The organism is Variovorax sp. GW531-E2 (assembly GCF_059423125.1).
The window spans coordinates 1-45159 of the sequence record NZ_JBWKXQ010000056.1 but is presented as its reverse complement, the minus strand read 5'-3'; the positions used below and the strand labels follow the sequence as shown (position 1 = coordinate 45159).

43 protein-coding genes are annotated in these 45159 nt (G+C 68.4%); 18 read left to right on the top strand and 25 right to left on the bottom strand.

The annotated features are described in order from the left end of the window. From AC07XP_RS25280 to AC07XP_RS25255, 6 genes are all read left to right on the top strand, one after another. Positions 1-664: TetR family transcriptional regulator (locus AC07XP_RS25280; protein WP_495266223.1), on the top strand; the 664-nt coding region annotated here is incomplete at its 5' end. 80 nt (positions 665-744) lie between these two features. Next, positions 745-1557, top strand: coding sequence for an ABC transporter permease (locus AC07XP_RS25275; RefSeq protein ID WP_447742336.1), 813 nt, complete (start codon positions 745-747; stop codon positions 1555-1557). After that, on the top strand, positions 1554-2603 hold the full coding sequence (locus AC07XP_RS25270) for an NAD-dependent epimerase/dehydratase family protein (RefSeq protein WP_495266222.1): 1050 nt from the start codon (positions 1554-1556) through the stop codon (positions 2601-2603). Before AC07XP_RS25275 ends, AC07XP_RS25270 begins: the two co-directional genes overlap by 4 nt. Before the next feature lie 10 nt (positions 2604-2613). Continuing rightward, complete coding sequence (locus AC07XP_RS25265) at positions 2614-3444, top strand: GNAT family N-acetyltransferase (RefSeq protein WP_495266221.1); 831 nt, start codon at positions 2614-2616, stop codon at positions 3442-3444. A 12-nt stretch (positions 3445-3456) separates the two neighbouring features. Beyond that, positions 3457-4524 (top strand): dihydrodipicolinate synthase family protein, encoded by a 1068-nt coding sequence (locus AC07XP_RS25260; RefSeq protein ID WP_495266220.1) that lies wholly within the window; start codon positions 3457-3459, stop codon positions 4522-4524. Beyond that, positions 4521-5312: an ABC transporter ATP-binding protein gene (locus AC07XP_RS25255; protein ID WP_341888693.1), complete on the top strand. Its 792-nt coding sequence runs from the start codon at positions 4521-4523 to the stop codon at positions 5310-5312. Before AC07XP_RS25260 ends, AC07XP_RS25255 begins: the two co-directional genes overlap by 4 nt. Positions 5313-5337: 25 nt before the next feature. On the opposite strand, the gene AC07XP_RS25250 is transcribed toward AC07XP_RS25255, so the two are convergent. The 7 genes from AC07XP_RS25250 to AC07XP_RS25220 all read right to left on the bottom strand — a co-directional run bounded on the left by AC07XP_RS25250 (position 5338) and on the right by AC07XP_RS25220 (position 12993). Further along, entirely contained in the window at positions 5338-6360 is a 1023-nt protein-coding gene (locus AC07XP_RS25250) for an XdhC family protein (RefSeq protein ID WP_062468715.1), read from the bottom strand. A 16-nt stretch (positions 6361-6376) separates the two neighbouring features. After that, positions 6377-7030: an SRPBCC family protein gene (locus tag AC07XP_RS25245; RefSeq protein WP_495266219.1), complete on the bottom strand. Its 654-nt coding sequence runs from the start codon at positions 7028-7030 to the stop codon at positions 6377-6379. Positions 7031-7064: 34 nt separating this feature from the next. Beyond that, complete coding sequence (locus tag AC07XP_RS25240) at positions 7065-8279, bottom strand: vWA domain-containing protein (protein WP_492684893.1); 1215 nt, start codon at positions 8277-8279, stop codon at positions 7065-7067. Between the two features lie 19 nt (positions 8280-8298). After that, the gene (locus AC07XP_RS25235; protein ID WP_495266218.1) at positions 8299-9201 is read right to left on the bottom strand and encodes an AAA family ATPase; all 903 of its coding nucleotides are present in this window, start codon (positions 9199-9201) and stop codon (positions 8299-8301) included. A gap of 64 nt (positions 9202-9265) precedes the next feature. Continuing rightward, positions 9266-10057: an FAD binding domain-containing protein gene (locus AC07XP_RS25230; RefSeq protein WP_095744326.1), complete on the bottom strand. Its 792-nt coding sequence runs from the start codon at positions 10055-10057 to the stop codon at positions 9266-9268. Positions 10058-10091: 34 nt separating this feature from the next. Further along, complete coding sequence (locus AC07XP_RS25225; protein ID WP_307584892.1) at positions 10092-12476, bottom strand: xanthine dehydrogenase family protein molybdopterin-binding subunit; 2385 nt, start codon at positions 12474-12476, stop codon at positions 10092-10094. Positions 12477-12486: 10 nt separating this feature from the next. After that, positions 12487-12993: a (2Fe-2S)-binding protein gene (locus AC07XP_RS25220; RefSeq protein ID WP_062468730.1), complete on the bottom strand. Its 507-nt coding sequence runs from the start codon at positions 12991-12993 to the stop codon at positions 12487-12489. A 187-nt stretch (positions 12994-13180) separates the two neighbouring features. On the opposite strand from AC07XP_RS25220, the gene AC07XP_RS25215 reads away from it, so the two are divergent. Continuing rightward, positions 13181-14320, top strand: coding sequence for a helix-turn-helix domain-containing protein (locus AC07XP_RS25215; RefSeq protein WP_495266225.1), 1140 nt, complete (start codon positions 13181-13183; stop codon positions 14318-14320). Between the two features lie 8 nt (positions 14321-14328). Here the strand turns inward: AC07XP_RS25215 and AC07XP_RS25210 are convergent, their stop codons facing one another. From AC07XP_RS25210 to AC07XP_RS25170, 9 genes are all read right to left on the bottom strand, one after another. Then, positions 14329-14706: a nuclear transport factor 2 family protein gene (locus AC07XP_RS25210; RefSeq protein WP_492729268.1), complete on the bottom strand. Its 378-nt coding sequence runs from the start codon at positions 14704-14706 to the stop codon at positions 14329-14331. Between the two features lie 91 nt (positions 14707-14797). Beyond that, entirely contained in the window at positions 14798-16291 is a 1494-nt protein-coding gene (locus AC07XP_RS25205; RefSeq protein ID WP_495266217.1) for a M81 family metallopeptidase, read from the bottom strand. Next, positions 16288-17424 carry an ABC transporter substrate-binding protein gene (locus AC07XP_RS25200; RefSeq protein WP_495266216.1) on the bottom strand — a complete coding sequence of 379 codons (1137 nt, stop codon included), beginning with the start codon at positions 17422-17424 and terminating at the stop codon, positions 16288-16290. The genes AC07XP_RS25205 and AC07XP_RS25200 overlap by 4 nt, the downstream gene beginning before the upstream one ends. Beyond that, positions 17421-18701, bottom strand: a complete 1281-nt coding sequence (locus AC07XP_RS25195) for a Zn-dependent hydrolase (protein WP_495266215.1) — start codon at positions 18699-18701, stop codon at positions 17421-17423. The genes AC07XP_RS25200 and AC07XP_RS25195 overlap by 4 nt, the downstream gene beginning before the upstream one ends. A 27-nt stretch (positions 18702-18728) precedes the next feature. Further along, entirely contained in the window at positions 18729-19442 is a 714-nt protein-coding gene (locus AC07XP_RS25190; protein ID WP_495266214.1) for an ABC transporter ATP-binding protein, read from the bottom strand. Beyond that, complete coding sequence (locus tag AC07XP_RS25185; RefSeq protein ID WP_307694425.1) at positions 19439-20206, bottom strand: ABC transporter ATP-binding protein; 768 nt, start codon at positions 20204-20206, stop codon at positions 19439-19441. The genes AC07XP_RS25190 and AC07XP_RS25185 overlap by 4 nt, the downstream gene beginning before the upstream one ends. Further along, the gene (locus tag AC07XP_RS25180; RefSeq protein WP_495266213.1) at positions 20203-21162 is read right to left on the bottom strand and encodes a branched-chain amino acid ABC transporter permease; all 960 of its coding nucleotides are present in this window, start codon (positions 21160-21162) and stop codon (positions 20203-20205) included. Before AC07XP_RS25180 ends, AC07XP_RS25185 begins: the two co-directional genes overlap by 4 nt. A 7-nt stretch (positions 21163-21169) precedes the next feature. Continuing rightward, complete coding sequence (locus AC07XP_RS25175; protein WP_095744319.1) at positions 21170-22030, bottom strand: branched-chain amino acid ABC transporter permease; 861 nt, start codon at positions 22028-22030, stop codon at positions 21170-21172. An 88-nt stretch (positions 22031-22118) separates the two neighbouring features. Further along, entirely contained in the window at positions 22119-23324 is a 1206-nt protein-coding gene (locus AC07XP_RS25170; protein WP_495266212.1) for an ABC transporter substrate-binding protein, read from the bottom strand. A 214-nt stretch (positions 23325-23538) separates the two neighbouring features. Here AC07XP_RS25170 and AC07XP_RS25165 point away from each other — a divergent pair, with 214 nt between their 5' ends. Continuing rightward, entirely contained in the window at positions 23539-24303 is a 765-nt protein-coding gene (locus AC07XP_RS25165) for a FadR/GntR family transcriptional regulator (RefSeq protein WP_495266211.1), read from the top strand. Positions 24304-24315: 12 nt separating this feature from the next. On the opposite strand, the gene AC07XP_RS25160 is transcribed toward AC07XP_RS25165, so the two are convergent. The 3 genes from AC07XP_RS25160 to AC07XP_RS25150 are packed head-to-tail and all read right to left on the bottom strand — an operon-like array spanning position 24316 to position 25775. After that, positions 24316-24492, bottom strand: coding sequence for a GNAT family N-acetyltransferase (locus AC07XP_RS25160; protein ID WP_495266224.1), 177 nt, complete (start codon positions 24490-24492; stop codon positions 24316-24318). A 15-nt stretch (positions 24493-24507) separates the two neighbouring features. Continuing rightward, complete coding sequence (locus AC07XP_RS25155; RefSeq protein WP_495266210.1) at positions 24508-24774, bottom strand: GNAT family N-acetyltransferase; 267 nt, start codon at positions 24772-24774, stop codon at positions 24508-24510. Between the two features lie 20 nt (positions 24775-24794). Continuing rightward, positions 24795-25775, bottom strand: a complete 981-nt coding sequence (locus AC07XP_RS25150; RefSeq protein ID WP_495266209.1) for a LysR family transcriptional regulator — start codon at positions 25773-25775, stop codon at positions 24795-24797. 106 nt (positions 25776-25881) lie between these two features. Here AC07XP_RS25150 and aptA point away from each other — a divergent pair, with 106 nt between their 5' ends. Together aptA and AC07XP_RS25140 are read left to right on the top strand one after the other, a co-directional pair. Then, complete coding sequence (gene aptA / locus AC07XP_RS25145) at positions 25882-27237, top strand: omega-aminotransferase AptA (protein ID WP_495266208.1); 1356 nt, start codon at positions 25882-25884, stop codon at positions 27235-27237. Positions 27238-27259: 22 nt separating this feature from the next. Beyond that, entirely contained in the window at positions 27260-28777 is a 1518-nt protein-coding gene (locus AC07XP_RS25140; protein ID WP_495266207.1) for a CoA-acylating methylmalonate-semialdehyde dehydrogenase, read from the top strand. Between the two features lie 15 nt (positions 28778-28792). Here the strand turns inward: AC07XP_RS25140 and AC07XP_RS25135 are convergent, their stop codons facing one another. From AC07XP_RS25135 to AC07XP_RS25115, 5 genes are read right to left on the bottom strand one after another with little or no spacing between them, the layout of a single operon-like run. Next, on the bottom strand, positions 28793-30181 hold the full coding sequence (locus tag AC07XP_RS25135; protein ID WP_495266206.1) for an FAD-dependent oxidoreductase: 1389 nt from the start codon (positions 30179-30181) through the stop codon (positions 28793-28795). Positions 30182-30190: 9 nt separating this feature from the next. Then, complete coding sequence (locus tag AC07XP_RS25130; protein ID WP_070063972.1) at positions 30191-30763, bottom strand: phosphonate degradation HD-domain oxygenase; 573 nt, start codon at positions 30761-30763, stop codon at positions 30191-30193. A 2-nt stretch (positions 30764-30765) separates the two neighbouring features. Next, entirely contained in the window at positions 30766-32214 is a 1449-nt protein-coding gene (gene phnY / locus AC07XP_RS25125) for a phosphonoacetaldehyde dehydrogenase (protein WP_095747021.1), read from the bottom strand. Between the two features lie 21 nt (positions 32215-32235). Then, the gene (phnA, locus tag AC07XP_RS25120) at positions 32236-33462 is read right to left on the bottom strand and encodes a phosphonoacetate hydrolase (RefSeq protein ID WP_095744309.1); all 1227 of its coding nucleotides are present in this window, start codon (positions 33460-33462) and stop codon (positions 32236-32238) included. Position 33463: 1 nt separating this feature from the next. After that, on the bottom strand, positions 33464-34210 hold the full coding sequence (locus AC07XP_RS25115; protein WP_070061830.1) for a phosphonate utilization associated transcriptional regulator: 747 nt from the start codon (positions 34208-34210) through the stop codon (positions 33464-33466). A gap of 160 nt (positions 34211-34370) precedes the next feature. On the opposite strand from AC07XP_RS25115, the gene AC07XP_RS25110 reads away from it, so the two are divergent. The 5 genes from AC07XP_RS25110 (at position 34371) to AC07XP_RS25090 (ending at position 41051) form a co-directional block, all read left to right on the top strand. Continuing rightward, the gene (locus tag AC07XP_RS25110; protein ID WP_062468784.1) at positions 34371-35408 is read left to right on the top strand and encodes a putative 2-aminoethylphosphonate ABC transporter substrate-binding protein; all 1038 of its coding nucleotides are present in this window, start codon (positions 34371-34373) and stop codon (positions 35406-35408) included. Positions 35409-35485: 77 nt separating this feature from the next. Continuing rightward, on the top strand, positions 35486-36628 hold the full coding sequence (locus tag AC07XP_RS25105) for a putative 2-aminoethylphosphonate ABC transporter ATP-binding protein (protein WP_095744307.1): 1143 nt from the start codon (positions 35486-35488) through the stop codon (positions 36626-36628). Then, positions 36625-38349 carry a putative 2-aminoethylphosphonate ABC transporter permease subunit gene (locus AC07XP_RS25100; RefSeq protein WP_495266205.1) on the top strand — a complete coding sequence of 575 codons (1725 nt, stop codon included), beginning with the start codon at positions 36625-36627 and terminating at the stop codon, positions 38347-38349. The genes AC07XP_RS25105 and AC07XP_RS25100 overlap by 4 nt, the downstream gene beginning before the upstream one ends. Positions 38350-38400: 51 nt before the next feature. After that, entirely contained in the window at positions 38401-39531 is a 1131-nt protein-coding gene (locus AC07XP_RS25095) for a 2-aminoethylphosphonate--pyruvate transaminase (RefSeq protein WP_495266204.1), read from the top strand. A 77-nt stretch (positions 39532-39608) separates the two neighbouring features. Then, a complete protein-coding gene (locus tag AC07XP_RS25090; RefSeq protein ID WP_495266203.1) occupies positions 39609-41051 on the top strand; it encodes an MFS transporter in 1443 nt (480 codons plus the stop codon). A 6-nt stretch (positions 41052-41057) separates the two neighbouring features. On the opposite strand, the gene AC07XP_RS25085 is transcribed toward AC07XP_RS25090, so the two are convergent. Next, positions 41058-42350 (bottom strand): SUMF1/EgtB/PvdO family nonheme iron enzyme, encoded by a 1293-nt coding sequence (locus AC07XP_RS25085; RefSeq protein WP_495266202.1) that lies wholly within the window; start codon positions 42348-42350, stop codon positions 41058-41060. A 167-nt stretch (positions 42351-42517) separates the two neighbouring features. On the opposite strand from AC07XP_RS25085, the gene AC07XP_RS25080 reads away from it, so the two are divergent. The 3 genes from AC07XP_RS25080 to AC07XP_RS25070 all read left to right on the top strand — a co-directional run. Beyond that, positions 42518-43057 (top strand): TRAP transporter small permease subunit, encoded by a 540-nt coding sequence (locus tag AC07XP_RS25080; RefSeq protein ID WP_070061823.1) that lies wholly within the window; start codon positions 42518-42520, stop codon positions 43055-43057. Positions 43058-43121: 64 nt separating this feature from the next. After that, complete coding sequence (locus tag AC07XP_RS25075) at positions 43122-44660, top strand: TRAP transporter large permease (RefSeq protein WP_070061822.1); 1539 nt, start codon at positions 43122-43124, stop codon at positions 44658-44660. Continuing rightward, positions 44657-45159 (top strand): hypothetical protein (locus AC07XP_RS25070; protein ID WP_495266201.1); only part of this gene is annotated, 503 nt, incomplete at its 3' end. The genes AC07XP_RS25075 and AC07XP_RS25070, both read left to right, overlap by 4 nt.

Sequence of the window (45159 nt, the reverse complement as noted above, 5' to 3'; positions counted from 1 at the left end):
CACCACCCCCGCCCGCACCGCCGTCGCCACGAAACGCGAGCGCGACCCCGTCGCCGCCAAGCAGGCCCTCATCGCCGCCGCAGTGGCCGAGTTCGCCACCAAGGGCTTCGCGGGCGCACGCGTCGACGAGATCGCCGCCAACGCCGGCGTCAACAAGCAGCTCGTGTACCACTACTTCGACAGCAAGCAGGGGCTGTACCTGGTGGCGCTCGAATCGGTCTACGCCGAGATCCGCGAGAAGGAACAGAAGCTCACGCTCGACGAACTCGAGCCGCTCGAAGCCATGAAGCAGCTGGTGGCCTTCTCGTTCGACTACCTGGCCGAGCACCCCGAGTTCATCGCGCTGCTGGCCGACGAGAACCGCAACCACGGCGCGCACCTGCGCGAGTCGGAGCGGCTGCAGAAGATGCACTCGCCCTTCATCGAGATGCTCGAGGCCACGCTCGAGCGCGGCGTGGCGGCGGGCGTGTTCCGGCCCGACTTCGACGCGATCAACCTCTACATCTCGATCGCCGGCATCTCGTATTTCTTCTTCTCCAACAACCACACGCTGTCGGCCATCTTCGGCAAGCCGCTCGATGCACGCGGCGCGCTGCTGCAGCGCCGCCGGCACGTGATCGAGTTCGCGCTCAATGCCTTGCGGCCCGACAAGGCCGCCGCATGAAAATTATCAACTAGTTGGTTGACTCGGGTCGTGGCGACTCCTATGATTCGCCGCATTGCTTCCTAGACCCAGGAATTGAGATGACGGCACCTGATGGCGCTCTGGCGCCCCCCGCACCTGCGCCCTTGTCGGGCGAGCGCCCCGAATGGCAGCGCTGGGCCCTCGTGGTCGCGGTGCATCTGGCGGGCATCGCGCTGTGGGAGCTCGCGGTGCGGGTCTTCGCGATCCAGCCCTTCATCCTGCCGGCGCCCTCGAAGGTGCTGGCCACGCTGGCCAACCCGAACTACAGCTGGCTCAAGAACACCGGCGTCACCGCGCTCGAAGTGTTCGGCGGCTACGCACTGGGGCTGGTGCTCGGCATTCTTTGCGCGCTGCTCTTCATCACCAGCAAGCGGCTGATGCTGCTGGTGTTCCCGCTGCTGGTCACGCTCAACATGATCCCCAAAGTGGCGATGGGACCGCTGGTGATCGTGTGGTTCAGCTACGGCATCGGGCCGAACATCCTCATCACGTTCAGCCTGTGCTTCTTCCCCATCCTGCTGACCACCATCCGCGGCCTGAACGAGACCGAGCCCGAGCTGCTCGACCTGGTGCGCGCGCTCAAGGGCTCGCGCTGGCAGCTGTTTCGCTACATCCAGCTGCCGGGCTCGCTGCCGTACGTGTTCTCGGGCATGAAGGTCGCCACCATCCTCGCCGTGGCGGGCGCGGTGGTGGGCGAGTTCATCGCCTCGGAACGCGGCCTGGGCTATCTGATGATCCAGGTCCAGGCCTCGCTGGACACGCCCGCGGTCTTCATGGCCGTGCTGCTCATCACGGGCCTGGGCGTGCTGCTCTATCTGCTGGTGCTTCTGCTGGAGCGCCTCTTCATCACCCAGGACGCAAGAATCCAATGACCTCCACGCCTGTCCTCGACGACCTGCCCTTTCCCGAGCGCTTCGAGAGCGAAGCCGCGCTTGAAGACTACCTGGCCACGCCCTCGCGCGACCTCGTGCGCGACATGGCCCGCCTCGATGGCGACCTGATGATCCTCGGCGTGGGCGGCAAGATGGGCCCGACGCTGGCCCGCCTTGCGAAGAACGCCATGCCCGGGCGCCGCGTGATCGCCGTCGCCCGCTTCAGCGAGGCCGGCGTGCGCGAGGCACTCGAAGCGCACGGCATCGAGACCATCGCCTGCGACCTGCTCGACCGCGCCGCCATCGCCGCGCTGCCGCCGTGCGCCAACGTGGTCTTCATGGCCGGGCGCAAGTTCGGCGCGGACGCCGACAACCCGCTGACCTGGGCCATGAACGCGCACGTGCCGGCGCTGGTGGCCGAGCACTTCCACGCCTCGCGCATCGTCGCCTTCTCGACCGCCTGCGTGTACCCCTTCGTGCCCGTGACCAGCCAGGGTGCGAGCGAGAGCGACGCGCCCAACCCGCCCGGCGAATATGCCAACTCGTGCGTGGGCCGCGAGCGCATGTTCGAGTACTTCTCGCAGCGCCACGGCACGCCGGGCCGCCTGTTCCGCCTGAGCTACGCCATCGACCTGCGCTACGGCGTGCTGGCCGACGTGGCGCTCAAGGTGTGGCGCGGCGACCCGGTCGACGTGACCATGGGTCACGTCAACGTGATCTGGCAGGGCGACGCGAACGCGCAGGCGCTGCGCTGCCTCGCGGCGGCCACCGTGCCGACCTCGCCGCTGAACGTGAGCGGGCCCGAGACGACGTCGATCCGCTGGCTCGCGGAAGAGTTCGCGCGCCAGTTCGACAAGCCCGTGACGATCAGCGGGCAAGAGGCCCCGACCGCGTGGCTGATGAACACCGGCGAAGCCGAGCGCCTGTTCGGCTATCCGCGCGTGCCGCTGGCGCAGCAGATCCGCTGGGTGGCCGACTGGATCTCGCGCGAGCAGCGCCAGTACGGCAAGCCGACAAAATTCGAATCGCGCGACGGCAAGTACTGAGGCCATGACCATGCCCGCCGTCGAAGCCCTCACGTCGATCACACCCGGCATCGCCCCGATGCTGGACGCGCTGGTCGCCGCGAGCGGCTGGAACCAGACCGCACACGACTGGCGGCTGTTCGAGCGGCTCGGCACGCTGCATGGCGTGCGCGATGGCGAGGGCCAACTCGTCGCCAGCGGCGCCGTGCTGCCGATGGAAGGCGTGGCGTGGATCAGCATGATCCTCGTGATGCCCGCCGCGCGCGGACAAGGCCTGGGCCGCGCGGTGTTCGCGCGCTGCTTAGAGCAAGTGAAAGCCGCCGGCCTCGTCGCCATGCTCGACGCCACGCCGCAGGGCGAGTCGCTCTATGCGGGCTTCGGCTTCACGCCGCTGTGGCGGCTCACGCGCTGGCAGCGCGAAGCCGCCCCCGCCACCGCATCGCTCCCCACCGACAAACCGGCCCTCGACAACCTGGCGGCGCTCGACGCGCAGGCGCTGGGCTTCGCGCGCCCCGCCCTGCTCGCCGACCTGCTCGGCCGCGAGGACAGCCGCTGCGTGCGCAACGGCTTGGGCTTCGGCCTCGCGCGCGCGGGCCGCACCGCGCACCACATCGGGCCACTGCTGTCGTCCGACGAGGCCACGGCCGCCGCGCTGCTGACGCAGGCTGCACGCAGCATCGACGGACGCATCTACATCGACGTGCCCGACGACCGCAAGGCCATGACCACCGCACTGCGCGCTGCCGGCTTCACACCGCAGCGCGGCTTCGCACGCATGGCACTGGCCACGCGCGAGGGCGTGCAGCCGCCCACCGGACACCCCGCCTTCATCCACGCCATCGCCGGCCCCGAGTTCGCCTGAGGACCTTCGCCCATGCCACTGAACCGCTCCGACCTTCCCGCCGACGTGCTTGCGCTGCTGTCGCAAGGCACCGTCATCCCGGCGCACCCGCTCGCACTCGACGCGCATCGCCAGCTCGACCGCCAGCGCCAGCGCGCGCTCACGCGCTACTACGTCGATGCCGGCGTGGGCGGCATCGCGGTGGGCGTGCACACCACGCAGTTCGCGATCCGCGAGCGCGGCCTGTACGCCACCGTGCTCGAGGCCGCGATGCAGGACCACCTGGCCTGGAACGACCGCCCGATGGCGATGATCGCCGGCCTGTGCGGCCCGACCGCGCAGGCGCGGGCCGAGGCGCGCACCGCCGTCTCCCTGGGCTATCACGCAGGGCTGCTGAGCCTCGCGGCACTGGCCGGCGCGTCGGAAGACGCGCTCATCGCCCACTGCGAGGCGGTGGCGCAGGAGATTCCGCTGATCGGCTTCTACCTGCAGACCGTGGTCGGCGGCCCGGTCCTGTCGAGCGACTTCTGGCGCCGCTTCGCGCTCATTCCGAACGCGCTGGCGATCAAGGTCGCGCCCTTCAACCGCTACCGCAGCATCGACGTGGTGCGCGGGCTGGTCGATGCACGCGCCGAGGAGCGCGTGTTCCTCTACACCGGCAACGACGACCACATCGTGCTCGACCTGGCGCTGCCCTTTGCCGCGATGCGCGACGGCGCGCCCGTGCAGGTGCGCTTTCGCGGCGGCCTGCTGGGCCACTGGTCGGTGTGGACGTCGAGCGCGGTGCACCAGCTGCAGCAGATCAAGGCCGAGCTGGCCGCCAGCGGCGGCGCGCTGAGCCCCGCCCTGCTCGCGCTCGATTCGCGCGTGACCGACTGCAACGCCGCCTTCTTCGACGTGGCGAACAACTTCCACGGCTGCATCGCGGGCTGCCACGAGGTGTTGCGGCGCCAGGGCCTGCTCGAAGGCATCTGGTGCCTCGACCCGGAAGAAGGCCTCGGCCACGGACAGTCGGCGGAGATCGACCGCGTCTACCGCCAGCACGGCGACCTGGCCGACGACGCCTTCGTGCGCGACAACCTCGCACGGTGGCTGGCATGAGCGCGGTGCTCGCGCCCGCGCAGGAGGCGCCGCTGATCCGCATGCGGCAGCTGCGCAAGGTCTACCGCAAGCGCAACGAAGAATTCCTCGCAGTGTCCGACGTCACGATGGACGTGCATGCGGGCGACATGATCTCACTGGTCGGTCCCTCGGGCTGCGGCAAGTCGACGCTGCTGAAAATTCTCTCGGGCCTGCACGGCCACGACGGCGGCACGCTCGAGATCGGCGGCCCCGGCGGTACAGGCTTCAACGCAGGCCGCGATGTCGGCATGGTGTTCCAGCAGCCGCTGCTGCTGAAGTGGCGCACCATTCTCGAGAACGTGCTGCTGCCCGCCGACATCCTCGGGCTGGACCGCAAGGCCGCCAAGGCGCGCGCGCACGAGTTGCTCGACATGGTCGGCCTCACGGGCTTCGCCGACAAGCTGCCTTACGAACTCTCGGGCGGCATGCAGCAGCGCGCCGCCATCGCGCGTGCGCTCATCCACGACCCGAAGCTGGTGCTCATGGACGAGCCCTTCGGCGCGCTCGATGCGCTCACGCGCGAAAAAATGAACCTGGAGATGCTGCGCATCTGGGAGCGCAGCCGCAAGACCTTCATCGTGGTCACGCACAGCATTCAGGAAGCCGTGTTCCTGGGCTCGCACTGCGCGGTGCTCACGGCCGGCCCGGCGCGCATGGCCGACTTCTTCCGCATCGAGCTGCCCGAGCCGCGCAAGCTGCACGTGAAAACCAGCCCGGAGTTCGGCGAGTACGTGCGCCGCATCTACGACCTGCTGGGCGTGGACTGAGTCCCGCGCAGCAGGTCGGTTCAGTTCAGCTGGGTTGCAGCTGCTGGATTTCCTTGGCGCGCGCCACTTCCACTTCGCGCGGCAAGGTCACCGCGTTCTTCACGGCCAGGATCTCGGCCATCACGCTCACCGCGATCTCGGGCGGTGTCTTGCTGCCGATGAAGATGCCGATGGGCCCGCGCAGGCGTGCGAGCGACTCGGCCGTCTGGTCGAAGTGTTCGATCATGCGGTCGCGCCGCGCGTCGGCGTTGCGGCGCGAACCGATGGCGCCCACGTAGAAGGCCTCGCTCTGCAACGCCTCGAGCAGCGCGAGGTCGTCCAGCTTGGGGTCGTGCGTGAGCGCGACCACGCAGCTGCGGCGGTCGGGCTTGAAGGCCAGCACGGCGTCGTCGGGCATCTCGGTGGTGATCGTCACGCCGGACAGCGTCCACGCGGTGCGGTACTCGGCGCGCGGGTCGCACAGCGTCACGGCGAAGCCGCTGAACTTGGCCATGGTCGCGAGGTATTCGGCGAGCTGGCCGGCGCCGATCAGCAGCATGCGGTACTCGGGGCCGAAGGTGTTGGTGAGCTCGGTGTCGTTCACCGTGAGCTCGTCGGGCGCGGTCGCCTCGGCCAGCCGCACCGCGCCGGTGGCCAGCGTCACCGTGCGGCGCATGAGCTTGCCGCGTTCGAGTTCGGCAACCAGCGTGTCGAGCGCGTCGGCGTCGGGCGCGTATTCGAGCAGCAGCTCGAGCGTGCCGCCGCAGGGCAGGCCGAAGCGGTGCGCCTCGTCGGCCGTGATGCCGTACTTGACGAGCGCGGGCGGCGCGCCCAGCGGCACGTCTTCGCCCTTGCCGTGGGCGTGGCTGTAACGCGCGATCAGATCGTCCTCGATGCAGCCGCCCGAGACCGAGCCGACCACGGCGCCGTCCTCGGCCAGCGCCATGATCGAGCCCACGGGCCGCGGCGACGAGCCCCAGGTGCGCACCACGGTGGTCAGCAGCGCGCGCTTGCCGGCACGCCGCCAGTCGCGCAGCGTGCGCAGCACCATGACGTCGAGGTTTTCCATGGCAGGACCCTGTGCGTCAGGCGGCGTCGCCCGGGGTGGAGGCGTCTTCGCCGTCCTTCTTGCCGAAGCCCATCTTCTTCATGAGGCCCGACATCACGCCGGCCTTCTCGGCGGGCGCCTCGGCCGCCGCTTCCGCGGGCGGTGCAGGCGGCGGGCCGTAGCGGCTTTGCATCTCGGCCTCGAAGCGCTTGAAGAAATCGTCGGCGGTGGACTTGGCCGCGCCGTCGATCAGGCGTTGGCCGAGCTGGGCGATCTTGCCGCCGACCTGGGCCTGCACGGTGTAGTCGAGTTCGCAGCCGGCAGGAGTCGGAGCCACGGGGGAGGCTTCGGCAGCAGGTGCGCCCTCCGCGGTGGGGGCGCTGTCGGCCACGGCCACCGGCTTGAGCGACACGCTCGACGAGCCCTTGGCAAACCCCGCCACGCCGCCCTGCCCCTCGAAGGTGAGCTTGTAGCCGTCGGGCGCGACGATGTCCGACAGCATCACCTTGCCGCTGAACTTGGCCGACACCGGACCGATCTTCACGGCCAGCGCCACGCTGTAGGTGTTGTCGCCCGTGAGCTCGAACTTGTCGCAGCCGGGGATGCACTTCTTGAGCGTCTCGGGATCGTTGAGCGCGTCCCAGGCCTGTTGTTGGGTGACGCCGAGGCGGCGGTTTCCGAGCATTTCCATGGTGGGTTTCCTTTGTTCCTTCCTGAGTCCGGTCCTAGCGACTGGCGCGCATCAGCGCGGCCAGGCTGGCGGCCAGCTGTTCGAGTGCATTCAGATTGTGGACCGCCAGCATCGCGTCCGCATGGCGGTGCAGCACGGCGGCCCCACGCGCCAGAGGGGCGTAGCCCTCGAAGCGCAGCAGCGGGTTGAGCCACAGCAGCCGGCGCGAATGGCGCTTCAGCCACTGCAACTCGGTCTCGAGCAAGGCGGGCTCGCCCGTGTCGAGGCCGTCGCTGATCACCAGCACCAGCGTGCGCCGGCCGATGAGCCGGCGCGCGTGCGACTGGCGCAGCTCGGCCAGCGAACCGCCCAGCCGCGTGCCGCCCGCGAAGTCGTCGATGGCCAGGCTGGCGGCCCCCAGCATGGCGTCGGTGTCGGCCAGCCGGAAGGCGGGCGTGAGGTCGGTCAGCCGCGTGCCGAAGGCGAACACGTCGCGCCGCCCGGCCCGTCGCGTGGCGGCATGCAGGAAGGCCAGCAGCAGGCGGGCGTAGCGCTCCATCGAGCCCGACACATCGACCAGCACCAGGAGCGGCAAGGGCTGCTCGCGCCGCGCCAGCCGGGGCAGGCGCAGGATCTCGCCGCCGGTGCGGGCCGCCTCGTGCAGCACGCCGGGCCAGTGCATGCGCGCGTGCGCGCGGCCGGCATCGCCCGCCGGGCGCAGTCGGCGCGCGGGCAGTTCGGGCACCGGCAAGCGGATGTCGCGCGCCAGCCGCTCGACCAGCCGGTACTCGGCCGCGCCCAGCGCGTTGAAGTCGGCATGCTGCAGCCGCTGGCGGTCGCTGGCCGTCATGGCGGCGTCGAACTTGATTTCCTCGTCGGGCTTCGTCGGCGCCGCGGGCTTCACGGCGTCGCGCGGCGGGCTCAGCGCCTCGCGCACGCGCGGGCGGCGCTTGGAGGGCTCGGCCTTGCCCTCGGCGCTGGGCAACATCTGGGCGAGCAGCTTGTTGGCCAGCTCGGGGTCGCGAAACCACGCGTCGAAGAGTTCGCGGAACACCAGCCGGTCCTGCTCGCGGCTGACCATCACGGCTTCCATGGCGGCGCCCAGGTCGAGCTTGTCTTCGACGCCGACCAGCGTGGCCGCCTCGGTGGCGAGCGCGATGCGCATGGCGTCGGTGCGCACGCCGGCGCGGCGCAGTGCGCGGCCGAAGGCGGCGATGTTGCCCGCCAGCTTGCCGCTGCGCACGTCGCCGAGTTGCTGGATGCCGGCCATGTAGGTGCCTCGGCCTCGCTTAGCCGGCGAGCGGTTCCTCGGGCCTCAGCAGGTCGGAGGCCAGCTCGTGCGTCAGCGCTGCCACGTCATCGCGCTGCTTGAAGAGGATGCCGGCGGTGTCGACGACCACCTCGGGGTCGAGTTCGACGGTGTCGAGCGCGATGAGCGCCCGCGCCCACTCCACGCTTTCGGCGATGCCCGGCGCGCGCTGGAAGGCATTGACGAACGGCGCCGAACGCAGCCGCGCGACGAAGGCCGCCACCTGCGCCGACAGCGCCTCGCCGGCCTGCGGCACCTGCGCGCGCACGATGGCGAGCTCACGCTCGCGCTCGGGGTAGTCGAGCCAGTGGTAGAGGCAGCGCCGCTTCACGGCGTCGTTGAGTTCGCGCGTGCGGTTGCTGGTGAGCAAGGTCACGGGCGGCACCACGGCGCGCACGGTGCCCAGCTCGGGAATGCTGACCTGGTACTCGCCCAGGTATTCGAGCAGGAAGGCTTCGAAGGGCTCGTCGGCGCGGTCCACCTCGTCGATCAGCAGCACCGAGCCAGGGGCCGGCGTCTGCAGTGCCTGCAGCAGCGGGCGGCGGATCAGGTAGTGCGGCTGGTAGACCTCGGCCTCCACGTCGCGTGCTGCTCCGGTGGCCTCGGCCGCGCGCATGTGCAGCAGCTGCGCGGCGTAGTTCCATTCATACAGCGCCTCGCGCTGCTCCATGCCGTCGTAGCACTGCAGGCGCAGCAGCTCGCGGTTCAGGGCCGTCGACAGCGCCTTGGCCAGCTCGGTCTTGCCGACGCCGGGCTCGCCTTCGAGCAGCAGCGGGCGCTGCAGCTTGAGCGCGAGGAACACCGCGGTGGCCAGGCGGCGGTCGGCAAAGTAGCCGGCCTGCCGCAAGCCGTCGGAAAGGGCGTCGATGGTCGGGAAGATCATGGGCAAGCGTAGCGGAAGACGCGAGGGTGTCGCGCCTTCCGGTGGGCGGCGGCGCAGGGCGGCTTCAGCCGAGTGCTTTGGTCACGGCGCGCTGCGTCAGCACGCTGATCAGGTTCGCGCGGTAGGCGGCCGAGGCATGCAGGTCGCTGTTCAGGTCGCTCGCGTCGATCTTCACGGCCGCGGCGGACGCGGCGGTGAAGCTCTTGTTGAGCGCATCTTCGAGCCCGGCATGGCGGAACACGCCGTTGCCCGCGCCGGTGACGGCCACGCGCACGCCGCTGTCGTACTGCGCCAGGAAGATGCCGACCAGCGGGAAGTTCGAGGCCTTCTGGCGCAGCTTCTCGTACACCGCGCGCTTCGGAATCGGGAAGCGGATGGCGACGATCAGTTCGTCTTCTTCGAGCGCCGTGGTGAACAGGCCCTGGAAGAAGTCGTCGGCCGCAATCTCGCGCTTCGAGGTGACGATGGTCGCGCCCGAGGCCAGCACCGCGCTCGGGTAGCACGCCGCCGGGTCGTTGTTGGCCACCGAGCCGCCGACGGTGCCCATCGCGCGCACCTGCCGGTCGCCGATGCGCGACGCGAGGTCGGCCAGCGCGGGGTACGCGGCCTTCACGTCGGCGTTGTTCGCCACGTCGAGGTGGCGCGACATGGCGCCGAGGGTGATCGCGCCGCCGTCCTTCTTGATGCCGGTGAGCTCCTTGATGCCGCCGAGGTCGACGAGCTGCTCGGGCGCCGACAGCCGCAGCTTCATCGAGGCCAGCAGGGTCTGTCCGCCGGCCAGTGGCTTGCCGCCCGCGGCGATGAGCCGTGCCGCGTCCGCCACGCTGGCGGGCCGTTCGAGTGTGAAGGCATACATGGGGTGATTCCTTCTCTGTTATTTCTTGTGTCGTTCAGGGCTTGGCGGCGGCCTGCATCGCTTCCCAGACGCGGCTGGACGAAGCGGGCATGTCGAAATCCTTGACGCCCAGCGGCGCCAACGCGTCGAGCACGGCGTTGATGACCGCCGGCGGCGACCCGATGGCGCCCGCCTCGCCGCAGCCCTTGGTGCCCAGCGGGTTGTGGGTGCAGGGGGTGCAGACGGTGTCGAGCTTGAACTGCGGGAAGTCGCCGGCGCGCGGCATGGCGTAGTCCATGAAGCTGCCGGTGAGCAGCTGGCCGGTTTCGTTGTCGTACACGCAGTTCTCGAGCAGCGCCTGGCCGATGCCCTGCACCAGCCCGCCGTGCACCTGGCCCTCGACGATCATCGGGTTGATGATGGTGCCGAAGTCGTCCACCGCGGTGAAGCGGTCGACCTTGACTTCGCCAGTCTCTTTGTCGATCTCGACCTCGCAGATGTAGGTGCCGCCCGGGAAGGTGAAGTTGGTCGGGTCGTAGAAGGCGGTTTCGTTCAGGCCGGGCTCGAGCTTGTCGAGCGGGTAGTTGTGCGGCACGTAGGCCGTGAGCGCCACCTGGCCGAACGGGATCTTCTTGTCTGTGCCCTTGACCGTGAACTCGCCGTTGGCGAACTCGATGTCGGCGTCGCTCGCCTCCATCAGGTGCGCGGCGATCTTCTTGGCCTTGGTCTCGATCTTGTCGAGCGCCTTCATGATGGCCGCGCCGCCCACCGAGATGGAGCGCGAGCCGTAGGTGCCCATGCCGAAGGGCACGCGGCCGGTGTCGCCGTGCACCACGTCGACGTTCTCGACCGGAATGCCCAAGCGCGCGGCCACGACCTGCGCGAAGGTGGTTTCATGCCCCTGGCCGTGGCTGTGCGAGCCGGTGAACACCGTCACGCTGCCGGTCGGGTGCACGCGGATCTCGCCGCATTCGAACAGACCCGCGCGCGCACCGAGTGCCCCCGCGATGTTCGACGGCGCGATGCCGCAGGCCTCGATGTAGCTCGAATAGCCCATGCCGCGCAGCTTGCCCTTGGCCTCGGTCGCCGCCTTGCGCGCGGCATAACCGTCGACCTCGGCCAGCACCCGCGCCTTGTCCATGCAGGCATGGAAGTCGCCGGTGTCGTACTGCAGCGCCACGGGCGTCTGGTACGGGAAGCTGGTGATGAAGTTGCGCTTGCGGATCTCGTCCTGGCCCAGGTTCATTTCCCAGGCGCAGCGCGACACCAGGCGCTCCAGCAGGTAGGTGGCCTCGGGCCGCCCGGCCCCGCGGTACGCATCGACCGGCGAGGTGTTGGTGAACCAGGCATCGACCTCGACGTAGATCTGCGGCGTCGTGTACTGGCCCGCCAGTAGCGTGGCGTACAGGATGGTCGGCACCGCGGTCGAGAAGGTCGACAGGTAGGCGCCCAGGTTGGCGTCGGTGTGCACGCGCATGGCCAGGAACTTGCCGTCCTTGTCCATGGCCATCTCGGCGTGGCTCACGTGGTCGCGGCCGTGCGCGTCGGACAGGAAGCACTCCGAGCGCTCCGCCGTCCACTTGATGTTGCGGTTGAGCTGCTTGGCCGCCCAGGTGAGGCACACGTCTTCGGCGTACAGGAAGATCTTGGAGCCGAAGCCGCCGCCCACGTCGGGCGCGATCACGCGCACCTTGTGCTCGGGCAGGCCCAGCACGAAGGCCGTCATCAGCAGGCGCTCGACGTGCGGGTTCTGGTTCGACACGTAGAGCGTGTAGTCGTCGGTGCCGCGGGCGTAGCTGCCGATGGCCACGCGCGGCTCGATCGGGTTGGGCACGAGCCGGTTGTTGACCAGGTCGAGCTGGGTAACGTGCGCGGCGGTGGCAAACACCGCATCGACCGCCGCCTTGTCGCCCAGCGCCCACTTGTAGCACTGGTTGTCGGGCGCCTCGTCGTGCAGGGTGACGCCGCTGGCCTTCTTGGCCGCGTCGGCCACGCTCACCAGCGCGGGCAGCACGTCGTAGTCGACCACCACGGCCTCGGCCGCGTTCTTGGCCTGCTCGACCGTCTCGGCCACCACCATGGCGACGTGGTCGCCCACGTAGCGCACCTTGTTGATCGCCAGGATCGGGTGCATCGGCTCCTTCATCGGGGTGCCGTCGGGGTTGTTGATGAGCCAGCCGCAGGGCAGCCCGCCCATCTTGCCTTCGATGTCCTTGCCGCTGAAGATGCCGACCACGCCGGGCATCTTCGAGGCCTCGGCGATGTCGATGGACTTGATGACGGCATGCGCGTGCGGCGAGCGCACGAAGACCGCATGGCTCTGGTTGGCCAGCGTGATGTCGTCGGTGTAGTTGCCCGCGCCGGTCAGGAAGCGGTAGTCTTCCTTGCGCCGCAATGCCTCGCCGATGTGCGGCAGGTTGGAGAAGTCGGAAGCGCCCATGTCGCTCTCCTCAGGCCGTGACCGTGGTTTGCTGGGTCGGCACCGGATTGCCCGATGCCATGGCCTCGCCGCCCATCTTCACGGCCTTGACGATGTTCTGGTAGCCCGTGCACCGGCACAGGTTGCCCTCGAGCAGCTCGCGGATCTCCGATTCGCTCGATTTGGGGTGGTGGGTGCACAGGTCGATGGCGCTCATGACCATGCCCGGGGTGCAGAAACCGCACTGCAGGCCGTGGCATTCCTTGAAGGCCGCCTGCATGGGGTGCATGGTGCCGTCGGCGGCGGCCACGCCCTCGATGGTGGTGACGTCGGCGCCGGCCGCCTGCGCGACCAGGATGTTGCACGACTTGACCGCGCGGCCGTTCAGGTGGACCGTGCAGGCGCCGCACTGGGCGGTGTCGCAGCCGACGTGGGTGCCGGTGAGGTGAAGGTGCTCGCGGATCGCGTGCACAAGGAAGGTGTTGGGTGGGGCGTCGACCGTGACCGGCCGGCCGTTGACCTTGAAAGCGACCTGCATGTGGCTGTCTCCGTGAAAGGTGATGGCTGGTTCAGCGAGGCATCTTGGATGCCGCCCTTTCGCACTATCCTAGGCAAAAACCCTTGACACTTGCACAGAGCGCGGGAAATTCTCAAAATGAAACAGCTTGCCAACCGGCCGGCCCGCAAAAGCAGCCCTCCCCGCGCGAAGAAGAACTTTCACGATGATGTCCGCTTCCGCCGTCCCCCCTCCTGCTGAGCGCTCGCTGGCCATTGCGCAGGCGCGCCGCGAGCTGATCGACGGCGACGGCCCCCGCCCGCGCGGCAGCGTGCGGGTCGACCCGGGCATCACGCGCTCCTGGCAGCGCTGCCTGGAGGCCGGCCGCCGGCCCCAGCAGCGCGTGAGCTTCGAGCCCGTGAGCCGCACCGCCAGCCGCGAGGTCACGGAATGCAACCGGGCCCTGGTCACGGCGGCGCGTCCGGTGATCGAACGGCTCTCGCGCGCCATCGCCGACACCCGCTATTTCGCCATCCTGACCGACGCCCGCGGCATCGTGGTCGACGTGGGTACCTTGCCCGACGGCACCGACCCCGCCGCCCGCTATGCGCGCGACATCGGGCGCATCGGCGTCGACCTGTCCGAAAGCGCCATCGGCACCAGCGCCATCGGCACGGCGCTGGCCGAGCAGGAATCGGTGTGGCTGCACCGGGGTGAACACTTCTTTGACGACACCAGTGTGTACAGCTGCGCCGGCGCCCCGCTCTTCGGGCCCCGGGGCGACTGCATCGGCATGCTCGACCTCACGGGCGTGCAGGTGGTCGAGCGGCCCGAGCTGCGCCACCTGGCCACCCTGTCGGCGCGCAGCATCGAGAACCTGCTGGTGCAGCGCGAGCCCTGCGAGCTGCTGCTGCGCCTGCTCTGGCCCGGCTGCCCGAGCAGCGAGACCACCGAGGGCCTGCTGTGCATCGACGCCGCGGGCCATGTCACCGGCGCCAACGCGGCGGCGCGGCAGATGCTGCACCAGCCGCTGGTCTGCCATGCCGGCGGCCTGCATTTCAACGACCTGTTCGCGCTGCCGCTGCACATGATGTTCGACGCCGCCCGGCGCGGCGACGCCATGCTCGAGGTGCCGCTGTGGTCGGGCCTGCGGGTGCAGGTGCGGGCCCAGCGCGGCGGCGGCGAGCACGGCGACGTGACCGGCGCTGCAACCGACGGCCGCCCCCGCCTGCGCGACGTGGAAACCGCGCTGATCCGCAAGGCGGTGAGCGACGCGCGCGGCAATGTGGCCGAGGCGGCGCGCACGCTGGGCATCAGCCGCGCCACGGTCTACCGCAAGCTCTGGCGCGGTCGGCCCACGGGCGACTGACCCCCCTTTCAGGCGCCCACAGGCACCTTGTCGAGAAAACCCGTCACCGCACGCAGCTTGCCCGCGTCCAGCTGCGCGAAGTCGGTGCCCTGGATCAGGTCGTCGGCACCGCTCGGGCCCAGGGTCCACGAGAAGCGCAGGTTGTCGCCGTGCGCCTCGGCCTTGCCCAGCAGGTGGAAGCGAAAGCCCGGATAGCGCTGGTGCACCGCGCCGACCAGCGCGCTGATCTGCTCGCGGCCGCTGGCCTGCGCCATCGGGTCGACATAGCGGGCGTCGGCGGTCCAGCCGGCGTCGATGAGCGCGGCGCGGCGCGCGGCGTCGGTCTCGTTCCAGACGGCGATGTAGCCCGTGGCGATGGCATGGGCGTCGTGGGCGGCGGTGTTCATGGCGACTGTTCCTTTCGAGGGTTCGACCCGCAACAGCGCGGGGTGAAGGAATGGTCGCGGGGCACGCGCCGCGCGTCGATGACGTGGCAGGTTATGCGGGCGCGTCCATCGCCGCGTTCGCGTCGAGCGGAAACACCGGCCGGCGCACCTGGCTGAACGGGAACAGGCTGTAGTCGGAGCTGGTCACGCCCGGGCTGTCGCACTCCACCAGCGCCGCCGACAGCGGCTCGAACACCGGCCGGCAGTACATGCGCGACTTCAGCAGCAGGAAGCGCTCGGTGCGCGGGTCGAGCCCGGTGCATTCGAACACGCCGATGTCCCATGGCTCCTGCGTGCGCTCCGTAACCACGATGCGCGCCGCGCCGATGTCGAACAGCACGGTGCGCCCCATGCTGCTGCGCTGGCCGGTGTAGGTGGGGCCGGTGATCACGTACTCGCCGTCGCTGATGGTTCGCACCATGCCGGTCAGCCGCACCGGTGTCTTCTTCAGGCCGATGCCTTCCAGCGACACCTTGTTGCCCAGCGCCACCGTCACCTCGGCGCCCTCGCCCGCCGCGACCAGCGCGGCCACCGCCTCGGGGTCGCACAGCGGCCCGACACCGATGCCGTCCAGGCCCTGCGCCAGCGCTTCCTGCAGCACGTCCATGGTGTCGCAGCTGCCGCCCGACATGCAGTTGTCGCCGTGGTCGAGCAGCAGCACCGGGCGCGTGGCGCCGCCCGCGATGAGCTTCGCGCGCGCGACCGACGCGGCCAGCGGCTCGCTGCGGTAGATGAAGGCCTCGCGCTCGGCCCACATCTGCGCCGCGATGCGGTCGGCCGTGGCCTGTGCGCGCGCGGGCGATTGCGCATCGACCACGATCACGCTCATGCACGGCGCCGTGATGTCCGACAGCGAAAAGCCCGCCAGGATCGACACCGCCAGCGACTCGGATTCTTCCGCCGCGCGCGCCGCCTCGATGGCCCGCTGCATCGCGCCGGTGAACGAGGCGCTGCGCAGCGTGTGCGCCATCAGCGGCAGCTGGCGCCAGCGCATGTGCGGCTGGCTGCGCCCGGCCAGCAGGTCGAACAGCAGGCGGCCGGCGTGTTCGCCGGTCTCGTACATGTCGACGTGCGGGTAGGTCTTGAAGCCGACGATCACGTCGGCGTTCTCCACCATCTCGGGCGTCACGTTGGCATGCAGGTCCAACGCCACGCCGATGGGCACGCCGGGCGCCGCGGCGCGCAGGCGAACCAGCAGGTCGCCTTCGCCGTCGGTGCTGTTCTGCGCCACCATCGCGCCGTGCAGGTCGAGCAGGATCGCATCGCAGCCGGGCGCCGCATCGACGATGCATTGCGTGAGCGTGGTGTAGGCCTGCGCATCGACCGGCCCGCTCGGGTTGGCCGAGGCCGACACCGGCGTGACGAGCTGCGCGCCTGCCGCTTCGGCCAGGTCGATGAAGGCCGACATCGCGGTGCGCATGCCCTTGTTGTCGGTGTAGGCCCGTTCGCCGAAGGTCGGGCCGTCGGGCCCGAAGGCCGCGAGCGGCGTGGGCACAGGCGAGAAGGTGTTGGTCTCGTGGTTGAGACGTGCGATCAGGACTTTCATTGGGCAAACTTTCCGGCGCTGCCCAGCATGGTGATGTCACCGAAGCTGGAGCCGTTGCGGTTGTCGGGACGGAACGCGACCGTGAAGCCGTTCAGGTTCATGGGCGGCGAGTTCTCGATGCTGCGGCGCAGCGATTCGGTGGTGATCGGCCCCTTCACGCGCTGCAGCGATTCCGCGAAGGCCTTGGCCGTGATGTAGCCCTCCAGCCCCAGGTAGGAGCCTTCGCCTTCGCTGCCCGCGGCCTTCCTCGCGCGCTGGTATTCGTTGACGATGGGAAAGCGCGTCTTCCAGAACGGCGGCACCACCTGCGACAGCACGATGCCGCGGCTCTTGTCGCCGAGTTCCTTGTACAGAAGGAACGAGCTCGCCACCGAGTTCGTGTAGATCTGCGGATGGATGGGCGCGGCCACCAGCGAGCGGATGATGTTGATGGCCGGCGTGCCGGCCGCGATGACGTACACCGCCTGCGCCCCGCTCGCGATGACCTGCTGCGCGATGGCGGGATGGTCCTTTTCCTTCGGATCGAAACGCAGCGACAGCAGGGCCGGCCGCTTGTTCTTCTCGAGCGCGGCCAGCGCGTCCTTCTCGATGCCCTTGCCGTAGGCGTCGTCGCTGGAGACGATGGCGATGCGCGTCAGGCCCACGGTCGTCAGGTGGTTCATCACACGCGAGACCTCGTCGGCATACGACTCCCGCACGTGGAAGATCGGCACCTTCGGCCCGCGCAGCACCGCCGCGCCGGTCAGCCCGCCGAAGATGAAGCTGTCGTACTTCGCCGCCACCGGCACCATGGCCGCGCCGATGCCCGTGCCCATGGTTCCGAACAAGCAGACGACGCGGTCCGTGCCGAGCAGCTTCTCGGCGTTGGCCGCGGCCTTCTCTGGGATGTAGGCGTCGTCGTAGGTGATCATCTTGACGGGCCGGCCACCGACGCCGCCCGCCTTGTTCAGCTGGTCGAGGAACAGCGTCTGGCCTTCCATGAACGCGAGGCTGTTCGGCGTGAACGGGCCGGTGAGCACCGCGGACTGGCCGACCAGGATCGGCTCTCCAGCCGCCAGGGCCGCCGTCGACGCCGCGACCAGGCCCATCGCCAGCACGCAGTGAAGGCCGATGCGGCGAAGCACCGCCTTCACGTGGCCACTCCCGCGCTCTGCAGCATCGCCTGCAGGAGCACGTTGCAGCCGGCCTCGAGGTGGTCGGGCTGCGCGTCCTCGATCTCGTTGTGGCTGATGCCGTCCAGGCAGGGCACGAAGATCATCGCCGCGGGGCACACGCGCGCGAGGTACACGGCATCGTGGCCGGCGCCGCTGATCACGTTCATCCATGTCATGCCCTGGTCCTGCGCGGCCTCGCGCACGGCCGACACCAGCGCGGGCGTGAACGGCTGCGGCGGGAAGTACACGACCTGCTCGGCCGTCGCCTCGACCTTGCCCTTGGTGGCGATGCGCTGCACGGCTTCTTTCAGGGCCGCGTCCATGGCCGACAGCACCACGTCGTCGGCCGCGCGCAGGTCGACGCTGAGCTTCACGCGGCCCGGGATCACGTTGCGCGAGTTCGGGTAGTTGTCGATCCAGCCGACCGTGCCGCGCCCGTGCGGCGCATGGGCCAGTGCGATGCGGTTCACCTCGACCACGAGTTCGGCGGCGGCCAGCAGCGCGTCCTTGCGCAGTTCCATCGGCGTGGGACCGGCGTGGGCTTCCATGCCCTGCACCACCACGTCATACCAGCGCTGGCCCAGCGCGCCCTCGACCACGCCGATGACGCGCTCGTTGGCTTCGAGCACCGGGCCCTGTTCGATGTGCGCCTCGAAGTAGGCGCCGACCGGCGACGCCGCCGCCGAGGCGGGCACGGCGCCCGCGTAGCCGATGGCCGACAGCGCCTCGGCCACGCTCACGCCCTCGGTGTCGCGCTGCGCGAGTGCGTGCTCGAGCGTGAAGGCGCCGGCGAACACGCCCGAGCCCATCATCACGGGCACGAAGCGCGAGCCTTCCTCGTTGGTCCACACCGCCACCTCGAGTGGTGCTTCGGTTTCGATGCCGGCGTCGTTCAGGCTTCGGATCACCTCCAGCCCGGCGAGCACGCCGTAGTTGCCGTCGAACTTGCCGCCCGTGGGCTGCGTGTCGATGTGGCTGCCGGTGGTGACGGGCGGCAGCGCGTTGTTGCGGCCCGCGCGGCGCGCAAAGATGTTGCCGATGGCGTCCACGCGCACTTCGCAGCCGGCCTCGCGGGCCCAGCGCGTGAAGAGGTCGCGGCCCTGTCGGTCGAGGTCGGTGAGCGCGATGCGGCACACGCCGCCCTTCTCGGTGGCGCCGAGTTGCGCGAGCTGCATCAGCGAGTCCCAGAGGCGTTGGCCGTTCACGCGCAGGGCGCGCACGTCGGGCGCGGCGGAAAGTTCGTTCGTTGTGTTCATGGTTTTTGCGACGAATGAGTGGCGGGGTCAGGCGAGCCCGACGCCGAGGTATCTGTCTTTCACGTCGTGATCGGCCATGAAGGCGGCGTTGCCAGCCTCGTGCACGATCACGCCCTGCTCCACGATGTAGTGGCGGTCGGCCAGCTGCACGCAGACCTCGAGGTTCTGCTCGACCAGCAGGATGGCCACGCCCGCGGCCTTGATGGTCTTGAGCTGCGCGACGATCTCTTCCACGATCACCGGCGCCAGGCCTTCGACGGGTTCGTCGAGGATCAGCAGGCGCGGGTGGTTCATCAGCGCGCGGCCGATGGCCAGCATCTGCTGCTCGCCGCCCGACAGCTGTCCGCCGCCGTTGCGCCGACGCTCCTTCAGGCGCGGAAAGATGCGGTAGATGTCGGCCAGCTGCCAGGGCGAATCGCGCCGCAGGCCGAGCAGCAGGTTCTCTTCCACCGTGAGCAGCTTGAAGATGCCGCGGTGCTCGGGCACGAGGCACACGCCGCGCGTGGCGATGCGGTGCGGTGGCTGGCCCGCGATGTCCGCGCCCTGGAAGCGCACGCGCCCCTTCGTGGGCGTGACGGCGCCGGCAATGCTCTTGAGCGTGGTCGACTTGCCCGCGCCGTTGCGCCCCAGCAGCGTGACCAGCTCGGCCTCGCCCACCGTGAGCGACACGCCCTGCAGCACGTGGCTCTTGCCATAGTGCGCGTGCAGGCCTTCGACTTCGAGGATGTTCGCCGCGCTCATGCCTTGCCTCCCGTGATCATGTTGCCCAGGTACGCCGTGCGCACGCGCGCGTCGGACCGGATGTCGCCCGGCAGCCCCTCGGCCAGCACGCGGCCCAGTTGCATGACGGTCACGGTGTCGGAGATGTCCATCACGATGTTCATGTTGTGCTCGATCAGCACCACGGTGTGCGCGTCGCGCAGGCCGCGGATGAGATGCTTCATGTCGTCGAGGTCGTCGATGCCCATGCCCGAGGTCGGCTCGTCCAGGAAGATGGCCTTGGGCTTGGCCGCCAGTGCCATGCCCACTTCGAGGCGGCGCTGCTGGCCGTGCGAGAGCACGCTGGCGGGCGTGTCGGCCAGCCGTTCGAGGCCGACGCGCGCGAGCACCTCGGCCACCGTGTCGGCGCAGGCGCGCTCGCCGATCGGCGCGCGCCAGCAGTTCATGGCCTGGCGCGGCGCAATGCCCTGCGCCGCCACGCGCAGGTTCTCGCGCACCGACAGGCTGGGGAACAGGCTCGTGACCTGGAACGAGCGCGCCATGCCGCGCTGCACGCGCTGGTGGTCGGGCTCGCGCGTCACGTCGTGGCCGTCGAACAGGATGCGCCCGCCCGTGGTGGTGCCGGTGCCCGTGAGCATGTGGAACAGCGTGGTCTTGCCCGCGCCGTTGGGCCCGATCACCGAGTGCACGGTGTTGCGCCGGATCTTCAGGTCGACCCCGCCGAGTGCGGCGAACTTGCCGTAGTGCTTGGTGACGCCGATGGCTTCGATGAGGATGTCGCTCATGCCTGTTCTCCTTGCACGGCCGGCGCCTTGGCCTCGGCCGCCGTCTTGCGGAACACCCGTCGCCAGGCGCTTTCGCCCAGGCCCCAGAGGCCGCGTTGCATGCCGATGCTCACGCCGATCAGCAGCAGGCCCAGCAGCAGCAGCCAGCGCGGCCACAGCGTGGAGAGCCAGTCGGCCAGCAGCACGTAGAAGGCCGAGCCCAGCACCGAGGCGAACAGGTTGCCGGTGCCGCCGATCACGGTGATGACCAGGATCATCTCGCTCGTGTGGTACTCGGCGTTGGACAGCGGCGCGATGCCGGTCATCATGGCGTGCAGGCCGCCGGCCAGGCCGGTGAGGGCGCCCGAGATCACGAAGGCCAGCAGCTTGAAGCGCTTCAGGTCGTAGCCCACGGCGGCGGCGCGGTCCTCGTTGTCGCGGATGGCGAGCAGCGTGCGGCCGAAGACCGAGTCGGTCACCTTGAGCAGCAGCGCGAACGCGGCCAGGAAGATCACCGCCACGAAGGCGTAGTACTTCCACGGCGTGTCCATGAAGGCCGGGCGCGGAACGTCGAGCAGGCCGTTGTCGCCGCCCGTGAGCCCCGAGGCCGTGTAGGCGATGAAATAGAACATTTGCGCAAAGGCCAGCGTGAGCATCACGAAGTAGGTGCCGCGCTGGCGGATGGCGACCCAGCCGACCACCGCTGCGCCCAGTGCGCCCATGCCGATGGCGGCGAGCAAGGCGAGCGGCATCGGCAGTTGCAGCCGCGTGAGCAGGATCGCGATGGTGTAGCTGCCCAGCCCGAAGAAGATGCCCTGGCCGAACGAGAGCAGCCCCGTGTAGCCCAGCAGCAGGTTGCAGCCCAGCGCGGCGAGCGCGTAGATGAGCACTTCGCTCGCGAGCGAGCCCGAGCGCATGCACAGCGGCAGCGCGAGCGCGACGATCAGCGCCAGCAGGAAGGTGTATTTCTTTGGCATGGCGCGTTCATCCTCTGCGGCCGAGCAGGCCATGCGGGCGCAGCAGCAGCACGGCGCCCATCGCGATGTAGATCATCAGGCTCGCCCCCGGCGGCCAGATGGTGCTCATGAGGCTTTGCACGATGCCGATCAGCACGCCGCCGACCAGCGCCCCGCTGAAGCTGCCGAGCCCGCCGATCACCACGACCACGAAGGCCACGCCCAGCGCCTCGACGCCCATGAAGGGCTCGGCCCCGCGGATGGGCGCAGCGAGCACGCCGGCCAGCGCCGCCGTGGCCGCGCCGAGCGCGAACACCAGGCTGAACACGCGGAACACGTTGATGCCCAGCAGCGAGACCATCTCGGTCGATTCGCTGCCCGCGCGCACCGCGCTGCCCAGGCGCGTGCCTTCGAGCACCCACCACAGCCCCACCGCGAGCACGGCGGTGAAGCCGATCACGAAGAGCCGGTACTTCGGGTAGATGAAGCTGCCCCACATCACCACGCCCTGCAGCAGGTCGGGCGTGGGCACGCTGTTGCCCAGCGGGCCCCAGAACACGATGACGATCTCCTGCACCGCGAGCGCCAGGCCCACGGTCACGAGGATGTGGAACTCGTGCGCCTTGGCGTACACGCGGCGCAGCAGCAGCTTCTCGGCCAGCCAGCCGAGCGCGCCGACGAACAGCGGCACCAGCACGAGCGCGGCCCAGAAATTGAGGCCCCACTGCATGGCCTGGAAGCACAGGTAGGCGCCCAGCAGGTAGAAAGCGCCGTGCGCGAAGTTCACGAAGCGCAGCAGGCCGAACACGATGGACAAGCCAACGGCCAGCAGGAAATACAGCATGCCGATGCCGATTCCGTTGATGGTCTGGAGCAGGTAGACGGACATAGGTGTCGTGGGGGTGGCAAACGTGCAGGCGGCACGCGCCCTGCCCGCGCCCAAAAACGGCGCGGGCGCGGCGCGAAGCCGGGCGGCGTCAGGCCAGCTTGCAGCCGGTCTTGTCGATCGGCAGGAACGACTTGCCGGAGCTGACGACGTCCACGTAGTCGGCCGGGTTGGCCATCTTCGACTTCGCCTTGCCCTTGAGCAGGTAGTAGTCCTTGATGACCTGGTGGTCGGCCTTGCGGATTTCTTCCACGCCCGTGAGGCCGTCGAACTTCATGCCTTCGAGCGCCGCAATGACGGCCTTCTGGTCGACCGTGCCGGCCTTGACGATGCCGTCGATGAGGATCTTGGTGCAGATGTACGAACCGGCCAGGCTGTAGTTGGGCACGATCTTGAGCTTGTCGGCGGTGCGCTTCACCAGGTCCTTGTTGAGCGGCGTGTCGACCGTGTGCCAGTACTGCGCACCGAAGTAGACGCCGTCGCACAGGTCGGCGCCCAGCTCGTCGAACTGCTCCAGGCCCGAGGCCCAGGCCATGAGGATCGTCATGTTCTTGTGCATGCCGAAGCTCACCGCCTGGCGCAGCGCGGCCGACGACTGCGCGCCGAAGTTCAAGAGCAGCAGCACGTCGGGCTTGGCGGCCATCGCGTTGGTGAGGTAGCCGCTGAACTCCTTGTCGTTGAGCGAGTGGTAGCTGTTGCCCACGTGCTCGATGCCCTTCTCCTGGAAGATGGTCTTGGCCGCGCTCAGGAGGCCGTCGCCGAACACGTACTGCGGCGTGATGGTGTACCAGCGCTTGGCCTTGGGCATGGCCGCGATCAGCGGGCGCACCGTCTGCTCGATGGCACCGAAGGTGGGCACCGACCAGCGGAAGGTGGCGGGGTTGCAGTCCTTGCCCGTGATTTCGTCGGCGCCCGCGGTGGTGATGAACAGGCCGCCGGCCTTCTCGGCCTCCTTGCCCATGGCCAGCGCCTCGGACGAGAGGATGCCGCCGACGAAGAACTTCGCGCCCTGCTGCTGCGAAGCCTCCTGCACCTTGCGCACGGCCGTGGCCGGCTTGCCCTCGGTGTCGAGCACCGTGTAGGCCAGCGGCCGGTTCAGCACCTTGCCGTACTGCTCGATCGCCAGCTTGGTGCCCAGGTCGGCGAACTTGCCGTTCGCTGCGAAGGCACCCGACATGGGCACCGGTGCACCGAAGCGGATCACGTCGGTGGCCTGGGCGAAGACCGAGCGGCTCATCAGGAGCGAAGCCGGGGCGGCCGACAGGGCGGCCAGCTGAAGGAGTTGTCTGCGTTGCATGGGGTTCTCCGGTCGTGGTGTGGGAAGTGGGGAAGAAAACACAGTGCCTGCGATCGCCGGCAATTTAAGCGGATAAATAGGATTAATATGTTGGTAAAAACCCGTTAGCAAGCCCCGTGCCCAAACCCAACCCGACCCCGCCGATGACGCCGTTAAGATCGCGCGCTGTTGCGCATCCCGCGCATCTCCCGATGTGCATGGATGGAGCGTTTTGATGAGAGTGGGGCACAACCCTCCGAAGCGGCAAAAGCTCTCGGACGTCATCGTCGAAGACGTCAAGCGATGGATCGTTGCCGAGCGCAAGCAGCCCGGCGACCGGCTACCGAACGAGAAGGAACTGATCGAGCTCTTCGGCTATTCGAAGAGCACGGTGCGCGAGGCGCTGAAGGCGCTCGAGGTGCGCGGGCTGATCTCGATCCGCACCGGCCCGGGCGGCGGCGCGTACCTGCAGCAGGTGTCGGTCGACCATGCGTCGGAGCCGCTGCGCAACTTCCTGCACTTTCATCACCTGGACGGCCACCACATCTACCAGTTGCGCAAGGCGCTGGAGCCCGAACTGGCCGTGAGCGTGGTCGGGCGGCTCACGCCCGAGCAGTTCGCGCGGCTCGAAGACAACGTGCGCCTGTGCACCGTCGAGCCGACCAACGAGGACGAGTTGCGCACCCAGCGCGAGGCCGAGCTGGCCTTCCACACGATGCTGGCCGAGGCCTGCCCCAATCCGGTGCTGTCCTTCATGTGCCGCTTTCTCAACGACCTGCTGCGCGACCTCGTCGTCTACAAGAAGGCGCTGGACCACCACCACTTCGGCGAGACCAACGTGGACTACCACACGCAGCTGCTGGCGGCCTACCGCCAGGAAGATGCGGACGAGGTGCGGCGGTTGATGGTGGAGCACATGGTGGATGCGGAGCACCACATGCATGAGATGGAAGCGCACATCGGGGCGAAGCACTTGTTGCTGCCCAGCGGACAGCGATAGCACCACAAAGGTCTAGAAGACCTTGCGGAACCGCTCGGCCCTGCCGAAGCGCACGGCGACAGTGCCGTTCGCCTCGAATCCGCATCGAAAGTAGAACGACCCGGCGTGTGGATTGCCGGTGACGTGGAGTGCCGACGCACCCTGGCGCCGGGAAAGCTCGACACAGTGCGCGACCAATGCCTTGCCGATGCCGCGACGCCATGCCTAGGGCTCGACGAACAATCCATCGAGTTCGGCGCTGCCGTCATCGTTGGGCAGCACGACAGCGAATCCCGCCGTCACGCCATGGATCTCTGCCACGAACACCCGGCCATCGACGATCTGGGCCAGAGGCAGTTCGATGGCGTCCGGGTCGGACTGAATCGCCTCGCGATCGCCAGGGTTCGCGAGCGATGCGCGCCGCTGCAAGTCTTCGAGTGCCCGGTGTTCCGACGCAAGTGCAGGGCGAATACGCAGTGGTGTTTCAGTCATCTTGGATGGTTTCGGTGCCTTCAGATCTTCGCACCGCCATGCGCCTTCTCCAGGCACGCCTGAAACGCCAGCACCGCCCGTGAAGGCTTCGGCGACCGCCGCAGCAGGCTCACGAACCGGCACGCATAGTTGAAGCGCGCCGGCAGCACCGCCTTCATCAACCCGCGCTGCTCGAACACCTGCGCGTAGTGGTCGGGCAGAAAGCCCAGGAAGCGCCCTGACAGGATCAGCGTCGCAATCGCCTCCTGGTCGAACCCCGTCGCCTTGCGCGACAGCCGCGCCCGATGGCTCAGCTCCATGTTCGGCGAGTGATACCCCAGCCCCGCGAAATGGTGCTCACCCAGCTTCGACCAGGTGAGCTTGCCGTGCGCGCTGTCGAACAGCGGATGCCCCACGCCGCAGTACAGCAGCATGGTTTCATCGAACAGGTCGGCATACACCAGGCTCTTCGAGCTGCGGTGCGCCGGGATGATGCCGATCTGGAAATTGCCCTCCAGCACACCCTGCTCGATGGCGTTGATGGAGCCCACGTGCACCGCCAGGTTCACCTCGGGCGCGATCTCGGTGAAGCGGGCAATGGCCTCGCCGATGCGCGCCTTCGGGTTGGTCGCGGTCTTGTCGAACAGCGCCACGTCGAGCTGCCCGCCCATGCGGTTGTGGATGTCGTCGATGCTGCCGCGAAAGGCATCGACCGAGGCCAGCAGGCGCAGCGTCTCGTCGTACACGCGCTGGCCCTCGGCCGTGAGCGCAAAGCCCGCCCGGCCGCGCCGGCACAGCACCAGGCCCAGGCGCGTTTCCAGGTCTTTCACGTGGCGGCTCACTGTGGAGGTGCCGATGTTCAGCTCCAGCTCGGCCGCCGCCATGCCGCCGCAGTCGACCACGCTCTTGAACACCTTGAGCAGGCGCAGGTCCATGTCGCTGAGCTGCCCCAGCACGGCGCGGTTGCGGGTGCCCTGGGCAGCGGTTTCGTCGGCGGGCGGGGCCTTGGCCTTTACTTGCATGGATCGTCAAGTGAACATTGATATTGCGCCATTCTCCACACTGAAGGCGTTGCGAACAATTGGCGCATCCCTTCACCCCCGGAGCCCGCCTTGCGCGGGATGCGCCATGACCCTCGCCACACCCGCCATCGAACCCACGCCCACCGCGCGCACCGACGCCGCCTGGCTCGAGGCGCACTGGATGCCCTACACCGGCAACCGCAACTTCAAGGCCGATCCGCGGATCATCGTGGAGGCCAAGGGCGCCTACTTCACCGACAACGACGGCCGCAAGATCTTCGACGGCCTGTCGGGCCTGTGGTGCTCGGGCCTGGGCCACGGCCGCCCCGAGATCACCGAGGCGGTGAGCCGCCAGATCGCCAAGCTCGACTACTCGCCCGCCTTCCAATTCGGCCACCCGCTCTCGTTCGAGCTGGCCAACAAGATCAAGGAACTGACGCCCGCCGGCCTGGACTACGTGTTCTTCACCGGCTCGGGCTCCGAGGCCGCCGACACCTCGCTGAAGATGGCGCGCGCCTACTGGCGCACCAAGGGCCAGGCCGGCAAGACGCGCCTGATCGGCCGCGAGAAGGGCTACCACGGCGTGAACTACGGCGGCATCTCGGTGGGCGGCATCGCGGCCAACCGCAAGCTGTTCGGCCAGGGCGTCGAGGCCGACCACCTGCCGCACACGCAGCTGGCCAGCAATGCCTTCTCGCGCGGCATGCCCGAAAGCGGCGCCGAGCTGGCCGACCGCCTGCTCGACCTGATTGCGCTGCACGACGCCTCGACCATCGCGGCCGTGATCGTGGAGCCCTTTGCCGGTTCGGCCGGCGTGGTGATTCCGCCCAAGGGCTACCTGAAACGCCTGCGCGACATCTGCACGGCGAACAACATCCTGCTGATTTTTGACGAAGTGATCACCGGGTTCGGCCGCTGCGGCGCGCTCACGGGCGCCGATGCCTTCGGCGTCACGCCCGACATCATGAACATCGCCAAGCAGGTCACCAACGGCGCGCAGCCGCTGGGCGCCGTGGTGGCCAGCAAGGACATCTACGACACCTTCATGGCCGCCGGCGGCCCCGAGTACATGCTCGAGTTCCCGCACGGCTACACCTACGGCGCGCACCCCGTGGCCTGCGCCGCCGGCATCGCCGCGCTCGACGTGCTGCAGAAGGAAGACATGATCGGCCGCGTGCAGACGCTGGCCCCGCACTTCGAGAGCGCCGTGCACAGCCTGAAGGGCAGCAAGCACGTGGCCGACATCCGCAACTACGGCCTGGCCGCCGGCATCACCATCGCCGCGCTGCCGGGCGAGCCCGCACGCCGCCCCTACGAGATCGCGATGAACTGCTGGAAGAAGGGCTTCTACGTGCGCTACGGCGGCGACACGATCCAGCTCGCACCGCCGTTCATCGCCGAGAAGGCCGAGATCGACCGCATGGTCAATGCGCTCGCAGACGCCCTCGCCGAAACCAACTGATCCCCTTTCGAGACCTGAAGACATGCAACACGACAAGAACGTCACCGCCACCATCGGCCACTTCATCGACGGCAAGCACGTCGGCGGCGGCAGCCGCGTGCAGCCGGTGTTCGACCCCGCCACCGGCCTGTCGGCCAAGAGCGTCGCGCTCGCCGACAAGCTCACGGTCGAGCAGGCCATCGCCTCGGCGCAGGCCGCCTTCCCGGCCTGGCGCAACACGCCGCCGCTCAAGCGCGCCCGCGTGATGAGCCGCCTGAAGACGCTGCTCGAAGAAAACGCCGACACCATCGCCGCGCTCATCACCGCCGAGCACGGCAAGGTGCTGGCCGACGCGCACGGCGAGCTGCAACGCGGCATCGAGAACGTCGAGTACGCCAGCTACGTGCCCGAGCTGCTCAAGGGCGAGCACAGCAAGAACGTGGGCCCGTCGATCGACTCGTGGAGCGAGTTCCAGGCGATGGGCGTGGCGGCCGGCATCACGCCGTTCAACTTCCCGGTCATGGTGCCGCTGTGGATGTGGCCGATGGCCGTGGCCTGCGGCAACACCTTCGTGCTCAAGCCCTCGGAGCGCACGCCCTCCTCCACGCTGTTCATGGCCGAACTCGCGCTGCAGGCCGGCCTGCCGCCGGGCGTGCTGAACGTGGTCAACGGCGACAAGGAAGCGGTCGACACGCTGCTGACCGACCGCCGCGTGAAGGCCGTGAGCTTCGTGGGCTCCACGCCCATCGCCGAGTACATCTACACCACGGGCACGGCCCACGGCAAGCGCGTGCAGGCGCTGGGCGGCGCCAAGAACCACGCGGTGGTGATGCCCGATGCCGACATCGGCAACGCCGTGAGCGCGCTCATGGGCGCGGCCTACGGCTCGTGCGGCGAGCGCTGCATGGCGATCCCGCTGGTGGTGGCCGTGGGCGCCGCCCCCGCCGACGCGGTGGGCGAGGGCCTGAAGGTCGAGATCGCCAAGATGAAGGTCGGCCCCGGCACCGACAACGGCAACGACATGGGTCCGCTGGTCACCCAGCCGCACTTCGAGAAGGTCAAGGCCTTCGTCGACGCGGGCGTGGCCGCCGGCGCCAAGCTGGTGGTCGACGGCCGCGGCATCCAGGTCGAAGGCCACGAAGGTGGCTACTACCTGGGCGCCTGCCTGTTCGACCACGTCAAGCCCGGCATGACGATCTACCAGGAAGAGATCTTCGGCCCGGTGCTCGGCGTGGTGCGCGTGAAGACGCTGCAGGAAGCCATGGACCTGATCGACGCGCACGAGTACGGAAACGGCACCTGCATCTTCACGCGCGACGGCGAGGCCGCGCGCTGGTTCAGCGACAACATCCAGGTCGGCATGGTCGGCATCAACGTGCCGCTGCCGGTGCCCGTGGCCTACCACTCGTTCGGCGGCTGGAAGCGTTCGTTGTTCGGCGACCTGCACGCCTACGGCCCCGACGCCGTGCGCTTCTACACCAAGCGCAAGACCGTCACGCAGCGCTGGCCCTCGGCCGGCGTGCGTGAGGGCACGATGTTCTCGTTCCCGTCGAACCGTTGATGCGGTCTCCGCAGGTCAGGCTTTGTCAGCCTTGCCTGCGGCGTTCGCGAGCTTGCTGAGCATGCGGTCCACCAGCCACGGCTGGCGGTCCTCATCCTCAGCGCGTTCCTTGCGGCGGATCGCGTTGCGCACGACGATCGAGCCCACATAGCGCATCGGCTCCGGCGGAAAGTAGCCCAGTGGCCCGCCCGTGATCGGGCTGCGCGTCCATGCGTTGTCCTGGTCGAGCACCAGCGACGACAGGATCTGCCCGCCCATGTAGGTCGGCCCCACCCCGTTGCCCGAGTAGCCGAAGCCGTAGTAGATGTGCGGCGCGCCATCGAGCTTGCCGAAGAACGGAAAGCCCGTCACCGAGCGGTCGGACGGCCCGTTCCAGCTCGCGGTGATCGGCGTGTTGCTCAACGCGGGAAAGAAGGAATGCAGGGCCTGCGTGAGCTCGCCCTCATAAGGCGAGCGCTCGTCGAACACCTTGGCCATGCGTCCGCCCCAGGCGAAGGTGTTGCCGCCCTTGCCCAGCATGATGCGGCCGTCGACCGTGCTGCGGTAGTAGTACACGAAGGTGCGCGAGTCGAGCACCGACACGCCGTCGGTCAGCCCGATCTGCTGCAACAGCTCGGGGCAGCGCTCGGTGATGATCATGTCGCTCGACACGATGGCGATGGTCCGCTCGAACTGCGGGAAGCGGCTGGCCATCCACGCGTTCATCGCGAGCACCAGTTTCTTCGCGCGCACGCGCCCGGTGGGCGTGTGCACCAGCACGGGCTGGTCGGTGCTGAAGTCGAGCATCGGCGTGCGCTCGTGGATGCGGATGCCCATGGCCAGCGCCACGCGCCGCAGCCCGCGCACCAGCTTGCCCGGGTGCACGGTGGCGGCGATCGGCGAGTACACGCCGGCCAGGTTGCGCGCCGAGCCCGAGCGCCGCGCCACTTCGTCGGGTGGCAGCGCGTGGTACGAGTGGATGCCGCGCGCCTCCAGCGCCTGCATCATCGGATCGAGCGTGCCGATCTGCGCCTGCGAGGTCGCGGTGTAGAGCGTGCCGTCGCGCCGCAGTTCGGCGTCGATGCCGTGCGCCGCGCAGAAGTCGGCGATGTGCCCCACCGCCGCTTCCGACGCCTTCACGAGACGCACCGCCTCGTCTTCGCCGAACAGCCGCCGCAGGGTCAGGAACTTGGCCGACCAGGTGAGCAGGCAACCGCCGTTGCGCCCGCTCGCGCCGGCGCCGCACAGGTCGCTTTCGAGAATGACGATGTCGAGCGCGGGCGCCTGCAGCTTGGCCTGGATGGCCGTCCACAGGCCGGTGAAGCCGCCGCCGACGATGCAGACGTCGGCGCTGGTTTCACCTTGCAGCGCCGGGGCCAGATCGCCATCGTTGAAGAGCGCTTGTTCGATCCAGAAGGGGCGCATCCGTGTGCCTTAAGCGGTGGTGAGGGCTTGCCGGTGTTCGGCGGAACTGATCTCGAGGTGGCGCACGAAGTGCGCGAGGCCGGGCATGTCGGCATCGGCCAGCTTGGCCGTGTCGTCCCACTGCCGCAGGCGCACTGCGTCCATTGCATACGGCAGCGTCTCGAAGGCTTTCGCCTGCGCCTCGTCGAAGACGCCACCCTGCAGTTGCAGGCTGCGCTTCGAGTCGGGCGACAGCGCCTCCAGGTAGCCGGGCACGCGGGCGCACAGGAAGCGCTTGGCATCCACATGCAGCCGGATCGGCTCCAGCGTGGCCGGCCCGAACAGCGCGCGCAGGAACGGCAGGCAGCGGTACTGGTGCAGGTCGTCCAGGCCCTGCTGCGTCGGCGTGCCACCGAAGTCGTGCAGCAGGTGGCCCAGGTCGTGCAGCAGGGCGGCGGCGATCAGCGCGCTGTCCGCCCCCTCCTGCTCGGCCAGGTGCGCCGACTGCAGCGCATGTTCGAGCTGCGTGACCGGCTCGCCGTCGTACTGCGCGTGGCCCTTGGTTTCGAAAAGGCCGACGATGTCGGGGATGCTGAGGCTCATGGTTACCAGGGCAGCGAGTAGGTCTTCGTGTTGGTGAAGCTCTTCATCGCCTCGAGCACGCCTTCCTTGTAGCCCAGGCCCGAGTCCTTGATGCCGCCGAAGGGCGTGAGCTCCAGGCGGTAGCCCGGCACTTCGCGCACGTTGACGCTGCCCACGTTCAGCTCGCGGATGAAGCGCGTGATGTAGTCCAGCCGGTTGGTGCAGATCGACGACGACAGGCCGTAGGCCGTGCCGTTGGAGATGCGGATCGCTTCGTCGATGTTCTTGAAGCGGATGACGGGCGACACGGGGCCGAAGGTCTCGTGCTTGGCGACGGTCATCTCGGGGTCGACGTGGTCGAGCACGGTGGGCGAGTACAGCGCGCCTCGGCGCTCGTTGCCGTACAGGAGCTTGGCGCCGGCTGCGATGGCTTCGTTGACCACGGCTTCGAACTGCTTGGCAGCTGCCTCATCGATCACGGTGCCCATGTCGGTGTCCGGGTCCATCGGGTCGCCGTATTTCAGCGCGCGCGTCTTCTCGACCAGCAGCTCCACGAAGCGGTCGGCCACCGACTCGTGCACCAGCATCCGCTTCACCGCCGTGCAGCGCTGCCCCGAGTTCTTGTACGACCCGTTGGCAGCCAGCGTCGCCGCCTCCTCGATGTCCGCGTCTTCCATCACGATGATCGGGTCGTTGCCGCCCAGCTCCAGGATCTGGCGCTTGTAGGTGGCCTTGCCCGCGATGTACTTGCCAATGGGCACGCCGCCCGTGAAGGTGACGAGGTCGACGTCGGCATTGGTCAGCAGCTCGTCGGCAATTTCCTTCGGGTCGCCCGTGAGCACCGACAGCATCTGCGGTGGCAGGCCCGCCTCGTACAGGATGTCGGCCAGCAGGAAGGCCGTGAGCGGCGTCTTCTCGCTGGGTTTGAGCACGATGCGGTTGTTGGTCGCAATGGCCGGCGCCACCTTGTGGATCACCTGGTTCAGCGGATGGTTGAACGGCGTGATGGCGGTGATGGCGCCCAGCAAGGGCTCGCGCATCGTGTAGACCTTGCGGCTCTTGCCGTGGTGCGTGAGGTCGCAGGAGAACACCTGGCCGTCGTCCACCAGCGCCTGGTTGGCGGCGAACAGCAGCACATCGGAGGCGCGGCCCACTTCGTACAGCGAGTCCTTGCGCGACAGGCCCGACTCGAGCGTGATGGTGCGCGACATCTCGTCCAGGCGCGAGGCGATGATCTCGCCGGCGCGCATGAGGATCTTGTAGCGCTCGTAGCGCGTGAGCGTGGGCTTGTAGTCGCGGGCGATGCGCAGGGCATTGCGCACGTCGTCCAGCGTGGCCTTGGGCACGGTGGCGATCACCTCGCCGGTGTACGGGTAGGTGACCTCGATGGTGCGGTCGCGGTGGACTTTCTCGCCGGCGATGCGCAAGGCTTCGCGGTGGACGGTGCCTGGCTTCAGGATGGCTTGGCTCATGGGTGCTTGCTCCGTATGGCTTCAGCGTGCGTGGTTCAGGGCGAGGTCGAGCGCATCGAAGTTGCGCAGCCGGCGCCCGGGGGCAATGCCTTCGACCGGGCGGTTGCAGATCAGCGGCACCTTCTGCTCCGACACCCCGCCGTGCGAGCGCAGCGGCACTTCGAGCGCCGACAGGTCGTGGCGGCTGGCGGCGGTGCCGATGACGGTGCTCTGCTCGCTCACCACCACGATGTCGCCGATGCGGTCCGGCGGCAGCTCGAAGCGCTTGGCGGCTTCGGCGCGCGAGAGCACGAGCTCCATGCCCGGGATGCCCTTGATGCGTTCGATCCAGCCCGGCACGCTGGCTTCGTCGGGTGCGTACACGGTGGCGAAGGAACCGAGCGCGCCGTGGTGCACCACGTACGGATCGGTGATCGGCAGGATCACGCGGGCCTTTTCGGCGCCGTACCAGCCGTCGAGCACGTCCTGCAGGTAGATCACGTTCGGCGAACCGTCCGCGCCGTGCTTGTCGTTCATGCCGTGGTCGGCGGTGAGCACGATGGTGGCGCCGAGTGCGTCGAGCTGTGCGAGGTAGCCGTCCATCATTTGGTAGAAGGAATTCGCGGCGGGGCTGCCCGGCGCGGCCTTGTGCTGCACGTAGTCGGTGGTCGACAGGTACATCAGGTCAGGGCGGCGCGATTCCATGAGCTTCACGCCAGCCGCGAACACGAACTCCGACAGCTCCGCGCTGTACACCGAGGGCACGGGCATGCCGACCATGTCGAGCACGTTGTCGATGCCGTTCTCTTCCATCGTCACCTGGTCCGACTTCTCCGACGAGAAGCAGATGCCCTTCATCTTGTGGCCCAGCAGCTTGCGCAGCTTGTCCTTGGCCGTGACCACCGCGAGCTTGGCGCCCGCGTCGGCGAAGGCGGCGAGTACGGTGCCGGCGCGCAGGTACTTGGGGTCGTTCATCATCACTTCCTGGCCCAGCTCGCGGTCGAAGAAGTAGTTGCCGCAGATGCCGTGCACGGCAGGCGGCGCGCCGGTCACGATCGACAGGTTGTTGGGGTTGGTGAACGAGGGCACGACGCAATCGGCGAGCAGATCAGCACCGTCCTTGCGCATGCGGGCGATGTAGGGCGCCACGCCGGCTTCGATGGCCGCGTCGAGGTACGCCGGCTCGCAGCCGTCCACGCACACGACCACGATCGGACGCGCCATCCAGCGATAGCTCCTGGCATTGACTTCAAGTGTCTCCGGTGTCATTTCAGACTTCCTTTTGGGGTGGGTGGTTCGGGGTAGCGGTGGTGTTGCTGGAGGTGGCCGCATCGGCGTCGATGCGGCCGAAGGCCTTGTGCATGCGTGCGCGGCTGCCGGCCACGTGTTCGCGCAGCGCGCGCCCTGCCGTGTCGGGGTTGCCGCTGGCGATGGCGTCGACGATGTGGCTGTGCTCGTCGGCCGAGACCCGCAGGCCGCCGCCGCTGTCGAGCGCGCGCATTCTGAAAAGGTGCAGCTCCTTGACGAGCCGCTTGTAGGTTTCGGTGAGCTTCTTGCTGCCGGCGGTGTCGAGCAGGATCTCGTGGAACTGCAGGTTGAGCTGCGCGTACTGCTCCACGTCCTGCGCCTGGGCCGCCGAGCGCATGGCGTCGACCATGGCGCGCAGGCGCTCCACCGCGTCGGGCTGGATGGCCAGCGCCACGCGCCGGCCGATGATTTCTTCCAGCGCCTCGCGCAGTTCGTAGATCTCGTCGGCTTCCTCGAACGCGATCTCGCGCACGAAGACGCCGCGGTTCTTCTCGTTGCGCACGAGGCCTGCCTCTTCCAGTGCGCGCAACGCCTCGCGGATCGGGCCGCGGCTGGTGTTGAAGCGCTGCGAGAGCTCGCTCTCGTTGATGCGGCTGCCCACGGGGAGCTCGCCCGTCATGATCAAACGCTCGATTTCTTCCTGCATCAGCATCGGCAGCGAGCTGGACTGGAGGAACGCGAGGGCGGCGGAGTGATTGCTGGTGACCATGGGGCGTATTTTCCCGAAGGATCGTCAACTGTCAACAATTTTTTATTGACAGTCATCAATCAGCAACCTACATTGCAAACACCGGATGGCGTTGCCCACCCTCGCGCCGGCGCCAGCCCTCACCCTTCTTCAGTGACAGCCAGCCTTTCAGGAGAAACAGATGACGATGAAACAAAGCACGCGCCGTCTCACGGCCGCCCTGTGTGTTGCGGCCCTCGGCCTCGTGTCCGGCAGTGCGTGGGCGCAAAAGACGCCGCTCCTGGTCTACACGGCGCTCGAGACCGACGCCATGAAGCTCTACAAGGACGCGTTCGAGAAGGCCAACCCCGACATCGAAGTGAAGTGGGTGCGCGACTCCACCGGCATCGTCACCGCCAAGCTGCTGGCCGAAAAAGCCAACCCGCAGGCCGATGTGGTGGCCGGCCTGGCCGCCAGCAGCCTGGCGCTGCTGCAGCAGGAAGGCATGCTGCTTCCTTATGAGCCCAAGGGCTTCAAGGAGCTGAACCCCGCGTACTCCGACGCCGCGCGCCCGCCCGCCTGGGTCGGCATGGACGTGTGGGCCGCCACCATCTGCTTCAACACGGTCGAGGCCAAGAAGCTCGGACTGCCCAAGCCCGAGAGCTGGAAGGACCTGACCAAGCCCGTCTACAAGGGCACGATCTCGATGCCGCACCCCGCCTCCAGCGGCACCGGCTACCTCGACGTGTCGTACTGGCTGCAGAACATGGGCGACGCCGAAGGCTGGAAGTACATGGACGCGCTGCACCAGAACATCGCGCAGTACGTGCACTCGGGCTCCAAGCCCTGCAAGCAGGCGGGCGCGGGCGAGTTCCCCATCGGCATCTCGTTCGAGTTCCGCGCGCACCAGGTGAAAAAGTCGGGCGCGCCGGTCGACCTGATCTTTCCGAAGGAAGGCCTGGGCTGGGACATCGAGGCCACCAGCCTCATGAAGACCAGCACCAAGCTGGCGCAAGGCAAGCGCTTTGCCGACTGGATGGCGAGCAAGGAAGCCAACCAGATCAGCGCGCGCTGGTGGGCGGTGGTGGCCTACCCGGGCGTGGTCTCCAAGCTGGAAGGCATTCCGGACAACTACGAGAAGCTGCTGGCCAAGAACGACCTGAACTGGGCCGCGAAGAACCGCGAACGCATCCTCGCTGAATGGAGCAAGCGCTACGAGGGCAAGGCCGAGCCCAAGTAAGCCCGACGGCATCCCCCGGTTTTCAATTCAAGGGTGCCGCCGCAGCTGGTGACGCCCTCCAACGACGAGTGCGAAAAATGGACATGACCGACACCCGCTTCATCGCCAGCCAGTTGACTCCCACCTCGGCCCCGCCCGCGGCCCTCGAGATCGTCGGCGTTCGCAAGGACTTCGAGACCTTCAGCGCGCTGCGCGACGTGCACCTGCGCGTGAACCCGGGCGAGATGCTGTGCTTTCTCGGCCCCTCGGGCTGCGGCAAGACCACGCTGCTGCGCATCATCGCGGGCCTGGAGACGCAGACCGCCGGGCAGATCCTGCAGAACGGCAAGGACGTCTCGTGGCTCTCGCCGGACAAGCGCGACTACGGCATCGTGTTCCAGTCATACGCGCTCTTTCCCAACCTGTCGATCGCCGAGAACGTGGGCTACGGCCTCGTCAACAGCCGTGCGAAGCGCGGCGAGATCAAGGCGCGCGTCGACGAGCTGCTGAAGCTGGTCGGCCTGCCGACCTCGGGCGCCAAGTACCCCAGCCAGCTCTCGGGCGGCCAACAGCAGCGCGTGGCCCTGGCCCGCGCGCTGGCCACGCGGCCCGGCCTGCTGCTGCTGGACGAGCCGCTGTCGGCGCTCGACGCGCTCGAACGCATCCGCCTGCGCGGCGAGATCCGCCGGCTGCAGAAGCAGGTCGGCATCACCACCATCATGGTCACGCACGACCAGGAAGAAGCGCTCTCGATGGCCGACCGCATCGTGGTGATGAACCACGGCGTGATCGAGCAGGTCGGCACGCCAATGGAAATCTACGAACAGCCGGCCACGCCCTTCGTGGCCGACTTCGTGGGCAAGGTCAACGTGCTGCGCGCGATGGCGCTGGGCAACCAGCGCTTCCAGGTCGGCGACATGGAGCTGCAGTGCGACGCCTGCGACGGCGCCTTCGAGCCCGGCGACGCGGTCAACCTGTACCTGCGGCCCGAAGACCGCGCGGTGGAACACCTGCGCGAGGACACGCCCAACCGCCTGCAGGCCAAGGTCACGAAGGTCGAGTTCCTGGGCGGCCTGTGCATTGCCGAAGTGACGGCCGACGCGCTGCACGGCCAGACGCTGGGCCTGCACTTCTCGCTGAACCAGCTGCATGACCTGGACATCCGCGAAGGCAACACCATCGACATCGCCTTGCGCGCCAACCGCATCCGCGCCTTTGCCGCGCGCACGTCGAAGCCATGAACACGCTGGCACACCCCCGCCCGGCATTCACCGCGCGCCCTGCCCTTCGCTGGAGCCGCGACGAGACCATCGCGCGCGCCATCCTGTTCGTGGTGATGGCGATGCTGTTCGTGTTCCTCATCGCGCCGCTTTTGACCATCCTGGCCCACGCGGTGCAGGACAAGAACGGCCGCTTCGTCGGCCTGGCCCACTTCATCACCTACTTCCAGACGCCGAGCCTGCTGCGCGCGGCCTGGAACTCGGTGTGGGTGTCGGCCGCAGTGGTGATGATCTCGGTGCCCACGGCCTTCGTGTTCGCCTACGCGCTCACGCGCAGCCGCATGCCGGCGCCGCTGAAGGCGGTGTTCCGCCTCATCGCGCTCATTCCGCTGCTCGCGCCCTCGCTGCTGTCGGCCATCTCCTTCGTGCAGTGGTTCGGCAACCAGGGCGCACTCAAGTTCCTGCTGGGCGGCGCCTCGATCTACGGCGCGCCCGGGATCATCCTGGCCGAGGTCTACAACACCTTCCCGCACGCGCTGATGATCCTGGTCACCGCGCTGTCGCTGGCCGACGGCCGGCTGTACGAGGCGGCCACTGCCCTGCGCACGCGGCCCCTGCGCCAGTTCATGACGATCACCCTGCCCTCGTGCAAGTACGGCCTGATCAGCGCGGCCACCGTGGTCTTCACCTACGTGGTGAGCGACTTCGGTGCGCCCAAGGTCATCGGCGGCAACTTCAACGTGCTGTCGGTCGACGTGTTCAAGCAGGTGGTGGGCCAGCACAACTTCTCCATCGGCGCGGTGGTGGGCATGCTGCTGCTCGTTCCGTCGATCATTTCCTTCGTGATCGACTACGTGGTGCGACGCAAGCTGAAGGCGCAGCTCACGGCGCGCTCGGTGCCCTACACACCCAAGCCACGCAAGGTGGCCGATGCGCTGCTCACGCTGTTCTGCACCGTGGTCTGCAGCCTGCTGCTGGCCACCATCGGCATGGCGGTCTACACCTCGGCGATCTCGCTGTGGCCCTACGACCTGTCGTTCACGCTCAAGCACTACCACTTCGTGCTCATCGAGAGCGACATGGCGGCCGCCTACGGCAACAGCCTGCTCGTGGCCATGGTCACCGCGGTGGCCGGCTCGCTCATCGTGTTCGTGGGCGCCTACCTGATCGAGAAGACGCGCAACCTGGGCCTCATGCGCAAGGGCATGCACCTGATGGCGGTGCTGTCGATGGCGGTGCCGGGCCTGGTGCTGGGCCTGGGCTACGTGATGTTCTTCAACCATCCGGCCAACCCGCTGAACTTTCTCTACCAGACGATGGCGATCCTGGTCATCTCGATGGTGGTGCACTACTACACCTCGAGCCACCTCACGGCGGTGACGGCGCTCAAGCAGATCGACAACGAGTTCGAAGCCGTGTCGGCCTCGCTCAAGGTGCCGTTCTTCAAGACCTTCCTGCGCGTGACGGTGCCGGTGTGCCTGCCGGCCATCCTGGACATCGGGCGCTACTTCTTCGTGGTGTCGATGGCCAGCCTGTCGTGCGCCATCTTCCTGTACACGCCGGAGACCATCCTCGCGTCGGTCGCGATCATGCACCTGGACGACGCCGGCGACATCGGCCCGGCCGCCGCGCTGGCCAGCCTGATCGTCGTCACCTCGACGCTGGTGTGCATCGCCTACGCACTGCTCACCCGCGTGCTGCTCGCACGCACGCAGGCCTGGCGCAACCTCGCCCGTGGCTGAACGAACACCCTACCTCTCGCCCCTCATTTCCTTTCCCTGCCTGGAGACACCATGAGTCAAGCCGCCCACCCCATCCTGCTCACGCCCGGCCCCCTGACCACCTCGGACCGCACCCGCCAAGCGATGCTGCGCGACTGGGGCTCATGGGACGCCGACTTCAACCAGATCACGGCGCGCATCCGCAAGGAAGTGCTCAACATCGTGCACGGCACGGGCACGCACGAATGCGTTCCGTTGCAAGGCAGCGGCACCTTCTCGGTCGAAGCGGCCATCGGCACGATCGTGCCGCGCAACGGCCATGTGCTGGTGCCGAGCAACGGCGCCTACTGCCAACGCCTGGCCAAGATCTGCAAGGTTCTGGGCCGCAAGCTCACCACCATCGACTACACCGAAGAGAAGCAGGTCTCGCCCGCCGACGTCGACCGCGCGCTCGCGGCCGACCCGAGCATCACGCACGTCGCGGTCGTGCACTGCGAAACCGGCGCCGGCGTGCTCAACCCGCTGCACGAGATCGCGCTGGTGGTCGCCAAGCACGGACGCGGCCTGATCATCGATGCGATGAGCTCCTTCGGCGCGCTGGAGATCGACGCGCGCAAGACGCCCTTCGACGCCGTGGTCGCCGCCTCGGGCAAGTGCCTCGAAGGCGTGCCGGGCATGGGCTTCGTCGTCATCAAGCGCAGCACGCTCGAAAAGTGCGAAGGCAACTGCCACTCGCTGAGCATGGACCTGTACGACCAGTGGGTCTACATGGAAAAGACCACGCAGTGGCGCTTCACGCCGCCCACGCACGTGGTGGCCGCGCTCGACACCGCCATTGCGCAGTACATCGAGGAAGGCGGCCGGCCCGCGCGCGGCGGGCGCTACACGCGCAACTGCAAGGCGCTGGTCGACGGCCTCGCCACGCTGGGCTTCCGGCCTTTTCTCGACCCGGCCATCCAGGCGCCGATCATCGTCACCTTCCATGCGCCCGACGATGCCAACTACAACTTCAAGACCTTCTACCAGGAGGTGAAGAAGCGCGGCTACATCCTCTACCCCGGCAAGCTGACGCAGGTCGAGACCTTCCGCGTGGGCTGCATGGGGCACTTCGGCGACGCGGGCATCCCGGGCGCGGTCGCGGCCATTGCCGACACGCTGAAAGCCATGGGCATCCGGCAGGTGATCGCGGCCGTCGCGGCCTGAAGCACCTGTGAGCGGACCGGCGCATTGCAGCGCCGGTCCTACAACGCGGGGGTGACGCGCTTCGCATAATGCCCCGCATGACGGTTCTGCGCAGCGACATCCCTGCCCGCCTGGACCGCCTGCCGTGGTCGCGCTGGCACTGGCGCGTGGTGATCGCGCTGGGCGTGGCCTGGATCCTCGACGGCCTCGAGGTCACGCTGGTGGGCTCCATCGGCGCGGTGCTGGAGCGGCCCGACACGCTCGGGCTCACGGCGGGAGAAATCGGCTGGTCGGGCTCGATCTACATCGCGGGCGCGGTAATCGGTGCGCTGGTGTTCGGTCGACTCACGGACCGGCTCGGGCGCAAGAAGCTCTTCTTGCTCACGCTCGTGGTCTACACGCTGGGCACGCTGGCCACGGCCTTCTCCCCCAACTTCGCCTTCTTCGCGCTGTGCCGCTTCGTCACGGGGCTGGGCATCGGCGGCGAGTACGCGGCCATCAATTCGGCCATCGACGAACTCATTCCGGCGCGCGTGCGCGGGCGCGTCAACCTCGCGATCAACGGCAGCTTCTGGATCGGTGCGGCGCTCGGCGCGGCGCTGAGCCTGGTGCTGCTCGACGCGCGCGTGATCGGCCCGGTGTGGGGCTGGCGCGCGGGCTTTGCGCTGGGCGCGGTGCTGGCGGTGGCCATCCTGCTGGTGCGGCGCCATGTGCCCGAGAGCCCGCGCTGGCTCATCGCGCACGGACGCGCGGATGAGGCCGAGCGCATCGTCGCGGACATTGAGCGCGAAGTCGAAGTGCAGCACGGCCCGCTGCCCACCGCGCAAGGCCACGTCATGTACACCGCCGCGCGCCAGAACAGCCCGCCGATGCGCGAGGTGGCGCGCGTGCTGCTGCGGCGCTACCCGGCGCGCAGCGTGGTGGCGACGGCGCTCATGGTGTCGCAGGCTTTTTTCTACAACGCGATCTTCTTCACCTACGCGCTGGTGCTCACGCGCTTCTACGGCGTGGCCGAGGGCCGCGTGGCGCTGTACATCTTTCCGTTTGCGCTGGGCAACGTGCTCGGGCCGCTGCTGCTGGGCCCGCTGTTCGACAGCGTGGGCCGGCGCAGGATGATCGCGCTGACCTATGTGCTGGCCGGCGTGGGCCTGGCGCTCACGGGCTGGGCCTTCATGCAGGGCTGGCTCGACGCGCGCAGCCAGGCGCTGTGCTGGTCGGCGGTGTTCTTTCTTGCGTCGGCGGCGGCCAGCTCGGCCTACCTGACCGTGAGCGAGGTGTTCCCGCTGGAGATGCGCGCCATGGCCATCGCGATCTTCTACGCCATCGGCATGGGCGCGGGCGGCTTCGCGGCGCCGGTGCTGTTCGGGATGCTGATCGAGACCGGCAGCCGCGGCGCGGTGATGGTGGGCTACCTGATCGGCGCCGTGCTGGTCATCGTCGCGGGGCTGCTGGCGCTGCGCTACGCAGCCGATGCGGAGCGCAAGCCGCTGGAGGAAGTGGCGCCGCCGCTGTCGTCGGAAGCCGGCGGCGAGCGGCCCTGAAGGCGGCTACAGCGCGCAGGTACGGAAGCCGAAGAAGCCGTCGTCGGCATCGGGCAGTGCGAAGCCACGGCGACGCGGCGAACGCAGGCGCGCACGCGTCGCGAACGAGGCGCCGCGCAGCACGCGCGCCCGGCCGAAGGCGGCCACCGGATCGAACTCGCCACCGGCGCTCCAGGGATCGGCCCGGAAGCCCGGCCAGGGCTGCAGCGTGCCAGCCGTCCACTCGTGCACATCGGCCCAGCGGAAGCCCCGCCGTGCGGCCGTGTGGGCCGCGATCTCCCATTCGACCTCGGTCGCGATGCGCCGGCCGGCCCAGCGCGCCCAGGCGTCCGCCTCCCACCAGCTCAGGTGCACGGCGCTGTGGTGCCCGGCCGCGCGCACGGTGACGCCGAAGCGCTGCTGCAGCACCGAGCCGCCGGTGCCGTTGCGCGCCACGCCGATCTGCTCCACATGGCGCGGCCCGCGCCGGCCTTCGGTCTGCGCGGCGAGCCAGCGCCAGCCGTCGCTGTGCCACAGCTCCTCGCGGTCGTAGCCGCCGTCGTCGACGAACTCGATGTACTGGTCCCAGGTGACGGGCTGGGCGTCGATCTCGAACTCGGGCACGTCGACGCGGTGCGCCGTGCCCTCTTGCGCGAACAGGAAGCCGCTGTGCTCGGGCAGGCCGAGCTCCCAGCGCGTGGCCGGCAGCAGCAGCGGCTCGCGCGTGACGGCGGTGGGCGGCTGCTCGATGTTCAGCGGCAGGCCCAGCGTCTGCGCCAGCACCACGAGCTGTTCGCCGCGCAGGTCTTCATGGAAGAGCGCGAGCCGATAGAAGTACAGGCCGGCATCGGTCTCGGCGGCGTTCTCGAGCAGCTCGAGCGTGCTCTCGAGGGTTTCGAGCAGGTAGGCCTTGGTCTGGCCCAGGCCCGGCAGGTCAGGCGACCAGCAGCGATCGGCCGCGCCCTGGGCCGGGTTCCACCAGTCGTCGGCGTCGGGGTCGATGGCGGCCAGCCGCGTGGGGCGCACGGGGCAGTCGATGCCGAAGGCACGCTGGGTGTTGCGCCCGATCCACCATTCGGCGAACCAGCCGATGTGGCCCGCCAGCCAGACCGGCGGCACCACGCCCGGCTGCGGCGGCACGCGCATGGCTTCGCCCAGTGCCTGTTCGAACAGGGACAGCAGGTGCAGCGTGTGGTTGCGCGCGTCGATGAGGGCCAGCGAGAGCAGGTCGCGGCCGGCGCGGCGCATGTCGGGCGAGTCGATCGACAGGGGCGGGCTCGCCGCACCGAAGGGCGTCGAAGGCGGCGGGCTCGAAGACATGGGCCATTATGGCGACCGCCCGACAGGCCCTCTGGCGACGCGGATTCCGGGTAAACCCGAGTTTGTGTCAAGGCAATACTAAGGTTCACCGAGATACCATTGCGGGCTTTGCGCGCAGCCCCCACCAGGGGCCGGCGCTTCACCTTGGGCTTCGCGGGAGACACCCCTTGTCTGTATTCCTCAAATTCGCGGCCGTCATGGACTGGGTCAGCGAAAAACTCGGCAAATTTGCCGGCTATGCGGTTCTGGCCGCGTCGCTCATCTCGGCCGCCAATGCCTTCGTCCGGTACGGCTTCGACTTCAGCAACAACGCCTTCCTCGAGATCCAGTGGTATCTGTTCGCCGCCACCGTGATGCTCGGTGCGCCGGTGGTGCTGCGCTTCAACGAGCATGTGCGCGTGGACATCATCTACGGCAAGCTCAAGGGCCACGGGCCGGTGTATGTCGACCTGTTCGGCCTGACCTTCTTCCTGCTGCCGGTGATGGGCCTGCTGACCTACCTCACCTGGCCGTTCTTCTGGAACACCTGGGTGTCGGGCGAGATGTCGGGCAACATCGGCGGGCTGATCCGCTGGCCCGCCGCGCTGCTGATGCCCGTGGGTTTCTGCACGATGTTCCTGCAAGGTGTCGCCGAGATCATCAAGCGCATCGCCTACCTGCGCGGACTGATCGAGATGAACACGCACTACGAGAAGCCGGTGCAGTGATGGCGTTCGTCGCGCTTCGCCAGACCGCCCCGACACCGCTCGCACCGCAGGACAAGTAGACATCATGCACATGGAAAATTTCGCCCCGATCATGTTCGCGGGGCTCGTGGTGATCATGCTGATCGGGTTTCCGGTCGCGTTTTCGCTCTCGGCCCTCGGCCTGATCTGCGGCTTCTTCGCCATCGAGATGGGCTGGTTCCCGGCCGGCTTCATGGCCAACCTGCCGCTCAACGTGTTCGGCATCTTGTCGAACGAGACGCTGCTGGCCATTCCGTTCTTCACGCTCATGGGAGCGGTGTTAGAAAAATGCGGGCTCGCCGAGGACATGCTCGACTCGATGGGCCAGCTCTTCGGCCCGATCCGCGGCGGCCTGGGCTACTCGGTGATCATCGTGGGCTTCATCCTCGGCGCCATCACCGGCACGGTGGCCGGCCAGGTGATCGCGATGGCGATGATCTCGCTGCCGGTCATGATGCGCTACGGCTACAACATGCGTTACTCGACCGGCGTGCTCGCCGCCTCGGGAACCATCACGCAGCTGGTGCCGCCCTCGCTGGTGCTGATCGTCATGGCCGACCAGCTCGGCACCGACGTCGGCCAGATGTACAAGGGCGCCTGGGGTCCGTCGATCCTGCAGGTGGTGATCTTCGCGATCTACACCTTCCTGGTCTCGCGCATCCGCCCGCACTACGTGCCCGGCCTGCCCGCCACGGCGCGCACGCTGCATGGCTGGGCGCTGTGGGGCAAGTGCCTGCGCGGCATCATTCCCTCGGCCATCCTGATCTTCGCGGTGCTCGGCTCGATGGGCGGCCTGCCCTTCATGGACAAGGCCATCGCCACGCCGACCGAGGCGGGCGCCATGGGTGCGGTCGGTGCGCTGGTGCTGGCGCTCATTCACCGCCGCCTGAACTGGGCGCTGATGAAGGACGCGATGGAAGGCACCATGCGCCTCACGGCGATGGTGGTGTTCATCCTGATCGGCTCGCGCGTGTTCTCGCTGGTGTTCCAGGGCGTGGACGGCGCCAAGTGGATCGAGCACATGCTCTCGGGCCTGCCGGGCGGCCAGATCGGCTTCCTGATCGCGGTCAACATCTTCGTGTTCTTCCTGGCGTTCTTCCTCGACTTCTTCGAGATCGCCTTCATCATCCTGCCGCTGCTGGGCCCCGTGGCCCACAAGCTGGGCATCGACATGGTGTGGTTCGGCGTGCTGCTGTGCGTGAACATGCAGACCTCGTTCATGCACCCGCCCTTCGGCTTCGCGCTGTTCTACTTGCGGGGCATCGCCGACACCCTGTTCAAGAACGGGGCGCTGCCCAAGAAGGTGGAGTCGCGCGACATCTACCTGGGCGCCGTGCCCTGGGTCGTGATGCAGCTGCTGCTGGTGGCCATCGTGATCTTCTTCCCGCAGACGGTGACCGTGTTCCTCGAGAAGGAAAAGGTCGTCGACATCGAGAAGGTCAACCTCGACATGCCGGTCGACCCGAACGCGCCGCCCGCCACCGACAACGGCGTGAACATGGAAGACCCGTTCGGCAACCAGAAGACGCCCGAGGAAACGCCGGCGCCGGCGGCCCCGGCGGCGGGCGAAGCTTCCAAGCCGTGAGCGACGCCCGCCCCGGCGACGCCCCGAACGACCAACCCGCGACGACAGAAGGCGGCCCGCTCGAAAGCGCCGCCTTCCCGCCGCTGCTGCGCACGCTGGCGGTGGTGCTGGTGGTCGATCTCTTCGCCTTCGCGCTGTGGAGCCTGCCGTCGCTGCGCACCACCAGCTGGTCGGCCACCAGCCTGTTCGTCTTCGGCGTGGCGGGCCTGTGCGTGATCTGGGTCGGCTACTGGATCGTCTACAGCCGCACCCGCCTCGAAGGCGACGTGCTGACGCAGACCTGGCTGTGGAACAAGCGCGTGAGCGCGCAGGACGTGGCGCAGCTCAAGCTGGTGCACATCCGCATGCTCGAGCGCGTGATCGCGCCGCGCCTGCTGGTGCGCCGGCGCTTCGGCGGCATCACCTGGTTCCATGCCTACGATCCGCAGGTGCTGATCGCGTTCGGCGAACAGGTGGCGATGCGCACGCTGCCGTCCGCGCCACCGCCCTCCCCCGAACC

Bases quoted from the DNA above. Each gene is read 5' to 3' on its own strand.
- AC07XP_RS25195 (WP_495266215.1), bottom strand. From the start codon at position 18,701: ATGAACACAACGAACGAACTTTCCGCCGCGCCCGACGTGCGCGCCCTG.
- AC07XP_RS25175 (WP_095744319.1), bottom strand. From the start codon at position 22,030: ATGTCCGTCTACCTGCTCCAGACCATCAACGGAATCGGCATCGGCATG.
- AC07XP_RS25105 (WP_095744307.1), top strand. From the start codon at position 35,486: ATGGACATGACCGACACCCGCTTCATCGCCAGCCAGTTGACTCCCACC.
- AC07XP_RS25230 (WP_095744326.1), bottom strand. From the start codon at position 10,057: ATGTATGCCTTCACACTCGAACGGCCCGCCAGCGTGGCGGACGCGGCA.
- AC07XP_RS25135 (WP_495266206.1), bottom strand. From the start codon at position 30,181: ATGCGCCCCTTCTGGATCGAACAAGCGCTCTTCAACGATGGCGATCTG.
- AC07XP_RS25110 (WP_062468784.1), top strand. From the start codon at position 34,371: ATGACGATGAAACAAAGCACGCGCCGTCTCACGGCCGCCCTGTGTGTT.
- AC07XP_RS25225 (WP_307584892.1), bottom strand. From the start codon at position 12,476: ATGGGCGCTTCCGACTTCTCCAACCTGCCGCACATCGGCGAGGCATTG.
- phnA (WP_095744309.1), bottom strand. From the start codon at position 33,462: ATGACACCGGAGACACTTGAAGTCAATGCCAGGAGCTATCGCTGGATG.
- AC07XP_RS25220 (WP_062468730.1), bottom strand. From the start codon at position 12,993: ATGCAGGTCGCTTTCAAGGTCAACGGCCGGCCGGTCACGGTCGACGCC.
- AC07XP_RS25260 (WP_495266220.1), top strand. From the start codon at position 3,457: ATGCCACTGAACCGCTCCGACCTTCCCGCCGACGTGCTTGCGCTGCTG.
- AC07XP_RS25255 (WP_341888693.1), top strand. From the start codon at position 4,521: ATGAGCGCGGTGCTCGCGCCCGCGCAGGAGGCGCCGCTGATCCGCATG.
- AC07XP_RS25090 (WP_495266203.1), top strand. From the start codon at position 39,609: ATGACGGTTCTGCGCAGCGACATCCCTGCCCGCCTGGACCGCCTGCCG.
- AC07XP_RS25205 (WP_495266217.1), bottom strand. From the start codon at position 16,291: ATGAAAGTCCTGATCGCACGTCTCAACCACGAGACCAACACCTTCTCG.
- AC07XP_RS25210 (WP_492729268.1), bottom strand. From the start codon at position 14,706: ATGAACACCGCCGCCCACGACGCCCATGCCATCGCCACGGGCTACATC.
- AC07XP_RS25215 (WP_495266225.1), top strand. From the start codon at position 13,181: ATGTCCGCTTCCGCCGTCCCCCCTCCTGCTGAGCGCTCGCTGGCCATT.
- AC07XP_RS25095 (WP_495266204.1), top strand. From the start codon at position 38,401: ATGAGTCAAGCCGCCCACCCCATCCTGCTCACGCCCGGCCCCCTGACC.
- AC07XP_RS25270 (WP_495266222.1), top strand. From the start codon at position 1,554: ATGACCTCCACGCCTGTCCTCGACGACCTGCCCTTTCCCGAGCGCTTC.
- AC07XP_RS25100 (WP_495266205.1), top strand. From the start codon at position 36,625: ATGAACACGCTGGCACACCCCCGCCCGGCATTCACCGCGCGCCCTGCC.
- AC07XP_RS25265 (WP_495266221.1), top strand. From the start codon at position 2,614: ATGCCCGCCGTCGAAGCCCTCACGTCGATCACACCCGGCATCGCCCCG.
- AC07XP_RS25130 (WP_070063972.1), bottom strand. From the start codon at position 30,763: ATGAGCCTCAGCATCCCCGACATCGTCGGCCTTTTCGAAACCAAGGGC.
- AC07XP_RS25115 (WP_070061830.1), bottom strand. From the start codon at position 34,210: ATGGTCACCAGCAATCACTCCGCCGCCCTCGCGTTCCTCCAGTCCAGC.
- AC07XP_RS25150 (WP_495266209.1), bottom strand. From the start codon at position 25,775: ATGCAAGTAAAGGCCAAGGCCCCGCCCGCCGACGAAACCGCTGCCCAG.
- AC07XP_RS25250 (WP_062468715.1), bottom strand. From the start codon at position 6,360: ATGGAAAACCTCGACGTCATGGTGCTGCGCACGCTGCGCGACTGGCGG.
- AC07XP_RS25235 (WP_495266218.1), bottom strand. From the start codon at position 9,201: ATGATCTTCCCGACCATCGACGCCCTTTCCGACGGCTTGCGGCAGGCC.
- AC07XP_RS25165 (WP_495266211.1), top strand. From the start codon at position 23,539: ATGAGAGTGGGGCACAACCCTCCGAAGCGGCAAAAGCTCTCGGACGTC.
- AC07XP_RS25085 (WP_495266202.1), bottom strand. From the start codon at position 42,350: ATGTCTTCGAGCCCGCCGCCTTCGACGCCCTTCGGTGCGGCGAGCCCG.
- aptA (WP_495266208.1), top strand. From the start codon at position 25,882: ATGACCCTCGCCACACCCGCCATCGAACCCACGCCCACCGCGCGCACC.
- AC07XP_RS25170 (WP_495266212.1), bottom strand. From the start codon at position 23,324: ATGCAACGCAGACAACTCCTTCAGCTGGCCGCCCTGTCGGCCGCCCCG.
- AC07XP_RS25185 (WP_307694425.1), bottom strand. From the start codon at position 20,206: ATGAGCGACATCCTCATCGAAGCCATCGGCGTCACCAAGCACTACGGC.
- AC07XP_RS25275 (WP_447742336.1), top strand. From the start codon at position 745: ATGACGGCACCTGATGGCGCTCTGGCGCCCCCCGCACCTGCGCCCTTG.
- AC07XP_RS25075 (WP_070061822.1), top strand. From the start codon at position 43,122: ATGCACATGGAAAATTTCGCCCCGATCATGTTCGCGGGGCTCGTGGTG.
- AC07XP_RS25180 (WP_495266213.1), bottom strand. From the start codon at position 21,162: ATGCCAAAGAAATACACCTTCCTGCTGGCGCTGATCGTCGCGCTCGCG.
- AC07XP_RS25155 (WP_495266210.1), bottom strand. From the start codon at position 24,774: ATGACTGAAACACCACTGCGTATTCGCCCTGCACTTGCGTCGGAACAC.
- phnY (WP_095747021.1), bottom strand. From the start codon at position 32,214: ATGAGCCAAGCCATCCTGAAGCCAGGCACCGTCCACCGCGAAGCCTTG.
- AC07XP_RS25140 (WP_495266207.1), top strand. From the start codon at position 27,260: ATGCAACACGACAAGAACGTCACCGCCACCATCGGCCACTTCATCGAC.
- AC07XP_RS25240 (WP_492684893.1), bottom strand. From the start codon at position 8,279: ATGGCCGGCATCCAGCAACTCGGCGACGTGCGCAGCGGCAAGCTGGCG.
- AC07XP_RS25245 (WP_495266219.1), bottom strand. From the start codon at position 7,030: ATGGAAATGCTCGGAAACCGCCGCCTCGGCGTCACCCAACAACAGGCC.
- AC07XP_RS25190 (WP_495266214.1), bottom strand. From the start codon at position 19,442: ATGAGCGCGGCGAACATCCTCGAAGTCGAAGGCCTGCACGCGCACTAT.